The organism is Planococcus sp. ISL-110, assembly GCF_018613575.1.
Lineage (GTDB): Bacteria > Bacillota > Bacilli > Bacillales_A > Planococcaceae > Planococcus.
In genome coordinates this window covers 43697-93485 of record NZ_JAGGPX010000002.1, presented here as the reverse complement: position 1 = coordinate 93485, position 49789 = coordinate 43697, and the positions used below count along the sequence as shown (strand labels likewise).

The window sequence follows — 49789 nt, the reverse complement described above, 5'->3', positions numbered from 1 at the left end:
CGGTGGAATTTCCACGCCCAGATCGCCACGTGCGACCATCAAGCCATCAGAAACCATGATGATTTCATCAATATTGTCTACGCCTTCTTGGTTCTCGATTTTTGGAATGATTTGGATGTGCGCGCCATTGTTCTTTTCAAGCAAGCCACGAATTTCCATAACATCCGAACTTCTTCTGACAAATGAAGCCGCGACAAAATCAACGTTTTGTTCAATGCCAAACAAAATATCCTGTGTATCTTTTTCCGTGATCCCCGGCAATTGAACCGAAACCCCTGGCACGTTGACGCCTTTTTTGCTTTTCAATGTACCGGCATTTTCAACAGTTGTATGAATAATGCCATTTTCCTTGTCTAGGCTCACCACACGCAATTCAATCAAGCCATCATCCAACAGGATGACCGATCCAGTATCCACGTCTTCAATCAACTGTTCATAGGTGATTGAGAACCGCTCGGCAGTCCCCAACACTTCAGTCATGGACACTTCGATTTTCTGGCCCGTCACCAATTCAATCGAATCGTTTTCCATTTGATGGGTACGAATTTCCGGGCCCTTTGTATCCAGCAGAATGCCGACAATCTTACCGGTTTTTTCGGCCGCTTCGCGAATCCGTTTGATGCGCAGCGCATGTTCTTCGTGGTTGCCGTGTGAAAAGTTCAGGCGGGCAACGTTCATGCCCGCTTCGATTAAGCGTTCAAGCAGTTCAGGTGTTTCACTTGCAGGTCCGATTGTGCAGACAATTTTCGTTTTCCTCAATAAACTCACCCCATAGTTTTTTCGTAAGATAGTTCTGGATAGGGCTGTGGTCTACATTTTTTTGTAATTCTATACGTAGACATCATTCTTTATTTGACTACCAGTACCGGACATTTTGCCAGCTTCATCACTTCGTAACTGACACTGCCCATGACCATTTCCTGCATTTTGTTTAATCCACGGCTTCCTATCACAAGAAATTCAAACGCATTCGCGTTTGCATAATCGGAGATTGCATCTGCAGGATCTCCATGAAGAACTTTCACCTGATAAGTTAAAGAAGCCTGTTTTATCAAGTTTTGCGTTTCCTGTAATTTATTTTGGATATCGGGGTGTACTTCACCTTTATTATCGCTATCGTCGCTGCTTACATAAGCGATGATGATTTCGGATTCATTGATTTTGGCTAATTTAATGGCTTCCTCAGCTGCACGGTGTGCGTGATGGGATCCGTCTGAAGCTAATAAGAGTTTGGTTGTCATTTTATTTCCTCCTTTTTTTGTCTGGATAATGGGTGCACAGTATCATTTTCTGTTTGCTTATTGCTTTATAGAGCTTGCTTGCAGCCAGTTCATCATAGATTCGTAAGTGTGTTGAGCATCAGCATAGCCCTGTTTGTGCATATGTTCAAGCTTTTCAGGATCACGTTCAGCACGCTTCACTTTAAAGTTTTCTTGGGGTCTGATGACAAAAACTTTTCCGGCATCTTCCAATCGTTCAATTTCATCTAAAGTATCATTGTATACTTTCCATCGCGTTTCCATGGCATGGTTGAGACCAATATATTCTTTATAGAAATACCGCGAAGTTCTTGAAAAAACAGATCGTTTTTTTCGGTACCCTTTGGCTTTCGTTAAGACAATAACACTCTTTTGAACACCATCCGTTAATGCTTTTTGAATGGGAATCGGGTCTGCTATCCCACCATCCATCAAGAAACTTCCTTGATGGTTAACTGGCTTTGCCATAAATGGCAGAGAGCTCGAAGCACGAATGATGGAAAGAATATCTGGGGCACATTCTTTTTTCTCAAAATAGACAGGTTTGCCGGTCAGGCAATCTGTGGTTCCGATGATGAATTGTTCTTTAGAAGAGCCAAAAGCTTCAAAATCAAACGGAACCAGCTTATTGGGTATTTGATCAAATATTAAATCCATCCCAAAAAGTTCTTTCTTTACAACTAAGTTTCGCATTGAGATATAGTCCGGATGCTTTACATAATCGATCGTTACCGATTTATTGCGTCCGGGTTGTCTTGAAAGGTAGGAAGCGGCATTGCAGGCACCAGCTGACACGCCTATGACATAAGGAAAATACTGATCCTTTTCCATAAAATATTCAAGCACACCAGCGGTATAAACTCCGCGCATTCCGCCGCCTTCCAATACCAATCCATGATCAAACATGCTGACTCCTCCTATTCCTATTAATGACCGGAATTTTTGGATAACCCGCCGATCTTGTTATGCAGTTTTGAACTTTCTTTGTTCATTCCAATAAAGGTTACTTTCACGCCTGCTTGTTCGAATTTGCTTTCGACTTTGTCCAAAGCACCGATTGCTGAATCATCCCATAGGTGGGAGGCAGTCAGATCAAATTCGACTTCTTTCAACTCTTCTTTAAAATCGATTTTTTCCATGAACTCGGATACCGATGCAAAGAACAAGGGGCCTTGTATTTTGTAGCTGCGCTTATCATCATTTTCGGAAAGATAAGAATCAACATGTACCTTTGAGATTTTAGCTGCAAAGAAAATCATGCTTAGCAGTACACCAGCCAAAACACCATAAGCCAAGTTGTGCGTGTACACTACAGTGAAGACGGTCACGATCATGATTGCAGCATCAGTTTTAGGAATTCTGTAGATATTTTTTAATGAAGTCCAATCGAAAGTACCAATGGCAACCATAATCATGACGCCGGCAAGTGCCGCCATAGGAATTTGAACGACAATTCCACCAGCGAAAATAATGATCGCCATGAGGAAAATACCAGCAACTAAGGATGATAACCTTCCGGAACCACCAGATTTTACATTAATGACGGATTGTCCGATCATCGCACATCCAGCCATACCGCCAAAGAATCCAGTGACGATATTCGCGATGCCTTGGCCGCGGCTTTCTTTGTTTTTATCGCTTTCTGTATCAGTCATGTCATCCACGATTGTAGCAGTCAGGAGGGACTCCAAAATTCCTACTACTGTTAAAGCTAAGGCATATGGGAAAATAATTGCCAAAGTTTCAAAGTTCACCGGAATATCGGGAATCAGGAATAATGGCAGGGCTTGAGTTAAGTTACCCATATCACCGACACTGCGGACACCGAAATTCATGAAGATTGCCATAGCCGTTACTACAACAATTGCGACTAATGTAGAAGGGATGGCTGTAGTAAAGCGTGGCAGGATGTAAATGATTGCTAAAGTTAATCCAACCAAGGCAAACATGATCCATGTTTCACCAACGAAATGCTGCAATTGTGAAGTGAAGATCAAAATAGCAAGTGCATTGACAAAGCCGATCATTACGGAACGCGGGATAAATTTCATCACCCGAGCCAGTTTAAAGACTCCGAATAAAATCTGCAAAATGCCTGTTAAGATTGTTGTAGCTAACAAATATTGGAGACCATGTTCCGCGATCAAGGTGATCATTAATAATGCCATGGCTCCGGTAGCTCCTGAAATCATTCCGGGTCTTCCGCCGACAAATGCAATGACGATGGCAATACAAAATGAAGCGTATAAACCAACCATCGGATCAACTCCGGCGATTATTGAGAATGCGATGGCTTCCGGAAGCAGCGCTAACGCTACTACAATCCCTGCGAGAACGTCTCCTCTAACATTTCCAAACCATTGTTCTTTTATAGCTGTTATTGACATACAATACCTCTTTCTCTTCTATTTTTTTGGCGATTCCTGACTCTCACAGAAATCAATTTCTTTATAAACGTTCTCCTCTTTTAAGCTTTTCAATGTATTCATGCAAATCTTCTTTGTCGATCCGCCAGTGGCTTCCGATTTTAAAAGCAGGCAATGTTCCTTGTTGAACTAATTTATAGGTAGTCATTTCACTTAATTGTAAGTACTCCGCTACTTGAGCAACGGTCATAATCTCTTTATCCATTAGAAAGTCTCCATTCGGTTATAATTTAGTATAATCTATTATAAAGCACTGTATTAGATTATAATAAAAGGGGACTTATATCAACAGGTTAGTCTTAATTCGATTTATTCAGAAAAATGGAAGCGATTACAAATTGGTTGGGGGGAAAATATTGTGTATAAGAATATTTTATTGGCTTCAGATGGATCTGCTCATGCTGAAAGAGCGGCGCAGCAAGCCGTCCGATTAGCAGCGCTATACCAGGGAAAAGTTACGGTTCTGTTTGTGGCAGGTTCTTCAAAGTCAAAAGAAGATTTAACTGAGGTTGGCAAAGAAGTTCGGCTGACCAAAGAAAGACTAAAAGGAACAGAGGAATTTTTAATGGCATCAAAAATTTCATACGAACTTGAATTCATATCAGGAGAACCGGGACCATCGATTGTCAATTTTGTAAATGATAATGCCTTTGATATTTTAGTTATTGGAAGCAGGGGGCTAAACGGTCTGCAGGAAATGATTTTAGGGAGCGTCAGCCATAAAGTGGTTAAACGAACAAAATGTCCTGTTCTGATAGTAAAGTAAATGATGGCAAATAAAAAAGGAGTGCAGCTGCACTCCTTTTTTATTCCTCAGTAATTTCCAGTTGACCAGTGTCTTTATTGTAAAATCGTAATAGATCGCCATTGATGACTTCTTCTGAATAATTAAGCTCGGTCAGAGCCTGCTCAACATAAGGAGCGCACAGCTCTTGGTCAATTTCCTGTCCAGAACCATTTTCATAACAAGTATTTCCTGCATATACATACTCATCTGTGACAAAGCGTCCATCACGGAAAATAGCGAACTCTTCATGTTCTTCTGAAAACAAATCACTGCCAAACTGCATATCTGTGTCAGATTCAATTCCCATCAAATTAAGAATAGTTGGGCGCATGTCAATTTGGCCGCCAACTTCTTCATTTACGTGGCCTTTTCCTGAACCCGGAATATGCACGAAGAGGGGAACCCGCTGAAGCTGAGCTGACTCATAAGGCGTAATCTCTTTTCCAAGGTATTGGGCCATCGCTTCGTTATGGTTTTCTGAAATGCCGTAATGGTCTCCATACATAACTATTATCGAATCTTCGTAAAGACCTTGTTCTTTCAGATCTTCAAACAACTCTTTTAAGGCTTCGTCCAGGTAACGAGTTGTCTGGAAAAAGCGGTTAAGTGTACCTGAATTGGAGTCGAACTCGTCAATCAGTTTGTCTTGCGGATCCAAAGTGAAAGGATGGTGGTTGGTCAGTGTGATCAACCGGCTGTAGAATGGCTGCGGCATCTCTGCCATATGGGCAACAGACTGTTCAAAAAATGGAATATCTTTCATTCCCCAGTTGACTGCCTGGCCTTCTCCGACCGTATAACTTTGAATATCGAGGAATTCATCAATTCCCAATGATTCATACATCATGTCGCGATTCCAAAAACTTTTGTTGTTGGCATGCTGGACGTTTGTCGCATACCCTTGGTTCCCAAGTTTTTCTGCCATTGAATTATAGGTATTTCCAGCGTGTGTAAAGAATACGGCTCCACCGCTTAACGGATAAAGAGAATTCTCAAGCAAGAACTCAGAATCAGAAGTTTTGCCCAGACCGCTTTGATGATAAAAGTTAGGGAAATAAACTGTGTCTTCGTCTTCCGTCAGTTCATTAAGGAACGGTGTGATCGTCTGGCCGTTCATTTTTTCATTAATAGTGAATGTCTGCATCGATTCAAGCGTCACGACGATCAAGTTCTTGCCTTCGGCAACTCCGAACATTTCTTCAGAGGATTCAATTTGGTTGGATCGAACGTAGCTATGAACCTCAGTCAGCTCTGATCCATCTGCAAATGCTCGTTGTGCTTGGGATTTAGATTGGATGTAAATATCATATAAATGGTAGTTGTACATACCTAAGTTCTTAACCAGCATTTCCCGGTCAAAACCGCGTGTCAGCAATTGTGGCCGTTCGGCTTCCGCCAAGCCGAGATTTAAAAATAAAACTGCGGAAGAAAGCACGAAATAGGCTCTTCGATGGCTGTTTCGAGATATGTTGTTTTCCTCTTTGATCTTCAACAATTTAATCGCAGCCAATACCAAGATGAAATCACTAAAGTACAGAATATCTGTAGCATAAATACTTGCTGCAGCACTTGAGCCTAAATCTCCAAAATTATCAGTTTGGAATAACACTGGCAAAGTGATAAAGTCGCTGAAAAATCGGTAAAAAGCTATATTCCCATATAAAATTATTGATGTGATCAATGTCATTACCAGCAAATACCGGTTTTTATTTTTTTGCTTTTTAAAGAACAGTGACAGTCCGTATAAGAAAAGAAGTAAGCTTAGTGGACTGAGAAACAGGATAACTTCCTGCATAATATTATCAATCGTAATCGAGAAGCCCGTTTGATAAGCGATATAAGTTTTTAACCAAGTGGCAATGATGGCGATTGCCACTACTGTGTGTTTAGGCCATTCTTTTTTTAACATAAAATTTCTCCTTTTTTAAATTCACCAGTACTTAATTCTCTAGATAACGATAGAGAGTGGATTTACTAATGCCGGTCTTTTCTTTAATTTCAGCTAAATTAAATTGTTTACTATTGTACATTTCAATTGCTTTTTTTATATTTTCGTCAGGTTTCCGAGGTCTACCAGAAACAATGCCCTTTTGTTTGGCTTCATTCATTCCAATTTTTGTTTTTTGGCTAATTGTGTCACTTTGAAGTTCCACTATTGACTGGACGATTTCAAGAAATGAGTGATCCATCGGCTTTCTAGTGTCAATGCCTTCTTTAAGGGATAAGAGAAAAGCCTTCCTACGGTTAAGCTCATTTAACAGTTCCACCAAATGTCGAGTGGAATCAGCAAAGGAATGGAGTTTCTCGACAATAATTAAATCATTTTCTCCAAGTATTGACATCATTTTAATGAGTTGCACTCTTTTTTGGGGAGAAGGATGTTCTTCTATATAAAAGTCAGTGCAACCGTATTGTTCCAACAACGAAATTTGATTTTTACAATTTACATCTTTTTCTGTAGGTCTTGCATAGCCAATTATCAAGTTGATTTCTCCTATCATTATAAGCTTGAATCATCATAACATAAATTTACATAAAAAACGTTCCAAAAAGGTTCTCATTTAGGAAAAATGGTGATAAACTGTTTTCATTGCCTATAACAGGGCTAGGAGTGTTATGGAGGAAAAATAATAAATAAGAGGAGCAAGATAACGTGTTAAAGAAGATTAAAGCAGAATGGTTTTCAAATGTTCGGGGAGATGTCTTGGCTGGTATTGTTGTCGCTTTAGCGCTGATTCCAGAAGCTATCGCCTTTTCCATCATCGCGGGAGTCGATCCGATGGTAGGTCTTTATGCATCTTTCCTTATATCGGTGATAATCGCATTTATTGGCGGTCGCCCAGGAATGATTTCAGCAGCTACTGGCGCTATGGCCTTATTGATGGTGCCGCTTGTGAGAGATCACGGCGTTGAGTATTTGCTTGCAGCCACTATATTAACGGGTGTCATTCAAGTACTGTTTGGAGTTTTCAAGGTAGCGAAAGTGATGAAGTTCATTCCGCGAGCTGTCATGATCGGATTCGTCAACGCATTAGCCATTTTGATTTTCATGGCGCAGGTGCCGCATTTTGTGGGTATTAACAACACCACTTATATTTTTGTAGCAATTACACTGGCAATTGTTTATATTGTCCCAAGATTTTTAAAGTCTGTCCCTGCGCCATTGATCGCTTTGGTTCTTCTGACAGCAGTAGCCATCTATTCCGGCTTCGAATTGCGGACGGTGGGAGATTTAGGTGCGATCACAAAGTCGCTTCCATCATTCCTAATCCCTGATGTGCCTTTCTCAATTGAAACAATTATGATCGTATTGCCATACTCACTGGCCTTAGCGATTGTGGGTCTTTTGGAATCCTTGCTGACTGCATCAATTGTAGATGATATGACAGGTACAGGAAGTGACAAAAACAAAGAATCACGTGGACAGGGTATTGCCAACTTCGTTACCGGTTTCTTCGGCGGGATGGCAGGCTGTGCGATGATTGGACAATCAGTTATCAACATAAAATCCGGTGGACGCGGAAGACTTTCCACTTTGGTTTCAGGCGTATTTTTGATTTTCCTGATTATTGTTCTCGGGGATCTGGTCGTTCAAATCCCAATGCCGGTTCTTGTAGGTATAATGATTATGGTTGCCATCGGAACTTTTGATTGGTCTTCTTTCACTTATTTGAAGAAAGCACCAAGAACGGATGCAGCGGTAATGGTATTGACCGTTCTCATCGTTGTTTACACACATGATTTATCGATCGGAGTAATTGCTGGAGTGCTCTTGAGCGCCATCTTCTTTGTCGCAAAAATTTCGAAGATCGAAGTGAAGAAACGAATGGAAAATGCTACTCCGAGATATAGTGTAGAAGGTCAGCTATTCTTTGCTTCAGTTGAAGATTTCCTAGAGAAATTCGATTATTCAATTGAAAATGAAAATGTAATAATTGACTTTACTGACGCTCATGTCTGGGACGATTCAGGTGTAGGCGCGATTGATCGTGTCGTCTTGAAGTTTAAAGAAAACGGCAATGAGGTTATACTTGAGGGACTGGATTCCGGCAGTAAAAAACTGGTCGATAAGTTAGCTATATTCAATAGTAAGAATGCAAAGTTGCCAACCCATTAAAATTCTAGGGAGTGTTGAAAGATGTACAAAAAAGTATTGCTGGCTGTAGATGGGTCTGATCATTCAATCCGCGCAGCGAAACAAGCAGTCAAAATCGCAGCGCCTTCACCGGATGCTCAGGTAACCATTGTATTTGTAGCGGATCACGCTAATGCAAAAAATGAAGTGCTGCACAGCGGCAGTTCAATGGAGCTGGATCTTAAACGCAGAAAAAAAATTCAGCCCATTGAAGAAACATTGGCAGCTGGACAAGTGAAGTACAAGGTGGAAATCCTTCACGGCACACCGGGTCCAGCAATTGTCGAATATGCCAATAAGGAAAAATTCGATATTCTGATCATCGGCAGCCGCGGGTTGAACGGGCTGCAGGAAATGGTTCTGGGCAGTGTCAGCCATAAAGTAGTAAAACGTGCAAATTGTCCAGTTTTGATTGTAAAATAATAGAAGAACAAAAGAGCTCTAAAAGGGCTCTTTTTTCTTTGGAGGAGGGCAGTAATGCATAGAACAACTGGAAGACAAAAAATGATCAATAAAGAAGGCGTGATCTACACACCATTTTATTACGGCTGGCTGATTGTCGTTCTTGCGGGACTGTCTCACTTCTTCTCGGGGCCGGGGCAAACCTATTCAAATGCCATATTTATCGACTACTACATCGAAGAATTCGGCTGGAGCCGCTCAGCAGTTTCCGGTATCTATTCCTCAGCGACACTGCTTGCTGGTTTCCTGCTGTTTATCGTAGGCAGGATGATCGATCGTATAGGCGCCCGTAAAATGGCGATCATTGTATCGATCCTTCTGGCGGCGGCCAGTGTATTCAATAGCATGGTGGTCAACTCAGCGATGCTGTTCATCGGTTTTTTCGCTATCCGGCTGTTTGGCCAAGGATCGATGTCGCTTGTTCCAAATGCGTTGGTACCGCAATGGTTTATCCAAAGACGGGGCCGTGCGCTTAGTTTGGCGGCGCTTGGCGGTATGATCGGTTCTGCGGCTTTTCCGCTGATCAACGTATGGCTCATTGAAGCATATGGCTGGCGGACTGCCTGGCAAATCCTAGGGGCTTCCATTATCCTTATTTTTACACCTTTGGCATTCTTGTTTATCCGGAACCGTCCGGAAGATATTGGCTTAAGCCCGGATAATGGACCGTCTTTAAGCAAGCAGGAGCATCAAAAGCAATTGTCTTCAGACATCAGCTGGACTGTGAAAGAAGCGAGGAAGACCCGTACCTTCTGGCTGCTGCTGTTTTGTGTCGCTGTTCCTGCATTAGTCAATACGGGTATGACTTTCCATCTGGTTTCCATCTTTTCGATTCAGTCACTAGCTCCGGAAACTGCAGCGACTGTCTTGAGCCTGATGGCAGTCATCGGGTTTCCGGTCACTTTTCTGGCAGGATACCTGCTCGATAAAATTCGGGTGCAGTGGATGCTGGCAGCGGTTTTTGCAGGGGAAATCGCGTCAATCTTCCTGCTGAAAGAAGCTGATGTATTTTCAGGAGCGATTCTTTTTGCTGTCGTATGGGGCTTTATGCTGGGCATCGAACGGGTTACCCTCAGCGTCGTGTGGCCCAATTATTTCGGCCGCCAATACCTTGGCAGCATCACAGGCATCTCTATGGCCATTATGGTAGTGGGTTCTGCACTCGGTCCGCTTCCGTTCGGCTTGTTCTTTGATTTCTTTGGCGGATATGAAGAAGTGCTGTGGGGGATCATGATTTTCCCGTTCCTTGGCATATTTGCCGCTTTGCTGGCAAAGCCACCGAAAAAAGAGCATTTAGAAGCGATGTAACTGATTATTCTACAGCTAAACAATACAGGAGCTATATTTGAAGAGAAAAAACTATGATGCACCCCGAGAGTTAGAGTTGAAAAACTAACTTTCGGGGTATTTTTATAGGGAAGTATTCAATGGAATTGCAATTGCGCGTTGGCAGGGAAATAAACAGAACCTCCCAAGAAGAAATTTCTGCATAGATTCTCGATAATTTGATTTTATAATACAAGTAAAAAATCTGGATAACAGAAAAGGGGTGGTCCCATTGGAACAGAATAAAGGAAAACACCATAATCACACCAAGCATCACGATGAAACAACGATTCAGGAAGAGGAGGCTCATCCTGAATCCACAGGGAACGGCTCTCATGAGCATCAGGGACATGAGGACATGGTGGAAGATTTCAAAAAGCGCTTTTTTGTCTCATTAGCTCTTACTATTCCGATTTTGGCATTGTCTCCGATGATTCAGCATTTCATGGGAGTCGACTGGCGTTTTGAGAACGATCTGTATATTTTATTTGCCTTATCGACTATTGTGTTCTTTTATGGAGGCTGGCCATTTTTAACCGGGGGCATCGGCGAGTTGAAAGATAAAAATCCCGGTATGATGACATTAATTGCTTTGGCTATCACCATTGCCTATAGCTATAGTACATTGGTGGTCTTCGGCTGGGACGGCAATCAGCTTTATTGGGAACTAGCAACACTTGTCGTCATCATGCTGCTCGGCCATTGGATTGAAATGCGTTCCATTATGGGTGCTTCGAATGCTTTGGAGCAATTGGTGAAATTGATGCCGAGCGACGCACATAAATTGGACGAACATAATCAAGTCCAGGAAGTCCCATTATCCGAGATCCGCAATAAGGACCGGGTACTGGTAAAACCGGGTGAAAAAATTCCAGTTGATGGATTGATCATGGAAGGAAAGTCAACAATCGATGAATCGATGCTGACAGGAGAGTCCGTACCTATCGATAAAACAGAAGGTGATGGTGTCATTGGGGGATCGGTGAACAAAGAGGGATCTCTAGTTATCGAAGTAGAGAAAACAGGGGAAGAATCGTATTTGTCCCAAGTCATCACGATGGTAAAAGAAGCACAGGAATCCAAATCCAGAACACAGGATTTGACCAATCGTGCTGCCAAGTGGCTGTTTTATTTGGCTTTAGTGGCCGGATTTGTCACTTTATTCGCGTGGCTGTCGTTTGGGTACTCGTTTGATATCGCCATTGAGCGGATGGTTACGGTTATGGTCATCACCTGTCCTCATGCTTTGGGTCTGGCAGCGCCGTTGGTAGTTGCCGTCTCCACTTCGATTTCTGCAAAAAAGGGGCTCCTGATCCGGAACCGTGCGGATTTCGAAGGAGCACGGAATCTGGATGCGGTGGTGTTCGACAAAACCGGCACACTGACAAAAGGGGAATTCGGTGTGACGGATATTGTTTCTGAAAGCGGCTATACTGATGAAGAGTTGCTGCAATTGGCAGCGGCGATTGAACAAAATTCAGAGCATCCGATTGCTGCAGGCATCGTTACATCCGCCAAACAAAAAGAAGTCTCGATCGGCCAAGTGAGCGATTTCGAATCGATTACCGGGAAAGGCATCCAAGGGACTGTGGACGGGAAAAAAGTCAACGTTGTCAGTCCAGGTTATGTGAACAGCAATGGGTTAAGCTACAATCAGAATCAGTTTAATAGATTATCAGAAGAAGGAAAAACGGTTGTCTTCGTTCTTGTGGAAGATCAGCTTGCCGGTATGATTGCTTTGGCTGATATTGTCCGGGAAACAGCAAAAGAAGCTGTGGCGGCCCTTAAGGCAAAAGGCATTCATTCAATTATGCTGACTGGTGATAATCAGAAAGTGGCAGATTGGGTAGCGAAGCAAGTAGGCATCGATGAAGTCTATGCGGAAGTGCTGCCAGATGACAAAGCCAATCAAATCAAGAAGATCAAAGAAAAAGGATTGAGAGTGGCGATGACAGGAGATGGTGTGAACGATGCACCGGCACTTGCAACAGCCGATCTTGGAATTGCCATCGGAGCTGGAACGGATGTAGCGATGGAAACGGCCGATGTGGTGCTTGTGAGGAGCAATCCGAACGATGTCGTGACACTCATCGACCTGTCCAAAAAAACCTACCGGAAAATGGTCCAGAATTTATGGTGGGCGACCGGCTATAATATTGTTGCCATCCCACTGGCTGCAGGTGTCCTGGCGCCTTGGGGAATTATAATCAGCCCGGCAATCGGTGCAGTCTTCATGAGCCTGAGTACCGTTATTGTCGCCATCAATGCCAAGCTGCTAAAAGCGTAAGATATGTAATAGTGAGAATTTTGCGGGGCAGTTTGATGGATGGTTTACCGATCGTTTAGCCTCGTTAAATGAAAACGCCGATTTCCTACTGGCAATAGGAAATTGGTGTTTTTTTGTGGAAAGAAGGCTTTTTTCAACTGGGTGGTTTATGATATGAAGTAAAAAGGAGAGGTCATATGAAAAAAGCTAAAATTTGTTTTATTGGGGCTGGCTTACATTCAACGACGAATATTTACCCAGCGGCAATTGAAGCGGGAGCGGAAATCCAAGCGATTGCCACGCGCAGTTTCGAGCGATCCCGGAATACGCTTCAGCGAATGGGGAGCGAGGGCGGCGCTTATGATGATTACAGGCGTATGCTGGAAACGGAAGAATGTGCAGGTGTGGTGGTCGTTGCCCAGCCCGAAGACCATGCTTCACTCGTTCTGGACTGCATCAAGGCAGGAAAAAATGTCTTTGTCGAAAAACCCCTTGGCATGTCTGATGCGGAAGCGGCGGAAATTGCAAAAGCAGCTGAAACGGGCGGAGTACAGGTGATGGTTGGGTTTATGAAGCGCTATGCGCCAATTTACCAAAAACTCAAAGAAGTGATTGATAGCGGAACGCTCGGCACTGCGCGTTCTTTCCAGGCGCGTTTTGCTGTCGATAGCACATTGTTTTGCGAGAATGACGAGCAGTTCATGAAATTTGCAGCGCTCGATATGGTGGATCTTGTGCGGTTCTTGTTCGGTGAAGTGGTGGAAGTAAAAGGTTTCAAAAACAGCAGTGAAGAGTTTATTTCACATAGCATTTCATTGAAGTTTGAAACGGGCGTTGTTGGCAGCCTGTATTTCAGCGGCATGACCGCCTGGACGCGCGAGAGTGAGAATATCACGGTGACATTCGATGAAGGATTCGCTTTTGCAGATGAAATCAATGCATTGACCATCCACAAATCACAGCATCATGAAGAACAGCCATGGCAATCAATCGAAGAAGCGGACATCCATTATAAGCCATCCGCAACACCGATGTCCGGAGCCTACCGGGACCTGTACCTTCGGGGATTTGTTGGTGAAATGTCCCATTTCCTTGAATGCTGCAGCACAGGCGAGAAGCCCTTATCGAATGCACGCGACAATGTTAAAACGATGGCACTTTGCGACCGGATCTTAGATAGTCTTTCATAAAATACTAAATACCTTCTTGTTTTTACCGTATTTTGTTTGTGGTCTTGGAGGTATGGAATAAGACAAGGTAAATCAGCATTACGCAGAATCTGATTGACAGTAGAAAAGCACAGCCGGCATTTTATAGCCGGCTGTGCTTTTCTACTGTTTTCGGAAGCGAATCTTTCTTTTGCCTATTCCGAACTTTCACATATCACTTTGATGTTTTTCAGGGTATGGGCGGCGGAAATTCGGCCTAGCCGTTCGTAGATGAGCTGGTCTGTAATTTTTCCGAACAGGTCATCGGGGATATAGCTTTCGATTTCAAAGGTAAGCTCAGTACCTGAGTCTTTTGCTTCGTAATAACTTGAATGTTTGGCATTGAAGCTTCCGCTTAGCATGCCGGTCCATTTTGCGGTACTGCCCGTAATTTCGCATTCAGTGACTTGAATGGTTTCCAGAAAATGCATGCCCATGATGGCGTAATCCGCTTCAACCACGGTTCCGAGCTCGCCGTTACCGTCAATTTTTTTTGGAGAAGCCAAATTATTATAGAAATGTGCCCAGTTTTCAGGATTGATGGTATAGTAAAAGACTTTTTCAAGTGGAGCATTGATGAAGATGGTCTGTTTTGTGTTCGCCATGCGTTCATTCGCCTCCCAAATTGTAAGATTATTTCAGTTTCATTATACTACGAGGAAATCAATGAAGTGCAAAATCTTTTTCCACAAGTTTTTACTCCTCAGTTTGCGTTTTAAATAAGGGGAAAGATGGTATTGAAATATGCTCAGCATTTGCATGATTATAAATTATATCTCGAAGGCGCATTTTTATTTGTTCGCCTGCTTTTTCTCAACCGCCAACAGGAAAGGCGGTGAATGCTGTTGGTTGATGAATTCGTATTTCAGGACGTCGAATGATTTTTGCGGCAGCGCGGATACGAATTCCAGGACAGCATCGCGTTCTTCGCTGCCCCCTTCATGGCCGCTGTACACCACGACCAACAGCAAGCCATGGATTGTCAGAAGCTCCAGACATTGTTCGAGGGCTGACAAGGTGCTCTGCGCTTTTGTGATGATACTGTGGTCGCCTTTCGGTAAATAGCCGAGATTGAAGACAGCTGCTGAAATCGGCTGGGTGACGTAATCCTTGATTTTGGCGTGGCTGTCATGGACGAGCTTGACATGCTGGAACTCCTTGACCCGTTCAGTGGTCGCTCGGATCGCTTCTTCCTGGATATCAAAGGCAAATACTTTTCCTGTGGCCCCGGTCAATCCGGCAAGGAAATGGGTGTCATGGCCGTTGCCGGCGGTGCCGTCGACCACGCAGTCTCCTTGTGAAATGGTCTGCTCGAGAAGAAACTTTGTATAAGGCAAAACACGCTGCAGTGTCATAGCGTCACGCTCCCTGCAGCTGATTTTCCCTGCCAGCTCTCACGGCGCTCTAATTCAGCGTCAATGCCGTTCAGAACTTCCCATTTATTGGCGCTCCACATCGGGCCAATCATCAGGTCGATGGGACCGTCGCCGGTGATGCGCTGGACAACCATCTCAGGCGGCAGCACTTCGAGCTGGTCCGCCACCAAATTGATGTATTCCTGTTTTTCCAGAAATTCGACCATTCCTTTTTCGTATTGCTTGACCATCGGTGTGCCTTTCAATAAATGGAGCAAGTGAATCTTGATGCCTTGCACATCGAGCTTGGCCACTTCACGGGCGGTCTCCATCATCATGTCCCGGTCTTCCAGCGGCAAACCGTTGATGATGTGGGTACAGACCCGGATACCACGCTTGCGCAATTTCGTGACCCCTTCGACATATGCCTCGAAATCATGGGCGCGGTTGACCAGCAGGGCTGTCCGTTCATGGACAGTTTGAAGGCCTAACTCTACCCACAAGTATGTCCGTTCGTTCAGTTCCGCCAAGTAATCGACAACATCATCCGGCAGGCAGTCGGGGCGCGTAGCGATGCTTAAGCCGATGACATTCTCTTGCGCCAGTGCCGCTTCAAATTTTTCCTTGATGACCGGCAACGGAGCATGTGTATTGGTATAAGCCTGAAAATAAGCCATATATTTGGCATCTTTCCATTTTCGGTGCATTTTTTCTTTTATTTTGTCGAATTGCTCAGGAATCGAATCCACACGGTCACCGGCAAAATCACCGGAACCTGCAACACTGCAAAACGTGCAGCCCCCGTGTGCGACCGTGCCGTCACGATTCGGGCAATCAAAGCCCGCATCCAGAGCGATTTTCATGACCTTAAAGCCGAAATGGTCACGCAAGTGGCGATTCCATGTATAGTAGCGTTTTCCATCAGATGAAAAAGGAAACTCTGTATTCACTCCAAACAACTCCTCTTTCAACATTGTAGCATGTCGACAAAACTGGCAACAATGACCGACAATACAGACCCTATTTATTAAGAATATTGCGTTTACATCAATAGTTTGTTTAAATTGAAATGGAAGCGTTTTATTAATCGATTTTCAGTTGATAAGGTAGAGGAGGCATAATGGAATGAAACCGATTTACAGTTCTGCAAAAGAAGCAGTTGAACAGATTCAGGACGGCGCTACGATTATGGTAGGCGGGTTCGGATTAGTGGGAATACCTGAACAGTTGATTTTGGCACTTGTTGATAAAGGGGTCACCGACCTGACCGTCATTTCCAATAATTGTGGAGTGGACGAGTGGGGTTTGGGCCTGTTATTGAAAAACAAACAGATTAAAAAAATGATCGGTTCTTATGTAGGCGAAAACAAAGAGTTCGAGCGCCAGGTGTTATCGGGCGAAATCGAAGTGGAATTGACGCCGCAAGGAACACTTGCTGAAAAAATGCGCGCAGGCGGAGCGGGGATTCCTGCATTCTTTACACCGGCCGGCGTGGGAACAACGGTTGCAGAAGGCAAGGAAATCCGTGAATTTGATGGCAAAGAGCATGTTCTTGAACATGCTTTAAAAGCTGACTTTGCGCTCGTACGGGCATATCAGGCCGATAAGATGGGCAACTTGGTTTACAACAAAACGGCACAGAACTTTAATCCGCTGGCTGCAGCCGCTGGACGGGTCACCATCGCGGAAGTGGAAGAAATCGTGGAAATCGGCGATATCGATCCGAACCATGTTCAGACACCAAGTATTTATGTTCAGGGCTTGCTTCAGGCAGATCAGGAAAAACGGATTGAACGTTTAACGACGCGCACTGTTTAGGAAAGGGTGGAGAAAATCGTGGACAAACAATTAGTTAGAGAACGAATTGCAAAACGGGCCGAGAAAGAAATCAAGGACGGCGATTACGTGAACCTGGGAATCGGCATGCCGACCCTGGTTGCCAATTTCATTTCCGAAAACAAAAGTGTCGTGCTTCAATCAGAAAATGGACTTTTGGGAATTGGGCCTTATCCGACAGAAGATCAGGTGGATCCAGACTTGATCAATGCCGGAAAAGAAACAGTTACCACTATTCCAGGATCTGCGTTCTTTACCAGCGCTGAGTCTTTCGCAATGATCCGCGGCGGCCACATTGATGTGGCGATTCTCGGCGGCATGGAAGTGGCTGAAAATGGTGATTTGGCAAACTGGATGATTCCAGGCAAAATGATCAAGGGCATGGGCGGTGCGATGGATCTGGTCCATGGCGCTAAAAAAGTCATCGTCATTATGGATCATGTTTCCAAGGACGGTTCAGCCAAAATCAAGAAACAATGCGATTTGCCGCTGACAGGAAAAGGCGTGGTCAATAAAATCATCACAGAACGCGCTGTGATTGAAGTGACAGATGCAGGGCTCGTTTTGACGGAGGTATTCGAAGGCTTCACGGTTCAGGATATCATCGACTCGACCGATGCGTCGTTGAATACGGACAATGTCAAAGTCTCATAGGCTATTGCCAAAAAACGGCGATTCGTCTAAAATGAAGACAATAACCAATGACAGTGAAGAGGACTAGTAGTTTGTGTGTTTTCCACAGAGAGCCGGCGGATGGTGCAAGCCGGCAAAACACACAATTGAACTCGCCTTGGAGTCCGTGTATGTGAAACCAAGTAAGATACACCGTTTTCCGCGTTAAGGAGTCAAGTTGAGCGAGCAGTCGCTAATTTGGGTGGTACCGCGGGAAAACTCCCGTCCCTTATTTATGAGGGACGGGAGTTTTTATTTTGAGGAGGAACAGGAAATGACATTCAAGCACAAGCTAGTTGAGAAAAAATGGCAGAAATATTGGCAAGACAACAAAACGTTCAAAATGGTGGATGATCCATCCAAGCCGAAATTCTATGCATTGGACATGTTCCCATATCCTTCAGGCGCCGGGCTTCATGTCGGACATCCGGAAGGCTATACGGCTACGGATATTTTGAGCCGTGTAAAACGCATGCAGGGCTATAACGTCCTTCATCCGATGGGCTGGGATGCATTCGGTCTTCCGGCAGAGCAATATGCACTGGATACTGGAAATGATCCGGCAGAATTCACTGCTAAAAATATTGCGACGTTCAAGCGCCAGATCCAGGAACTTGGATTTTCCTATGACTGGGACCGCGAAATCAATACAACGGATCCTTCCTACTATAAATGGACGCAATGGATTTTCATCCAATTGTACAATAAAGGCCTTGCTTATGTAGATGAAGTAGCAGTCAACTGGTGTCCTGCACTTGGCACGGTTTTGGCCAACGAAGAAGTGATCGACGGCAAATCAGAACGTGGCGGCCATCCGGTCGAACGCCGCCCGATGCGCCAATGGGTGCTTCGCATCACTAATTATGCAGATCGTCTGCTTGAAGATTTGGATGATCTTGATTGGCCGGAGAGCCTGAAAGATATGCAACGCAACTGGATCGGCAAATCTGAAGGGGCGGAAATGGAATTCCAGGTTGCTGATACGGAGCATTCTTTCCGTGCATTCACGACACGCCCAGATACGATTTTCGGCGCGACTTATGCTGTATTGGCTCCTGAACATAAATTGGTGGCAGCTATTACGACAACTGAACAAAAACAAGCTGTCGAAAAATACATTGATGACGTCAAGACGAAAAGTGATTTGGAGCGCACCGATTTGGCGAAAGACAAATCAGGTGTCTTCACAGGTGCTTACGCGACCAATCCAGCCAGCGGCGAAAAAATGCCGATCTGGATTGCCGATTATGTCCTGGCTACTTACGGGACAGGCGCGATCATGGCAGTCCCCGCTCATGACGAGCGCGATTACGAGTTTGCCAAGCAATTCAATTTGCCGATTGTGGAAGTCGTTTCAGGTGGCAATATTGAAGAAGAAGCATACGCGGGCGACGGGGAATTGATCAATTCTGATTTCCTTAACGGCTTGAATAAAAAAGATGCCATTGAAAAAGCCATCGACTGGCTGGTTGACAAACAGGTTGGCGAAAAGAAAATCACGTTCCGTCTGCGCGATTGGCTGTTCAGCCGTCAGCGTTACTGGGGCGAGCCGATTCCAATCATCCACTGGGAAGATGGCACGATGACACCGGTTGAAGATAAAGACCTGCCATTGATGTTGCCAGTGACGACAGATATCAAACCGAGCGGCACCGGTGAATCACCGCTTGCCAATATCGACGAATGGGTCAATATCGTCCATCCTGAAACCGGCATGAAAGGGCGCCGCGAAACCAACACGATGCCGCAATGGGCAGGCAGCTGCTGGTATTACCTGCGCTTTATCGATCCAAACAATGACGAAAGGCTGGCCGATCCGGAACTGTTGAAACGCTGGTTGCCGGTTGATGTCTATATCGGCGGAGCCGAACACGCCGTGCTTCATTTGTTGTACGCACGTTTCTGGCATAAAGTGCTTTATGATATTGGTGTGGTATCGACTAAAGAACCCTTCCAGAAGCTGTTCAACCAAGGGATGATTTTGGGTGAAGGCAATGAGAAGATGTCGAAATCAAAAGGTAATGTCGTCAACCCGGACCAGATCATCGAAAGCCACGGAGCAGATACATTGCGCATGTACGAAATGTTTATGGGTCCTCTGGAAGCTTCGATTGCCTGGTCGACAAACGGCTTGGACGGCTCCCGCCGGTTCCTTGACCGCGTTTGGCGCCTGTTGATGGACGAAGAGCAATTGAGTGCAAAAGTCACCGATGCCAACGACGGCAAGCTGGAGAAAATTTATCACCAAACCGTTAAAAAAGTGACGGACGATTTCGAAGGAATGCGTTTCAACACAGCCATTTCGCAAATGATGGTCTTTATCAACGAAGGCTATAAAGTCGATTCGATCCCGAAACAATATGTGGAAGGCTTTGTGAAATTGCTGTCGCCGATCGCACCTCACGTAGCAGAAGAGCTATGGGAGAAATTGGGCCACGAAGGATCAGTCGCTTACGAAAACTGGCCGCAATACGATGAGTCGAAATTGGTCGATGATGTCGTAGAAGTCGTGGTGCAAGTGAACGGCAAAGTGAAAACCAAGCTGACGATCGCCAAAGACAGCACGAAAGAACAGCTGGAAACGGCAGCGCTCGCGGACGAACATGTCCAAAAAGCAGCAGATGGCAAACAAGTACGCAAAGTCATCGTCATCCCAGGGAAATTGGTCAACATTGTAGTAGGGTAAAAAGAAAAGCGGAGTCTTCCGGTAGCCCCGACAGGCTTAAGGCGGTCTGGCGAAGCGGTGCATTTTGCCGCACAGCCGGGCAGACTTAAGACCCCGAGGGGCTGGAAGACGGAGTCTGGACAAAAAGAAAAGCGGAGTCTTCCGGTAGCCCCGACAGGCTTAAGGCAGGCCTACAAAATATGAATAATAAAAAGAGAGACAGACTGGCAACTTGCCAGTTTGTCTCTCTTTTTGTCTATAGGCTTAGATTTTAAAAATTTGTATTTTTCAAACAGCTTCTGCCGCTTTAGGCAAGGCTCCCGCAAGAAGCCGGGAAAACACCCGTTTTCTTGCTCCGCCCAGCCCGTGGAAACATACTAACATTAGTAGCACAAACCATGGCCATGGTTTGTGCTACTATTTTTTTGTAGAAGTGGAGTGAAGTCGTGAGGACGCGGGGATCTGAGAATCCGAACCAGGAAACCGACTCGCTTCACACCCTTATCCGAATCAGGTTAGTATGTTGGGTCCCGAGAGACCGTATAAGAAAGTGGAATCGATAAGGCACTGTGAAGGCTTCTATGAAAACAGAACAGGAGGAAAAGGATGAAGTATGTGATTGCGTTTGACGTCAGTATGGGAAAAAGTGCCATGGTGGCCTTATCGCAAGATCGAGTGGAATTTCAGGTGCTTAGGTCATTCCCTGGAATTGGGGATCAAACTGCTGTCCAGATCATCGCAGAACTTGGTGACATCCGCCGGTTTCAGAATGCCAAGCAACTTAACGCGTATATCGGCATCGACATCCGTCGCCATCAGTCGGACAAACTCCAGTACCAGGACAAAATCAATAAACGGGGAAACAAGCGGCTGCGGACCATGATTTCCCTCCGCAAAAAAACGCACAACACCATTGCCGACCATTACGACCAATTAAAAAAGCAACCCAATGGAAAGCCCCATCAGGTTGCAGTGATCGCCTGTGTGAATAAGTTCGTGAAAGTTGCATTTCACCTTATTCGCCACGGGCTTCTTTACCAGTACGAATCCGGCAAAGCTTCGTAAACACAATTCCCTTTCACTATAGCACAGAAAACCTGGTGAAAAAAACAGGAATCGCCAGGTTTTTTTGGCATGCCCTTTTTGGCACGATCAGATAGCTTGTAGTGCAGGTGCATGACTCCTGCGGGAATAGCGAGACGACCGAGACCCCGCAGGGAACGAAGTGGACGAGGAGGCTTGGGCGCGAGCCCGCGGAAAGCGTGCACCGGAACGAAAAGCAATCGTTCCTCAGCCCACTCCCTCTATTTTTTAATAAACTACGAGAAAAAACTTGACTGCAGATAAGAAAGCGTCCGCCTGGAACGATTTCTTCAAATAATTACATAGAATCAGTGGTGCTTGCATGTGGCCGCTTAAACTCCGCTTTCTACCTGGCTTTCCTTCGCGAATCGCGCTGCACTTTGGCCGGCGACGTTGCCCGTCACGAGTGCAGAAGTGATGTTGTAGCCGCCGGTATAGCCATGGATATCCAGGATTTCGCCGCAGAAATACAAGCCCGGTTTCTTTTTAGAAGCCATTGTCTTCGGTTCGATTTCTTTGATGGAAACGCCGCCTCCAGTGACAAAGGCCTTTTCAATCGGCTGTGTGCCGTTTACAAACATCGTAAAGGCGGTCAACTGCTGCGCAAATGCCCGCACTTTATCACTTGGCAGTTCCGGGCCGGTCAATTGAGGATCGATATCCACACGTCCCAAAAGGAACAGCAGCCACCGTTCTTGTGCTAAACTCTTCCAGACATTTTTCACTGATTTTTTCGGTTCATCCTTCATCATCTTAACGAGCAGCTGAAAAGCGGATTCCACATTTTCATCCGGCAGGGAATTGATGCGCATTTCTACCGGCTGTCCGCCGTTTTTCTTCATTTCTTTGACGACATACTGGCTGCAGCGCAATACAGCGGGTCCGCTCAATCCGAAATGGGTGAACAGCATGTCCATCTGATGCGTCACGAGCACCTTGCCTTTTTTGTTCAGAACCGTCACGGCTGCGTCACGCAGCGCCAGTCCCTGAAGTTCCCGGCTGACGATAAAAGCTTCCTTCGACAGCAATGGGACCTCGGTCGGGTAGAGGTCGGTGACGGTGTGTCCCGCTTTTTCCGCCCACGGGTAGCCATCTCCTGTAGAGCCGGTTTGCGGTACTGCCTTGCCGCCAACTGCCACGACGATTGCTTTGGCTGTGTATTCTTCGCCTGTGTGAAGCCGAGCGCCTGTTATATGTTCATCGGTCATCAATAGTTTTTTAACGGGTGAATCGAGCAACACCGTAACGTTCAGCCGGTCCATTTCCTTGAACATGGCGTCGGCCACATCCTGTGCACGGTTGGAGACCGGGAACATCCGGCCATGATCTTCTTCCTTTAAAGCGACGCCAAGGCCTTCGAAAAAGGAAATGATGTCTTCGTTATTGAATACGGAAAACGGGCTGTGCAGAAAACGGCCGTTCCCCGGAATATGTTTCACAATTTCGTCAAGAGGCAGGCGGTTGGTCACGTTGCAGCGGCCACCACCGGAAATGATTAACTTTTTCCCTAATTTCTTTCCTTTTTCGATCAACAAAACCTTTTGGTTGTTGGAAGCTGCGGCAATTGATGCCATTAAGCCGGAGGGACCCCCGCCGATAATTATAACGTCATACATAAAATAAGAACTCGCTTTCGTTTTTCTCTCAGTATACACGATGATGCGAAACTCGTTGAGTAATTTCTTCTATAGGTGTAAACTATCGTGTAGATTGCTTTTATCATGAACAAGTCAGGAAGTGCAAAATGTCATCATTAATCAAGGGTACAGCCATCTTAACCTTGGGTTTATTTTTATCGAAAATCCTTGGCGTTATTTACATCATCCCGTTCTACAGCATGGTGGGAGAAGACAATATCGGTCTTTATCAATACGCATACATACCGTATAACCTGATGCTGGCGCTGGCCATTTCAGGAGCTCCGATCGCTTTCTCGAAATTTACCGCTAAATACAATTCCCTCGGAGATTATGAAACCGGAAGGAGATTATTAAAGTCTGGCCTATTGACGATGATGGTCACCGGCTTTGTTTCTTTTCTGTTGCTTTATCTCTTTGCGGAGCCGCTTGCCCGCATCACCATTTCTGAAGATGAAAGAATTTATTCTGTTGGAGATGTCACAGAAGCGATCCGCTGGGTCAGCTTTGCGCTGATCGTCGTGCCGTTCATGAGTCTTTGGAGAGGTTTTTTCCAAGGCTATAATTACATGATGCCGACGGCCGTTTCGCAGTTAGTCGAGCAGATTGTCCGCATCATTTTCCTTTTGGGCGGAGCTTTTGCGGTCATTTATATTTTTGACGGCACACCGAAAACAGCGATTCAGTTTGCTGTATTGTCTGCGGCCGTCGGGGCACTGGGCGGAATCGTCACTTTAGCTTATTTCTGGAAAAAGAAAAAGCCGGAATACAATCGCCTATTAGCCAATTCAGTTGAATCTTATGACGTTAAATTACGTGATATGTATAAAGAGATTTTGGTTTATGCGATTCCCGTCATTTTCCTTGGAATTGCCAACCCTTTATTTCAATTTGTCGACTTGATGACTTTCAACCGGGCAATGAGCTCTGGCGGCAATGTCTCGGATATCGACTTGCTCGGAATTCTGAACTTGACTGCCCATAAGCTGGTCATGATTCCCGTCATGCTGGCTACCGGTTTTTCAATGGCCTTGATTCCGTTGATCACCAAGCATTTTACACGCAATGAGCATCTCCAGGTGTCGCGGACACTCGACCAATCGATACAGGTCATGTTGTTCCTGACATTGCCAGCGGTAATCGGCATGACGATGCTGTCCGATGAGCTGTACCATGTGTTCTATGAAGTCAGCGAAGTGGGCTCTGAAATTTTGGCGCATTACTTGCCGGTAGCCATTCTTTTTGCGGCTTTCCCAGTAACGGCATCAATCCTGCAGGGCATCAATAAACAAAAATGGATCATCATCAACTTGTCTACCGGCCTGCTGCTGAAAGCACTCCTGAACACACCGCTGATCGAGCGTTTTGAAACAGACGGTGCGATTGCAGCAACCATCATCGGTTATTTGGCGGCGATCGGCATGAACATGCTGGTCATCGTCAAAGCCATGAACTACCGTTCGCAAATGGTGGGAAGACGCGTCATCCTGATCGTCATCTTGAATTTGATCATGGCGGGAGCGGTTTACCTTGCATTGTCCGGGTTAGATCTGTTTATCGGTATGGACAATAAGTTGCTGTCATTGCTGCGTATTATTCTGGTCGGCGGCGTCGGGACAATCGTTTATGGTTACCTTGGACTGAAGACCGGCTTGGCACAAAAGTTGCTCGGCTCAAAAATAACAAGAATTTCCCGGAAATTCGGTTTTTAGGAGTGACACCATGCGCATAGATAAATTTCTTTCCAATATGGGCTACGGCTCCAGAAAAGAAGTCAAGATTCTGCTGAAAACAAAAGCGGTGGAAGTGAACGGTGAAATCGTCCGCGACCCGAAAGTGCATGTCGACGAGCATGCCGATCAGGTGCTGGTGGGCGGAGAAGCTGTCGCCTATACCGAGTTCATCTACCTGCTGATGAATAAACCGCAGGACGTCATTTCGGCGACAGAAGACAAATACGATCAGACGGTCATCGACTTGCTGGCAGAGCAAGAGCGGCATTTCGAGCCGTTCCCGGTAGGGCGCCTGGATAAAGATACCGAAGGGTTCCTGCTGCTGACCAATGACGGCAAATTGGCACATGAATTGTTGTCGCCCAAAAAGCATGTAGATAAAACTTATTATGCGTTGATTGAGGGAAAGGTTACAGAAGAGGATGCTGAAGCATTTGAGAAGGGCGTGGCGCTTGACGACGGCTATGTCACGAAGCCGGCTAGCCTCAATATTCTCGAAAGTGGACCTGTTTCCAAAATTGAATTGACCATCACAGAAGGCAAATTCCATCAAGTCAAGCGGATGTTTGAAAGCGTCGGCAAACGCGTGATTTACTTAAAGCGTTTATCAATGGGGCCGCTGAGTCTCGACCCGGATCTTGAGCTCGGGGAATACCGCCACTTGACGGAAGAAGAAGTAACTAGTTTAAAACAGAGAAACTTCTAACAAGCCGTGGTTTTCCGAAGCTTACCGCGGGCTCGCGTCCAAGCCTCCTCGTTCGCTTTGCTCCCTGCGGGGTCTCGGCCGTCTCGCTTTCCCGCAGGAGTCGAGCGGACGCTTCTCCAAACCACTTCATGAACGCTTTCTTCTTTGAATCTAGCTGAAGGCGGCGACTCCAAAGGGAGCAACGAAGCGACGCGAGCTGGAGCCACTGGACTGAGCAGAGCGAAGAGAGCGGCAGAAGCCGTGTCCGTGTAACGCGTCCGCCTGGAGCGCAGGATCCGTTATAAATATAATGTAATAACACGATGCAATGTGTAATCATTTTGTAAAAGGCATAACTATTCTTTTGTCTAAAAGCTAAACAAAGAAAATGACCGCATAGCTGCGGTCATTTTCTTTGTTTAGGAAATCTTTTTAGGACGTCATTTTCACTTTCCGTTGCGTCGTTGTCCATTTGCCTCGAGTTGGACTGATCACCAAGTCGTTAAAGGCTAACACATTCAAATCTCTTTGAATGGTGCGAGGAGTGATGCCGAATTCGTCGACAAGATCTTGCGTCGTTACAGTCCCGTTTTCGAGAATGTACTTATACATATCTTTAATTCGAATGAGCATGCGATCGGTTGTTGGTTTCATATAAATAGAACCACTCCTTCATCTTTTTTCCCATTGGCAAAGACTAGCGGACGATATGCTGAGGTTTATACAGCAGGTTTATGATAGATGCCAAAGACAGCCCCTTTTCCTAAAAAGATGTGTCAATCTAACTAGTCTGACAATTTGATTATAGCGGAAAAACATTTCGAATTCTAGGATTTCCCTTTAATTTTACGTAAAAATAACAATCGAAAGACAGAATTTTTTGTGTTAATTGGCAGTTAATTCTTTAATTTATTGAAAAAAGGTGTACAATAGCCATAACAAAAGGGAGTGTGAAACATGGATTGGCTGTTAGAAGCAAACAAACGCAAAGAAACCATGCTGAGTGAATTGCAGCAGTTAGTGGCGATTCCCAGTGTATTGAGTGAAGAAACAACGCCAACAGCTCCTTTTGGAAAAGAAGTCAAGCAGGCATTGGATTGGTTTTTACAAAAAGGAAGAGCACGGGGTTATTCTGTAAAAAATGTCGCGGACGTCGCAGGACATCTTGAAATCGGACAAGGGGAAGAGCTGCTCGGAATTTTAGGGCATGTCGATGTTGTTCCGGCAGGTGAAGGTTGGACTAAAAACCCGTTCGGTGGAGAGCTCCAGGATGGCCGCCTGTATGGTCGCGGAGCCATCGATGACAAAGGCCCGACCATCGCGGCATGGACCGCGCTGAACATGCTGAAGGAGGCGGACGTGGAATTCACGAAGCGGGTCCGCCTGATTATCGGCACAGATGAAGAAAGCGGCTTCCGCTGTATGGATCGCTATTTCCAGACAGAAGAAATGCCCGCCATCGCCTTTGCACCGGATGCGGATTTTCCCATCATCAATGCTGAAAAAGGCATTGCCAGTCTGGTCTTTTCGACGTTCTCGATGCATGAGGACGCGGTTCTGGAATCGTTTATTGCTGGTCACCGGACCAATATGGTGCCCGATAAAGCAACAGCTATTTTAAATGGTCAGCTTTCGGAATGGCAGGAGGATTTCAAGGAGTTTTGCCAAAAACACGAGGTAACAGGCGTGGCAGAACAGCATAACGCTTCAACCGAATTGACCTTGAATGGAAAATCGGCCCATGCAATGGAGCCTGAAAATGGCGTCAATGCAGGAGTTCTCTTGGCTCTGTTCTTAAAAGATCGGCTGGAAGGCGATGGCCAGAAATTTGTGGGATTTGTCGCTGACACGTTCTATCAGGATTCACGGGGACGCAATCTTGGTCTTAATTTTACGGATGAGGAGTCCGGGGAAACAACATTTAATGCCGGAATCATCCGTTTTGAGAAAAAGAAGACCGCGACCATCACAGTCAGCATGCGGTATTCTATTAGTTATCCATTTGAAGAAAAGATTGCTGCTTATCAGTTGAAGGATTTTGTACTGGACATTGCGTCCAATTCTCCACCTCATTATGTGGACGAAAACGATCCGTTCATCAAGACGCTGCAAAGCGCATATGAAACGCAGACCGGCAACACAGCAGATCTACTGGCGATTGGTGGAGGCACCTATGCGCGTGTATTGGACAAAGGTGTAGCATTCGGCATGCTGTTTCCTGGCGAACCGGATGTTGCGCATCAAGCGGATGAATTTGTCGACATCGACAATTTAGTTAAAGCCACTGCAATCTACGCAGAAGCGATTTATCAATTGGCTTGCAAAAAATGAGGAAAGAGGGAATGGATATGGACTTGATATTGCACAATGGAGAATTTATTCGTGAAGAGGATTTGGTGATTTCGAAGGAAGATCGCGGCTACCAGTTCGGGGACGGGATTTATGAGGTGATTCGTGTATACGATGGCAACTTGTTTACAGCGAAAGAGCATATCGACCGTTTCTACGAGAGTGCCGATAAAATCAAAATCGTCATTCCTCACACAAAAGACGTGTTCCATAAAATGATATATGATTTTGTTGAAATGAACGAGATCGACAACGGACAAGTGTATGTACAGATTACGCGTGGTGCTGCAGAGCGCCAGCACCAGTTTCCGACTCAGGAAAATCCTGTCATTACCGGCAATACCAAAGTAGTAGAGCGTCCGGTCGCAAGTATGAAATCCGGAGTAACCGCTAAGTTTATCGAGGATATCCGCTGGTTGCGCTGTGACATCAAGAGCCTGAACCTGCTCGGCAATGTGCTGGCAAAACAGGAAGCTTCTGAAGAAGGGTTTTTCGAAGCCATTTTGCACCGAGGTGAAACTGTTACAGAAGGCTGTTCATCGAATATGTACGGCATAAAAAACGGCACTCTTTATACTCATCCATCCAATAACCTGATTTTGAACGGCATTACAAGAAGAGTCATTCTCGAGCTGTGCAATGAGCTGGACATTCCGGTGGAAGAAACAGCCTTTACCAAAACACAGGCACTCGAAATGGATGAGTTCTTCATGTCTTCCACGACCGCTGAAGTGATGCCGATTGTTGAAATCGGTGATCACAAGGTCGGCCAAGGCTTACCGGGAGAATTGACCCGCAAACTGCAGGCTGCTTTTGAAGCGCGCATCCAAATAGGTGTGAAATCATAAAGTTAGGATATTCATAAGAAAAGTGGTTGGCTCCGGCCGATCACTATTTTTTTAGGCCTGCGCACATGGTAAACTAGAGCCAGGTGATGAAAATGAAACCACATTATTTTATTGGCATAAAGATTCCGTCAGCCATTGCGGAAAAATTGGACGAAGAGCGCCGATCCTGGAAGCTGCAAAGCCATAAACGGCTGACACCTCCACAGGATATGCACATCACCCTGCTGTTTATTGGTGAAGATGTGCACGATGAAATTGGTCAGGCTGTAAAGCTGCTGTCCGGCATTGAGCAGCCATCGTTCAGTTTGACAGTTGATGGGATAAAGACTTTCGGTAACCCCACAACTCCCCGGGTGATTTACGCTTCGCTTGAAAACAGCGAGAAACTGGAGGCGTTGCAGCAGCAGGTACTCGAGTCTTTAGAATCATTGCAGATCCGGCCCGATCCAAAGAAGTTCATACCGCATATTACATTGGCCAGCAAGTGGGCCGGTGGTGTTCCAAGTAAACCGCAATTTTCAATCGACAAGATGCAATTCGACGTGACCGAGTTTTCGCTTTTTCAAATCGCACCAAAGGAAAATCCCCGCTACCAAAAGATAGCCAATTATGTATTGAGAAACAGTCTCTGAATATATTGGGCTGACTATATTATTGGGAACTATTTTAAGGGAGATATTCTGCAGTTTTGAGAAATCTCTTCTAGTTTGCTCTATATCATAATTAATACTTGATGATTTATGTCCATTTACCAGAAGTTGCTGGACTCCTAAAAGAAAGATGCATGACTAATGATAAGAAGCGTCAGCCTGGAGCGGCTTCTTCGGATTAGCTCTTCATAAGTAAGATGTTTAAATAAGGCTTTTACTTCAGTTGAGGCAATAGTCTCCAATACGTCCAAAGGCGAGTGCTTATGAAAACAGTGTTTATTATCAACCCCGTAGCGGGCAACGGCAGGGCGTTGAAAAAATGGCGCAGCTTTGAACAAACCATCAACTTTCCGTTTGAGCAGGCCCTCACTCGCTTTCCGGGACATGCCACCGAGATTGCGGCTGGCTACCGGGAACAGCAGGAGGCGGTCTTATTGATCGGATTTGGTGGAGATGGCACTTTGCGTGAAATCGTTGTGGGTGCTGCCGGTGCCAAAGAGCTTATTGTCGGATCCGTAGCGGCAGGGTCCGGCAATGATTTTACAAGAGCTTATGGCACGTTTAAAGATGGCCAGGCAATTGAAAGTTTCCTCAAAAGCCCTTTTTTTCGCAGGGAAGACCTTGGGCAATTCGCCAATGGCGCTGGCTTTCAATTTGTCAGCAGCTCAGGCATCGGCTTTGATGCGGCGATCACCATCGCCGTCAACCGTTCAACTATCAAGAGAAAGCTGAACCAGCTGGGCCTCGGGAAGTTGGTCTATGTTCTATATGTAATCAAGACATTCCTGAAATTCGAAAAATACACGCTGTATGTGGAAGTTGATGGTACCCAAATCACCTATAAGGATGTTTGGCTGGCAACGGTCAGCAACCAGCCATATTTCGGTGGAGGCATGAAAATTTCCCCTGCCTCAAAAACAGATGACGGATTGCTTGAATTGACAGTTGTCCATCAAATTTCACGTTTGAAACTATTGCTGGTTTTTGGTACGGTATTCAGCGGAGCACATACGCGTTTTAACGAGGTCAGCCAAATGAGCAGCACAGAATTCGGGCTCTCGACCGACAAGCCGGTTTGTCGGCATGTTGATGGTGATGATGCCGGCATGAGCTCGCCAAACGAAACGGTCGCTTATTCGGTCAGCCAGTATGATTGGAAATCAATAAATTAATGGAATAGAAAGAGGATGAAACATGAGATCACGTTTTAAACCATGGGCAGCAGATTTAATCGATACGCATCCGGAGATCGTTATTCCGGATCCGGAGAAGAAAAAAGGGAAATGGCAAGAAGTCTTCGGCAATAAGCATCCGCTCCACATCGAAGCAGGGACCGGCAAAGGCCGCTTCATCATCGGAATGGCAAAAGCCAACCCAAAGATCAATTACATCGGCATTGAGCTGTTCGACAGCGTCATCGTCACGGCCTTGGAGAGCGTCCTTGAAGAAGAACACGGCGTCCCCAACCTGCGGCTTTTAAAGGTTAATGCAAAAAATATTGCTGATTATTTTGAACAAGGGGAAGTAGACAGGCTGTACTTGAACTTCTCGGATCCGTGGCCGAAAAAGCGCCACGCCAAGCGCCGGTTGACGCACGAATCTTTCTTGAAGCTATATGAAGCGGTATTGCCGAAAAATGGAGAAATCCATTTCAAGACCGACAACCGCAAACTTTTCGAATATTCACTTACCAGTGTTTCAGAATATGGTATGTTATTAAAAGATGTCTCATTGGATCTTCATGACAATGAACCTGAATGGAACATCATGACAGAATACGAAGAGAAGTTTTCGGAAAAAGGCCAGCCGATTTACCGGATGGAAGCACAGTTTTCAGTTAGCTGATTATGGATCATGACAAGGGGGAAAAGGGAATGCAAAAATTTCAATTTCACGACATGGTTTTAACCTGGCTTGATGGGGGGACCACTTTTTTGGATGGCGGCACGATGTTTGGGGTAGTGCCTAAGGTCATCTGGTCAAAACGTTATCCGGCCAATGAAAAAAATCAAATCGAATTGCCGACACATCCGATTCTGGTTCAGTTTGAAGGCCATAATATTTTGATTGACAGCGGTCTTGGCGACGGGAAATTGACGGAACGCCAACTGCGCAATTTAGGAGTTTCTGAGCAATCACGGGTGGAAGCAGATTTGGCGGAGCTGGGCTTAACAGCTGCAGATATTGATACGATCCTGATGACCCATCTTCACGGGGACCACGCAGCCGGTTTGACGAAATGGCAGGGGGAAGAGCTGGTTTCGGCTTTCCCGAATGCCAAAATCCATGTGTCCGCAGTAGAATGGCATGAAATGCAGCATCCGAATATCCGTTCACGCAATACGTATTGGAAAGAGAATTGGGAACCCATCGTTGAACAGGTCGAAACCTTTGAAGGTGAGAAAATATTGTTTGACGCTATCACATTGATTCATACCGGCGGCCATTCCGCTGGCCATAGTGCCATCAAAATGACCAGTGGCAATGAAACCATTCTGCACATGGCAGACATCATGCCAACACATGCACATCAAAATCCGTTGTGGGTATTGGCATTTGACGATTATCCGATGGACTCGATCTACGCTAAAGAAAAGCTTATGAGAGAAGCACTGAAAAACGGCTATTATTTCAGTTTTTACCATGATGCTTATTACCGCATCTTGAAGTGGAGCACGGACGGTAAAGAAATCGTTGAATCACTTGTGCGCAAGGAAAAAGCGCTATAGAAAAAAGGAGCCGATTCGGCTCCTTTTTTGTTTAAACCTGTTTTACTTCAATAACTGCGCCCGTAAAAGCATCAGCCAAAAATTCGAATTGCTGGAGTTCGTCTTCCTTGTGGCGGGTGATGCCGCCTTTATAAACCTCAGTCGTTAAAGCATGTTGCTTATAAGGCTCGGTTTTCATGAAAATCCAAGAGCCGTCGATTGGGCCTTCTTCTTTAAATGCAGATTTAACTTCTTTTAAGACGTCATCTGCCGGGTATAGTTTTTCTTTGCGATCGTACACTTCTTTTACCAAGTAGGCCGCTGCTACACCTGTAGCAAATCCAATGAGTAAATCACGATTATTCACTAAAATCCCTCCTCTGATTACTGGATAAATTGTACCATAAATATTTTGAAGGGCGAAATGAAAGCATCAAAGTTGTGATTCTTTCGAAAAACGAAATATAAAACTGGAAATTTTCTGATAAAAGCTCTAAACTAAACAGAGATAAGTTATTATATCAGTAAAAATAAGGAATAAGTTTTAACATCATATAAAAAAGGGGCTATATAAGTTGAACTAAAGAAACCAGCTTTTACCCATCGCTTCGCCTAGCTCCTGGACGCTGCATGACCCGCATCCTGCGGCCCCGAAAGCGGAGTTGGTTTGCGGAATATCAGCAGGCGAAGATCAATAGTTCAACTTGTATAGCCAAAAAAATCGCTTCAGGCGGGCTGTGGTTCTGGAATACCCAGAGCAACATACTATCCATTAAAAATAATCAGTTCAACTTACCATAGGAGGAATTTTGATATGAATGCTGAAACACGTGAAATGTTTAAAACCTTAACGGAATTGCCGGGAGCCCCGGGCAGTGAACATGCAGTCCGGAAATATATGCAGCAGGAACTGGAAAAAGTATCGGATCGCCTCATTCAGGATAATCTGGGTAGCGTCTTCGGCGTAAAAGATGGGCAGCAGGACGGGCCGCGTATTATGGTTGCAGGACACATGGATGAAGTAGGGTTCATGGTGACGCAAATCACAGATAATGGCATGCTGCGATTTCAGACTCTGGGTGGCTGGTGGAACCAGGTGATGCTGGCGACGCGTGTAGACATCATTGCTGGCGAAAACGTAATTCCAGGCGTTATCGGCTCGATTCCTCCACATCTGTTGAGCGAAGAACTTCGCAACAAACCGATGGAGATCAAGAACATGCTGATCGACATCGGAGCGGACGACAAACAGGATGCATTGGCGATGGGCATTCGTCCCGGCCAGCAAATCGTGCCTTTCAGTCCGTTCACACCGATGGCCAATGACAAGAAAATTATGGCTAAAGCTTGGGATAACCGCTATGGATGCGGACTGGCAATCGAACTCATGAAAGAATTGAAAGATGAAAAATTGCCGAACCAACTATTTTCCGGGGCGACGGTTATGGAAGAAGTCGGCTTGCGAGGAGCTCAAACAGCTGCCACAATGATCAAGCCAGATCTGTTTTTTGCACTGGATGCCAGCCCGGCCAATGATGCGACAGGCGATAAAAATGAGTTCGGACAGCTGGGCCAAGGAACTTTATTACGCATTCTCGACAAAAGCATGGTGACTCATCGAGGCATGCGGGAATTCATTCTGGATACGGCCGAGACACATAACATCCCTTATCAATATTTCGTTTCACAGGGGGGTACGGATGCAGGGCGTGTGCACACAGCCAACGAAGGAATTCCTAGTTCAGTCATCGGAATCTGTTCACGTTACATTCATACTTCATCATCCATCATCCATACGGACGATTATGCAGCAGCCAAAGAACTGTTGACGAAACTTGTCAAAGCGTCCGACCGGACGACGCTTGAAACCATTAAACAAAATGTCTGAAAAGTGCCTCCGGGCTCTTTTTTTTGGAAAGGAATAGTGGATATGAAAAAAAAACGTGCAGCAATTGCATCAAAAAACCCAGCTAAAATCAACGCAGTATCAAGCGTTTTGACAAATATGAAATGGACAGTCGATTTATCCGACGTGGATGCCGAATCGGAAGTTTCAGCACAGCCTTTTTCACAGCAGGAAACGCGTCAAGGCGCAGTAAACAGAGCCAAGAATGCATTGGGAGAATTTGATTTTGCCATTGGGTTAGAGGGTGGAGTCTATGAAATGGAAGGAATCCTTTACTTGTGCAACTGGGGAGCTTTGGCCACTCAGGATGGGCGACTGTTTACAGCTGCGGGGGCTCAGATTCCTCTGCCTGCGGAGATTGCAGCAGGTCTTTATAGTGGCACGGAGCTCGGACCTGTCATGGATGACTATGCCAATGAAAGTGGAATCCGAAACCATAAAGGCGCTATCGGGATCCTCACAAATGGCTTCGTCAATCGAGGGGAAATGTTCAGCCATGTCGTCAAATTGTTGATCGGGCAATACCAGCGGTACAGCGATTAAGTTGCATGTCCCCGTAAACACCTTTAAAATAAGGAGCAGTAATGTTAAGGAGGAATAAGCGTGCCTCGATACGGATTGATTTTTATGCCGCTTTTACTGGCCGGAATATTGGCTGGCTGCACAGCCACACCAGAAGAACAGGTTGTACAAGGAGTATCGAACGCACATACCGCGTTTGAAGCACAGCCGGAAAGAGCCAATGAAACGGTGGGGCAAACTGATTTGTATGTACCAAACGGCTATAAGATCGAAGAACCATCAGACGGCTTTAATAGTTTAATCACTAGAGGCAGCGACTCTTTTGCTTTGCTCATAAATCCGAATGAAAGAGCCACGAGCACATTTTTCTATGAGCTGCAAACAGTGGATTCCGAACAGCTTTGGGTGGCAGATGAAACGTTTCAGCAAAACGGCCGTTTCGGATTTGCGACCATCAAAGAAATTGCAGAAGACCGCCTGGAGCTGGTAGTCAGCGCTGGCGGAGCTAAAATGACGACCGTCACAAAAGAAAGCGATATTCCAAAAAATATGGACTGGATGATGAAAACGGTCCGTTCAATCGATAGTGATGAATAGGAGATTACCCAAATGAGAAACTTACAGTCAACCAAGGAATTTCATGAATTGACAAAAGAAACTGCAGCTATCTTTATGTTTACAGCAGGATGGTGTCCGGATTGCCGTGTTATTGATCCCATCATGCCTGATATTGAAAAAGTGTTCCCGGACCATACTTTTGTATCCGTAGATCGTGACCAGTTTATCGATCTGTGCATCGAGCAAAATGTCTATGGCATTCCAAGCTTTCTTGCTTATGCGAATGGCCAGGAAACTGGACGCTTTGTCAGCAAGGACCGTAAAACACAAGCAGAAATTGAAGGGTTTATTTCGAATCTGCCAAAATAACAATGAAAACGGTTCGCCTAGACTGGGCTGAACCGTTTATTTATGAAAGTGAGGCCAAAACAACGATGAAATCCACTGAACTTTTTAATATACTTAGAGAGCGGATGCCAAGCCGCCAATTAGAGTGGCGCTACGACCGCGAAAACGATACTGCGCATATCCGCCACCAGCAGCTTGACAAAGGCATGAGCATTTCGTTGCCGCAGGTGATCAACCGATTTGAAGCAAAAGGCGATGCAGCTATCCAGGAGATCGTCTACACGATTACGGAAACTTTCGACGCTATGGAACGCGAAGCCAATGGCGAAATGAAATCGACCGAGCAAATTTTCCCGGTCATCCGCTCAACTTCTTTTCCCACCGAATCCAATGAAGGCCATAAGTTCGTTACAGCTGAACATACAGCTGAAACACGCGTCTATTTTGCCTTGGATACTGGCACTACCTATCGCTTAATTGACGAAAATGTGTTAAATTCATTAAGTCTGACAGAAGAGCAGATCAAGGAAATCGCGAAGTTTCAAGTGAAAAAACTAAAAACTGCTGTGAAAGAAGACCGTGTTGCCGGAAATATCTTTTATTTTCTGAATGAAAATGACGGCTATGACGCTTCACGCATCTTAAATGAATCTTTTTTAAAAGAAATGAAAGCAAAAATCACTGGAGATATGACCGTGTCCGTGCCCCATCAGGATGTATTGATCATCGGTGATATCCAAAATGAAACGGGATACGATGTGCTCGCACAAATGGCCATGCATTTCTTTACAAATGGCAAAGTGCCGATCACTTCCTTATCGTTCATTTATGAAAATGACGAACTCGAGCCGATTTTTATCATGGCGAAAAATAAACCTAATGAGGAGAACGATAAAAAATGAATGTATTCTATAATAAACAGGGAATCGGCGACGTGTTGCTGGTTCAACTTCAAACAGAAACCCCAGAAAAAATCCATCCGGAACAATCAGGAGATGTAACATTGATCAAAGATGAGGCCGGCACAATTGCCGGATTCAACTTGTTCAACGCTTCAAGCTATGCGGAACTTCCGGAAGGCGGGCAAGTGGAATTGTCAGAAGGACTGGTTACTTCTTTGCAGAACGCCCTTGCAAAGAACGATATCGATTTTACATTGGAAGTGGATTTTTCACCGAAATTTGTTGTGGGCTTGGTGGAAGCGAAAGAAAAGCATCCAAATGCCGATAAACTGAATGTCTGTCAGGTCGCTGTCGATGGAGAGCAGCTGCAGATCGTCTGCGGCGCCCCGAATGTCGAACAGGGCCAGAAAGTGGTTGTGGCTAAAGTCGGAGCAGTTATGCCTTCAGGAATGGTCATTCGTGATGCGGAACTTCGGGGAGTGGCATCGTCCGGAATGATTTGTTCAGCAACAGAATTAGCTTTGCCGGATGCTTCTCAGGAAAAAGGCATTCTCGTGCTGCCTGAAGATGCCGAAATCGGTTCAGCTTTCCAAGTAAAGGCGTGACGCATTATGAGCTGGATTAAAAATACATGGAACCGTCTGTTTACAGATGACGCTGAAGAAGCCGAAAAAGAAGTCACCTATGAAACGCCGCCCCCGGCCGAAAAAAAAGAAAAAGCGCCTTTTCGTTTCCCGCTAATTCCGGATGAAGAAAAAGAGGATTTTATCCATGACGTAAAACGGGCGGAAACCCGGCCCCAAATGCCGGTTTTCGATGAACGCGAAAGAGAGATTCTCCGAAAAGAGTCTGTACTTTCGGCTGACAAGCCGATTATGGGACCAAAAGAGGCACCCGTACGCCCGACAGCAGCAAAACGAAAAGCAGCCGAACTGCCTGTCAATACGGCACGCCGTTTTGAACCAAGCCGCTCAGTATCATCGGTTTATGGCTATAATACGGCACGTCCAGCACCTACCCAAAAACTGACGGAAGAAAGAGAAAACAAATACAACCGTGAATTGCATGATGAAGCGATTCAGGAAAGAGCAAGAGCTGGCTGGCATAAGCCAAGACCTGTGGTTGAACACGAAATCGCACCGATTTTTGACGAAGAGCCAGCGGCACAGCAACCTGTTCATGAAACAACAGAAGAAACACTAACAGCTGAAGAACCTCTTGCAGGGGAATCTCATGAAGTGAAGAGAACTGAAACTCCGGCACTTGAAGAGGAAAAAGATGCAACCGAGCAAACCCAGGTACATATGGAATCTCCAGCAATACAAACCGCAGAGAGCAAAGAAGTGGATCCTGTGAATGAGACAGAGCTGGAACCGGAGTCAAAACCGGAACTAGAACCGGTAAGGCAGCAAGAACCAAAGCCGGAAATTGAACTGGCATTTGAGACAGAACAAGAACCGAAAACGGAACCTGAGCTGCAAGAAGAGCTGAATACGGAAGTACAATCAGCATCCGAATTAATGGTGGATACAAAAACAAAATCACAATATGCACCAAAGCGCGAAAAAACCGTGCCATTTAATGTACTGATGCTTAAGTCAGATAAAGAACTATTGAAAAAAAAAGCTAAATCGATTCCTGTGCCCACATCGAATGTGGAGAGTACAAGAGTGCAAACTCCACAAGCGGAAAAAAAAACGGCAGATTCAACTGAACAGCCGGAGCATACGCTGAATTCAGTGGCTGAAACGGAGTCCAAAGCCTATCAATTGCCGCTGTCGGAATATTTGATGGCGCCTGAAAACAACCGGAAAGACGAAGAGTGGATGGAAGAACAGGGTGTGCGCCTGATTGAAGCTTTGTCTTATTTCCAAATCAAAGCCGAAATCCTCAGTACGGTCCAAGGACCTGCTGTCACACAATTTGAATTGAAAGTCGCCCAAGGAATCAAAGTCAGCAAAATCCGCAATTTGGCGGATGACTTGAAATTGGCCTTGGCTGCAAGGGATATCCGGATCCAAGCACCGATTCCCGGCAAAAGCTCTATCGGCATCGAAATTCCGAATCGCACAAGCCGCGCGGTGCGCATTTCCGAGATTATTGACAGCCCTGTCTTCCAAGAGTCGGATTCTCCTCTGGAAGCCGCACTCGGTTTGGACTTGACAGGCAAACCGGTCACATTGGATCTGCGCAAAATGCCACACGGCTTGATTGCAGGAGCTACAGGCTCCGGAAAGTCCGTCTGCATCAATTCATTATTGATCAGCCTGCTGTACAAATCATCGCCGAGAGATCTGAAATTGCTGCTGATCGATCCGAAAATGGTCGAGCTGGCACCTTATAATCACATACCGCATCTTGTCAGCCCGGTCATCACCGATGTCAAAGCGGCAACTGCATCACTGAAATGGGCAGTTGAAGAAATGGAGCGCCGTTATCAACTGTTTGCTCATAGCGGTGTCCGCGATATCAGCCGCTACAATAAGCTGGTCAAAGAAAAAGGGGATTATGCTCAACACCTTCCGTATATTTTAATAGTCATCGACGAGTTGGCGGACTTGATGATGATGTCTCCTTCTGATGTTGAAGACTCAATTTGCCGCATTGCACAAAAAGCCCGCGCTTGCGGAATCCATCTGGTGATTGCGACGCAACGACCGTCTGTCGATGTTATTACGGGATTGATCAAATCCAATATCCCGACGCGTATTGCGTTTTCCGTTTCATCACAAGTGGACAGCCGAACGATCCTTGATTCTCAAGGAGCGGAGCGCCTTCTTGGAAGAGGGGACATGCTGTACCTAGGAAATGGGATGTCAGCACCTAGCCGTTTGCAGGGAACATTTGTGACCGATGATGAAATTGAAAAAGTCATTGAGCATGTAAGGCAGCAAGGCGAGCCTGAATACTTTTTCAAAGAAGAGGAATTGATCAAGCGAAGTGAGTCTCCTGCTGAACAGGATGATTTATTTGAAGAGGCCTGCCGTTTTATCATGACGCAGGGGAGCGCATCGACTTCTCTTTTGCAGCGGAAGTTCCATATCGGCTATAACCGTGCAGCCCGATTGATGGATCTGATCGAACAGCATGGCTTTATTTCGGAGCAGAACGGCAGCAAAGCCCGTTCGGTTTTGATCACAGAAACCGACATTGAAGAAGTGTTTCATTAAGTGATCGGAAAAATGATTAAAATATAGAGAATACTGGCTCATTTTAACGAATAGTAAATATATGATATAATGTAACATTGTGTTTATCTTCATCAGCTATAGAACTCGCCCAGCGATTTATGTAGACTACTTATCAGCTCCCACAGGAGGTTCATTTATGACAGTTTTACATTTTACCGGAATCAAAGGTTCCGGTATGAGTCCACTTGCACAAATCATGCATGATATGGGCGAACAAGTTCAAGGTTCTGATATCGAACAGCATTTTTTCACTGAAGATCGGCTTCGTGAAAAAGGCATAACCATCCTGCCGTTCGATGCCAACAATATAGAAAAAAATATGACTATCGTTGCAGGAAATGCATTTGGCGATGATCATCCTGAATTGGTCAAAGCGCGTGAACTGGGTGCGACCATAATCCGTTACCACCAGTTTTTAGGTGACTTGATGAAGCAATATGTTTCAGTTGCCATTACGGGAGCCCACGGAAAAACCTCGACAACGGGTTTGATGGCACACGTTCTGGCAGGCTATAAGCCGGTTTCTTACTTGATTGGTGACGGAACAGGCGTCGGACAGACTGAATCCCATTTCTTTGTGGCAGAAGCCTGTGAATACCGCCGCCATTTTCTGGCCTACCATCCGGATTATGCTATTATGACCAATATTGATTACGACCACCCGGATTATTTCACGGGAATCGATGACGTCTTCAAGGCGTTCGAAGAAATGGCTCAGCAAGTGAAAAAGTGCATCATTGCCTGCGGAGATGATGAGTACCTTCAGCAAATCCAAGCACCGGTTCCGGTTGTCTACTACGGATTTGGAGAAGAAAATGATTTTCAGGCAAGAAATGTAGTGAAGACGACAGAGGGAACCACTTTCGATGTAGTCATTCGCAACGAGTTTTTCCATACCTTCACGATTCCGATGTTTGGTGACCACGCCATTTTGAATGCGTTGGCTGTTATTTCCTTATGCCAGTACGAAAGCATTCCGGCTGATATCATCCAGCAGCAGTTCGAGGACTTTGAAGGCGTTAAAAGACGCTTTACACAAACATCAATCGGTGACCGCATTTTGATTGATGACTATGCGCACCATCCGACAGAAATCCGTGCAACGCTGCAATCAGCCGGCCAAAAATATCCGGACCGGAAACTCATAGCGATTTTCCAGCCTCATACTTTTACGCGGACCCAGACGTTCCTGCAGGAGTTTGCGGATTGCCTTGCTGAGGCGGATCACGTTTACCTTTGTGACATCTTCGGCTCTGCCCGTGAGAAAGCAGGAACTTTAAAAATTCAGGACCTGGCAGAGAAAATTGAAGGCAGCAGTTTGCTGAAGCTTGACGAAGTGGACTCTTTGACTGTGCACGGCAATGCCGTTTATCTGTTTATGGGTGCGGGAGACGTCACCAAATTTCAGGAAGCTTTTGAAAATGAATTGAATATAGGAAAAACAGTTTAACTTTCGGGTTAAACTGTTTTTTTATTTATGCAGGAATTCAAATGTTTTTGTTGAATAATAAAAGAGACCGTGTTTAATCCAAACTCATCAAGGGTAGAAAAGGGATATAACATAATTCGTTAAAAGGAGGAAACAGGATGGATTGGCAAATCTTGCTTTACATTGCCGCGATCGTAGCCGCTATTGGATTTTTAGTTCTATGCGTAGCGTTGGCAATGACATTAAATTCGTTGAAAAACACATTAAAAGAAGTTTCAGGCACCGTAGCTGGTCTTGAAAATCAATTGCAGGGGGTAACGTTGGAAACGACGAATCTATTGCATAAAACAAATGAACTCGCTGAAGACATTCAAGTGAAATCAGAAAAGTTGAATGGTGTCGTTGACGCAGTGAAAGGCGTCGGCAACTCTGTTACTGATCTGAACTCCACAGTTCGCAACATCACTTCAAAAGTTGGCGTACAAGTCGAACAGAATGAAGACAAGATTGCCCAAGTAGTGCAATGGGGCAACGTAGTCATGGGTATCCGTGACAAATGGAACGAACGTAAAATCTATGAAGCTCGTGCAAATGCAGCTTATGCACCAGTACCTGAGCAGAAGAAACTACCACATAACGAACAATACTAAGAATAGCTTTAACTATTAAAATTAAACGGAGGTAATATTAATGAGCAAAAATAAAGACTATTACACTCAATCCAATTTTAACGATTCACAGTATAACAAGGATTACTACACGCAAGGCGGCCAGAACGGCGGCCAGAACTATCAGCAAAGCGACTATGTACCACAGTCTTACGGAACTTCTAATCGTTACGACGATCTTTACGATTACGAAGAATCAGGCGGAGGCTCAAGTTTCCTAGTCGGAATTTTGGTCGGTGGGATTGTTGGAGCTGCGGCTGCATTATTCCTGGCACCTAAATCCGGTAAAGAATTTCAGGCGGACTTAAAGACGCAAGCTACTACTTTGAAAGAAAAAGCGTCTCAGCAGTCCGAATCATCCAATGACGATTCAGCTGGCTTTGCACAGCAGTTGAAAGAACAGTCGACTAAAGTAGTTGATAAAGTGAAAAATATGAAAGGCGGAAACTCGCCTATGGACGATGGTACAGCTTCTTCAGAAGGGGAAGAGTCCATCGATATCCACTCAACTGTTCAAAACACTGCAGACAAATCAGACAACAAAGGTTCTGATGCATTCACTTCTACTGCCAATGCATTAAAAGAAGCGGTTGAAGAAGTGAAAGAAGAAAAGAAAACGACTTCAAGTTCGTCAACAGCCGGCAGCAGCAACAGCAACACAGCAAACGCAAACAAAGGCCCGAATACGACCAGCAGCAACAACAACAGCAATAAATCATCAAACTCAAGCAACAGCAACAAATCTTCATCAAATGCATCAAGCAACAACTACAACAAAAAGAATTAATCTGGGAGCGGTTTAGATGAAAAACTTAGTGCAAGTAAATAGTCTGGACAGTTTAAAACAGGCAGTGGGGCATAATCAGCATTACTGGCTATTTAAACACAGCAGCACCTGTCCAGTATCTGCTAAAGCGTGGAATGAGTATAACGAATACTGCTCACTGCATCCAAACCAAATCTTTTTGTATTTAGTGGTACAGGAAGATCGGGAATTCTCTCAAGCAATTGAAGAGATCACGGGTGTAAAACATGAATCGCCCCAATTGTTCCATTTTACGAGTCAACAAGTAGACTGGCACGCTTCCCATAACAAGATTAAAAGAGAATCCATGCAAGAATTTATTGCGTGAAAAAAAAGCCGAAGCCTTGATGCTTCGGCTTTTTTGCGGAAAAAACGCTTTAGCGCGTTGAATCGCTAAAATAAAATCCGTGACTTTACCGAATAGTTTGCTTATAATAGTCCTATCATGTTAATATGAGTCACCTGATAAAGGTTATTCGCGAAAGGGGAAGTTATAGAATGAGTAATTTAGAGTTAGAGCAACTAAGAGAAAAAGTGGATGCAGTCAACCTGCAGATTCTGTCTCTGATCAATGAGAGAGCTTCCGTAATTCAAGACATCGGTAAATTGAAAGAGAAGCAGGGAGTTAACCGCTATGATCCGTTGCGGGAACGCCATATGCTGAACCTATTGAAGGATAATAATGATGGTCCGTTGGATCAGAAGACCGTTGATCATATCTTCAAAGAAATCTTCAAGTCTGCTTTGGATATGCAAGAAGAGGATATCCGCAAAGCATTGCTGGTTTCACGTAAAAAGAAAGCCGAAGACACAGTGATTACCATCAATGGCGAACAAGTCGGCGCTGGTGGACCTTCCTTCATCTTTGGGCCATGCGCAGTAGAATCTCAGGAACAGGTATCAAAAGTTGCTGAAGCTATCGGAGCGAAAGGCTTGAAGATGATCCGTGGCGGAGCTTATAAGCCACGTACATCGCCTTACGATTTCCAAGGTCTTGGATTGGACGGCTTGAAGATGTTGAAAAAGGCAGCTGACCAGTTTAACCTGGCCGTTGTTTCAGAAATCGTTACACCTGGACATCTTGAAGCTGCTCTTGACTATGTGGACGTTGTCCAAGTCGGAGCACGTAATATGCAAAACTTTGAATTATTGAAAGCAGTCGGCTCTATCAACAAACCGGTTCTATTGAAACGCGGGATGTCAGCAACTGTCGATGAATTCATCCACGCAGCGGAATACATCATCGCTTCAGGAAATGAAAACATCATTTTATGTGAACGCGGTATCCGCACATATGAAAAAGCAACACGCAACACACTGGATATTTCTGCAGTGCCAATCTTGAAACAAGAAACGCATCTTCCGGTATTTGTTGACGTAACTCACTCAACAGGGCGCCGTGATCTATTGTTGCCAGCGGCTAAAGCTGCTATCGCAATTGGAGCGGATGGCGTTATGGCTGAGGTTCATCCAGATCCAGCAGTAGCATTATCTGATGCTCAACAGCAAATGGATTTGGGTCAATTCGATGAGTACTACGATGCTTTGATGAAATTCATGAAACAGTACGAAATGAAAGTATGAGCCTGAAAAGCCGGATAAACTCCGGCTTTTCTTTTTTTTAGTTGATATTACTGAAGATTTTGTCGTATGATTAGAGAAAGACTGGAAAAGGAGGGCGCACAATGACCGTTACGATATACGATGTGGCAAGAGAGGCGAACGTTTCCATGGCTACTGTGTCACGTGTAGTAAATGCCAATCAAAACGTAAAACCTGCCACAAGAAAGAAAGTACTAAAAGTGATAGAAGAATTGGGCTATCGTCCAAATGCTGTTGCTCGGGGACTTGCAAGTAAAAAAACAACGACGGTCGGCGTCATTATACCCGATATTTCCAATAGCATGTATGCTGAACTGGCTCGTGGAATTGAAGATATTGCGACAATGTATCGCTATAATATTATTTTATCCAACTCGGATCAGAACCAAAATAAGGAACTTCAGTTATTGGAGACAATGCTCGGAAAACAAGTGGACGGAATTGTCTTTATGAGTGATGTGATTTCAACTGAACTTCTTTATGAAATGGAACGTTCTTCGACTCCAATCGTCCTGGCCGGTTCAATTGATGAATCAGCAGCGATTGCCTCAGTCAATATCGATTATTATGGCGCTGCCTACGAAGCCGTTAAGAAATTTATCGATAATGGCCATAAAAAAATTGCCTTTGTTTCTGGTCCGCTGACTTCGATGATCAACAAAGAGTACAAACTAAAAGCCTATAAAGAGGCTTTGGCCGATGCAGGCATCGACTATGATGAAAAATTGATTGTTGAATGCAATAATTCTTATGATGAAGGAATCGAAGCTGTTCAAACTTTAGCTTCACTCGAGCCGACTGCATATTTTGTCAGCAACGATGAAATGTCAATCGGTGTCATTCACGGATTGGAAGAGCAGGGCAGAAGAATACCTGCAGATGCAGAAGTCATCAGTTACGAAAATTCCAAGCTGGCGCGTATGGCTCGACCAATGCTGACGTCTGTCGCTTTCCCGCTTTACGACATCGGTGCTGTCTCCATGCGGCTACTGACAAAGTATATGAACAACGAGGAAATCGAAGAAAAGCAAGTTATTCTTCCATACCGGATCGAAGAAAGACAATCGACTAAAAACGATTAATGGCGGGTTCCGCTTAAGAAACAATTGCAAAAGCTGACTGGATGAAAATTCAGCCAGCTTTTATCGTTTCCGCAATTGAATTTTCGATAAAAGCAGTACAAGTTTATAAATCTCCATAAGTGAAAAGAAAGAGCCAACGGAATCATTTCCGTCGGCTCTTTTTTCAGCATGTATTCATTTTAATTGTTGCGGATCATGTACAGGGCTTTGTTCAGCATTTGTAGGTTTTTATCTGTGATTTCCGATTTTCGGGGTATAGCTTTATACATATTCGGCGGATCTTCCCACGTATCGATTAATTTGACCGGCGATTCCGGCTGCCATTTCTCAATCCATGATTCAGGCAATTTACCGGAAGGGATAGGGAAATTGTTCATTTCCATCCAAATTAATGACCAGGCGCGGGGAACTACGCGCCAAATATCATATCCACCACCACCAACGGCTATCCAGCGGCCCTCACAATGCTCGTGAGCGAGTTCATGTGCAATCCTTGGTATTTCCTTGTAAATATTCATTGTCCCGTATAAATGGGTCAGAGGGTCCAAATAATGGGCATCTGCTCCATTCTGTGTCAAAATGACATCGGGTTTAAAGAATTCAATTATTTCTTTCATGGACGTACGGTAAATTTCGAGAAAAGACTCGTCTTCCGTAAACGCATCGATTGGAAAATTGAAAGAGGTGCCATAGCCTTGGCCGCTGCCGCGTTCATTGATATTGCCGGTCCCGGGAAAAAGATAGCGCCCCGTTTCGTGGATGGAGACGGTGCAGACATCAGGATCGTCGTAAAAGCTCCATTGTACGCCATCGCCGTGATGGGCATCAGTATCAATGTACAGCACCCGGGCATTGTATTTGGTTTTCAGGTAATTGATGGCCACCGAGCTGTCATTGTAGATGCAAAAGCCGGATGCTTTGCCCCGGAATCCGTGGTGAAGGCCACCGCCCAGGTTTAAAGCATGCTGCGCTTTTCCTTCCATGACATAATCGACAGCTGTCAATGTCCCACCAACCAGTCGGGCACTGGCTTCGTGCATATTTTCAAAAATAGGTGTATCCTCTGTGCCAATTCCAAAACTTTCACCGGCCTCCGATGTCACTTCTCCTCGGCTTGCCTTTTTGACGATATCGATATAGCGCTCATCATGAGCCAATAATAATTCCTCATCGGTCGCAATACGGGCAGGGACAATCAATTCCTCTGGAAGCGCATTCATTTTATTTAATAAATCAATCGTCAAAACGAGTCTTTTCTGGTTAAAAGGATGTGTTTCAGAAAATTTATACCCCAATTGATCTTCTGAAAAGATGAATACGGCATGTTTCATTCGTTCACTTGCGGCATGCTTGGCCATAGGACATCAAATCCTTCTTTGCGCAGATCATTGATGATGGCGAGTGGGTTCATCGTCTGAACTCGGAAAACAAGAACCTTATTGCTGCTGTTTTCTCTGTCGGGGTAAACGAGGACACTCAGCACATTGACTTTCTGCTGATGGAATACTTTTGAGACTTCGTACAGGATACCGGAGCGGTTTTTTACCCGCACTTCGATTTGCGAACCGGGCTGGTGTGCCCCGGTCAGTTCAATGAAGGTATACAAAAGGTCCGTTTCTGTCAGGAAGCCGACCAGTTTCTGATTGCTGACAACTGGAATACAACCGATTTTCTGCTCATAGAATATCATGGCCACTTCCTCAACAAAATCGAGCGGGTGGGCCGTAATCGGATTAGGCGTCATGATTTCTGCGACTTTCTTTTTATAAGGTTCACCCTTTGGTGCTACGGTGAATCTTGAAGGGACAGCGTCTTTCAGGTCGCGATCGGTTACAATGCCGACCACTTTTCCGTCATCGACAATAGGTGCATGGCGAATGCGTTTCTTCTCGAACAAATCCATGACATCCTGGACGGTTTGGTCCGAATTTAGCGTATGGACATCGGTTTTCATGATTTCTTCCACTAGCATATAAACACCCCTTTTAGGTTAAATCAATACATGTAACGATTCATAAAACGCAACTGATCAAATTTTTGGATTGATTCGTTATCGACCCTGCTGCCAATTTTGGCCATCAGGCAGTTGGCTGGATGTGAGCTGATTTCAGGATCGTCGGTGGCATAATATTCCAATCCGCCGGCCTGCATCATTTTCTCCATGATTTTTCGGTATTCCCATACATTCAATCCTGTTCCTTTTAAATCCCAATGCCAGTAATACTCGGTCGTGATAACGATGAAATCCTCAAAGGCGTCATCTTCCATCGAGACCTTTAATAAGGATTTGCCTACACCGCTTCCTCTGTATTTAGGAATGACTTCTATCGCCCCAAGTTCGATCAGGTTATCCATTTTTCCTTCTGACCAGCGCTCCAGAGGATCGGGGTAAAGGAACGTGACATAACCGACAATCATATTATTTTCACGGGCAATAAGAATTCGCCCTTCCGGCAAGTCAGCAATTTCAGCAATAGCTTTGTGCTGCTGGGCAGGTGGCCTGAAAGCGACCAGGTCTTCATGAAAATCAAGTTCGCTCAATTCTTTTCCGGGGATAGGGCCTTCAATGATAAGAGGGCCATGTTGGGTTTCCAATTCCACGGAGTTATACGTTTTTTTATGTTCCATCATTTCACCGCCTGTAGGATACAATTAGCTACATTATACATGAACTATAAGAGGATTTGGAAGAAAGCTGGTGAAATAAGCTATATTTTCTAAAAAGTTAAAATAGTTCGCATTCAATTGTCACAATGTTGTAGAATATAAGTTAATCAATAAGAAAGGGTGATCAGGATGAAAGTGGAAGCGTTGCCAGCAAGAGCAGGGGTGCACCAATTACATAATTATGAAGAGATAGCTGCCAATTTCGATTGGGCTGAAGTCGAGAAGGAATTTAGTTGGTATGAGAGCGGCAAAGTGAACATGGCACATGAAGCGATTGACCGCCACGCCGATTCTTACCGAAAAAACAAGGTGGCTCTTTACTATAAAGATCAAAACAGACATGAATCCTACACGTTTTATGAGATGAAACGCATGACGAACCGTGCCGCAAACTTGCTCGAATCAACTTCGAATCTGGAAAAAGGGGATCGGATCTTTATTTTCATGCCACGATCTCCAGAGCTTTATTTCCTGATGTTCGGGGCGCTGAAGATGGGGCTGATTGTTGGGCCTTTGTTTGAAGCATTCATGGAAGGGGCCATTTATGACCGGCTTGATGACAGCGAGGCAAAATCCATTATTACGACACCGGAACTGTTGGAACGAGTGCCTTACAATCGGTTGCCGAAACTAGAAACGATTTACCTTGTAGGGCAAGACATCAAGGAGCAGGATGGCCATATCGATGTGCTGAAGCATTTGCCAGCTAGTTCAGATAAGTTTGATGTTAAATGGCTGGACAAAGAGGACGGTCTGGTCCTTCACTATACATCCGGTTCTACAGGCAAGCCGAAAGGCGTCCTCCATGCCCAATATGCGATGGTGCAGCAATATCAGACTGGGAAATGGGTATTGGATTTCAATGAAACCGATATTTACTGGTGCACGGCGGATCCGGGATGGGTGACAGGAACGGCGTATGGTGTATTCTCACCATGGTTGAACGGTGTCACAACTGTCATTCTCGGTGGACGGTTTTCTCCTGATAGCTGGTATAAAGCGATTGAAGATTTTGGCGTCACTGTATGGTACAGCGCGCCGACTGCATTCCGCATGCTTATGGGAGCGGGCGATGCCTTAGTGAAGGAGTACGATTTATCAACTCTTCGCCATGTATTATCGGTAGGGGAACCGTTAAATCCAGAAGTGGTCAGATGGGGAGCTCAAGTATTCGATAAACGCATCCATGATACATGGTGGATGACAGAAACAGGTGCACAGACCATCTGTAATTATCCGGCGATGGATATCAAGCCGGGCTCGATGGGCAAACCGGTGCCAGGCATCAAAGTCGCAATTGTCGATGACCAGGGAAATGAGTTGCCGCCTAATCAAATGGGCAACCTGGCGATTGAAAAGGGATGGCCGTCAATGATGCGCCAAATCTGGAACAATCCGGCGAAATACGACTCATACTTCCTAAAGGATAAATGGTATGTATCAGGCGATTCGGCTTATATGGACGAAGAAGGCTATTTCTGGTTCCAGGGTCGTGTGGATGACGTGATCATGACTTCAGGTGAACGTGTCGGTCCGTTCGAGGTGGAAAGCAAATTGCTGGAACACCCAGCGGTTGCTGAAGCCGGTGTTATCGGCAAGCCGGATCCTGTCCGTGGTGAAATCATCAAAGCGTTTGTTGCATTGGTTGATGGATATGAGCCTTCAGAGGAATTGGTGAAGGAAATCCAGCAGTTTGTTAAAAAAGGATTGGCTGCCCATGCAGCTCCGCGTGAAATAGAGTTTAAGGACAAGCTGCCGAAAACACGAAGCGGTAAAATCATGCGCCGGGTGCTGAAAGCCTGGGAATTGGATTTGCCGGCAGGCGATTTGTCTACAATGGAAGATTGATACTAAAAGCAGCAGTTCAAATTTGAACTGCTGCTTTTTTGTGCAATAAAGCATATAGAAAAAGCCCGACTCGTCAAATTGGCGAGTCGGGCTTTGCTTTTGTTAAGCCGCATCTTCTTCAGCAGGCTCTTCTTCTTCCGGTGGTGGAGTTGGTTCAGGTTTTGGTTCAGG

47 protein-coding genes, 1 pseudogene and 1 other annotated feature are annotated in these 49789 nt (G+C 45.2%); of the genes and pseudogenes, 32 read left to right on the top strand and 16 right to left on the bottom strand.

The window, feature by feature from the left end; genetic code table 11:
• The 5 genes from pyk to J7I83_RS00445 all read right to left on the bottom strand — a co-directional run.
• The coding region (gene pyk, locus J7I83_RS00465) for a pyruvate kinase (RefSeq protein WP_215098719.1) at positions 1–759 on the bottom strand (759 nt) is incomplete at its 3' end.
• Positions 760–848: 89 nt separating this feature from the next.
• Complete coding sequence (locus J7I83_RS00460) at positions 849–1241, bottom strand: universal stress protein (RefSeq protein WP_215098718.1); 393 nt, start codon at positions 1239–1241, stop codon at positions 849–851.
• A gap of 57 nt (positions 1242–1298) precedes the next feature.
• Positions 1299–2165 (bottom strand): patatin-like phospholipase family protein, encoded by an 867-nt coding sequence (locus J7I83_RS00455; RefSeq protein ID WP_215098717.1) that lies wholly within the window; start codon positions 2163–2165, stop codon positions 1299–1301.
• A 20-nt stretch (positions 2166–2185) separates the two neighbouring features.
• Positions 2186–3646, bottom strand: coding sequence for a SulP family inorganic anion transporter (locus tag J7I83_RS00450; RefSeq protein WP_215098716.1), 1461 nt, complete (start codon positions 3644–3646; stop codon positions 2186–2188).
• Positions 3647–3707: 61 nt separating this feature from the next.
• Entirely contained in the window at positions 3708–3890 is a 183-nt protein-coding gene (locus J7I83_RS00445) for a helix-turn-helix domain-containing protein (RefSeq protein WP_215098715.1), read from the bottom strand.
• A 153-nt stretch (positions 3891–4043) separates the two neighbouring features.
• Here J7I83_RS00445 and J7I83_RS00440 point away from each other — a divergent pair, with 153 nt between their 5' ends.
• The gene (locus J7I83_RS00440; RefSeq protein ID WP_215098714.1) at positions 4044–4451 is read left to right on the top strand and encodes a universal stress protein; all 408 of its coding nucleotides are present in this window, start codon (positions 4044–4046) and stop codon (positions 4449–4451) included.
• A 40-nt stretch (positions 4452–4491) separates the two neighbouring features.
• Here J7I83_RS00440 and J7I83_RS00435 read toward each other — a convergent pair whose 3' ends face one another.
• Together J7I83_RS00435 and J7I83_RS00430 are read right to left on the bottom strand one after the other, a co-directional pair.
• Positions 4492–6381 (bottom strand): LTA synthase family protein, encoded by a 1890-nt coding sequence (locus J7I83_RS00435; RefSeq protein ID WP_215098713.1) that lies wholly within the window; start codon positions 6379–6381, stop codon positions 4492–4494.
• Positions 6382–6412: 31 nt separating this feature from the next.
• Positions 6413–6955, bottom strand: a complete 543-nt coding sequence (locus tag J7I83_RS00430) for a recombinase family protein (protein WP_215098712.1) — start codon at positions 6953–6955, stop codon at positions 6413–6415.
• 170 nt (positions 6956–7125) lie between these two features.
• Between J7I83_RS00430 and J7I83_RS00425 the strand changes: the two genes are divergently transcribed.
• From J7I83_RS00425 to J7I83_RS00405, 5 genes are all read left to right on the top strand, one after another.
• A complete protein-coding gene (locus tag J7I83_RS00425; protein WP_215098711.1) occupies positions 7126–8589 on the top strand; it encodes a SulP family inorganic anion transporter in 1464 nt (487 codons plus the stop codon).
• 21 nt (positions 8590–8610) lie between these two features.
• Positions 8611–9030 (top strand): universal stress protein, encoded by a 420-nt coding sequence (locus J7I83_RS00420; RefSeq protein ID WP_215098710.1) that lies wholly within the window; start codon positions 8611–8613, stop codon positions 9028–9030.
• A gap of 54 nt (positions 9031–9084) precedes the next feature.
• Positions 9085–10377, top strand: coding sequence for an MFS transporter (locus tag J7I83_RS00415; RefSeq protein WP_215098709.1), 1293 nt, complete (start codon positions 9085–9087; stop codon positions 10375–10377).
• A 448-nt stretch (positions 10378–10825) separates the two neighbouring features.
• Complete coding sequence (locus tag J7I83_RS00410; RefSeq protein WP_483313400.1) at positions 10826–12682, top strand: heavy metal translocating P-type ATPase; 1857 nt, start codon at positions 10826–10828, stop codon at positions 12680–12682.
• Positions 12683–12858: 176 nt separating this feature from the next.
• Positions 12859–13851, top strand: a complete 993-nt coding sequence (locus J7I83_RS00405; RefSeq protein ID WP_215098708.1) for a Gfo/Idh/MocA family protein — start codon at positions 12859–12861, stop codon at positions 13849–13851.
• A 173-nt stretch (positions 13852–14024) separates the two neighbouring features.
• Here J7I83_RS00405 and J7I83_RS00400 read toward each other — a convergent pair whose 3' ends face one another.
• From J7I83_RS00400 to mnmL, 3 genes are all read right to left on the bottom strand, one after another.
• Positions 14025–14474, bottom strand: a complete 450-nt coding sequence (locus tag J7I83_RS00400) for an SRPBCC family protein (RefSeq protein ID WP_215098707.1) — start codon at positions 14472–14474, stop codon at positions 14025–14027.
• A 186-nt stretch (positions 14475–14660) separates the two neighbouring features.
• On the bottom strand, positions 14661–15224 hold the full coding sequence (mnmM, locus tag J7I83_RS00395) for a tRNA 5-(aminomethyl)-2-thiouridylate-methyltransferase MnmM (RefSeq protein ID WP_215098706.1): 564 nt from the start codon (positions 15222–15224) through the stop codon (positions 14661–14663).
• On the bottom strand, positions 15221–16198 hold the full coding sequence (mnmL, locus tag J7I83_RS00390; RefSeq protein ID WP_215098705.1) for a tRNA modification radical SAM protein MnmL/YtqA: 978 nt from the start codon (positions 16196–16198) through the stop codon (positions 15221–15223). The genes mnmM and mnmL overlap by 4 nt, the downstream gene beginning before the upstream one ends.
• Positions 16199–16349: 151 nt before the next feature.
• On the opposite strand from mnmL, the gene J7I83_RS00385 reads away from it, so the two are divergent.
• From J7I83_RS00385 to J7I83_RS00370, 4 genes and pseudogenes are all read left to right on the top strand, one after another.
• The gene (locus J7I83_RS00385; RefSeq protein ID WP_215098704.1) at positions 16350–17042 is read left to right on the top strand and encodes a CoA transferase subunit A; all 693 of its coding nucleotides are present in this window, start codon (positions 16350–16352) and stop codon (positions 17040–17042) included.
• An 18-nt stretch (positions 17043–17060) separates the two neighbouring features.
• Positions 17061–17714 carry a 3-oxoacid CoA-transferase subunit B gene (locus J7I83_RS00380; RefSeq protein ID WP_215098703.1) on the top strand — a complete coding sequence of 218 codons (654 nt, stop codon included), beginning with the start codon at positions 17061–17063 and terminating at the stop codon, positions 17712–17714.
• Positions 17715–17758: 44 nt separating this feature from the next.
• Positions 17759–17965: a binding site (T-box leader), on the top strand.
• A gap of 41 nt (positions 17966–18006) precedes the next feature.
• Positions 18007–20418, top strand: coding sequence for a leucine--tRNA ligase (leuS, locus tag J7I83_RS00375; RefSeq protein WP_215098702.1), 2412 nt, complete (start codon positions 18007–18009; stop codon positions 20416–20418).
• Positions 20419–21048: 630 nt separating this feature from the next.
• Positions 21049–21462: pseudogene (locus J7I83_RS00370) on the top strand (transposase); the annotation flags it as partial.
• Between the two features lie 350 nt (positions 21463–21812).
• Here the strand turns inward: J7I83_RS00370 and J7I83_RS00365 are convergent.
• Complete coding sequence (locus tag J7I83_RS00365) at positions 21813–23096, bottom strand: BaiN/RdsA family NAD(P)/FAD-dependent oxidoreductase (RefSeq protein WP_215098701.1); 1284 nt, start codon at positions 23094–23096, stop codon at positions 21813–21815.
• A 128-nt stretch (positions 23097–23224) separates the two neighbouring features.
• Between J7I83_RS00365 and J7I83_RS00360 the strand changes: the two genes are divergently transcribed.
• Together J7I83_RS00360 and J7I83_RS00355 are read left to right on the top strand one after the other, a co-directional pair.
• The gene (locus J7I83_RS00360; RefSeq protein WP_215098700.1) at positions 23225–24829 is read left to right on the top strand and encodes a putative polysaccharide biosynthesis protein; all 1605 of its coding nucleotides are present in this window, start codon (positions 23225–23227) and stop codon (positions 24827–24829) included.
• Positions 24830–24839: 10 nt separating this feature from the next.
• Entirely contained in the window at positions 24840–25556 is a 717-nt protein-coding gene (locus J7I83_RS00355; protein WP_215098699.1) for a pseudouridine synthase, read from the top strand.
• A 411-nt stretch (positions 25557–25967) separates the two neighbouring features.
• On the opposite strand, the gene J7I83_RS00350 is transcribed toward J7I83_RS00355, so the two are convergent.
• The gene (locus tag J7I83_RS00350; RefSeq protein ID WP_146557686.1) at positions 25968–26189 is read right to left on the bottom strand and encodes a DeoR family transcriptional regulator; all 222 of its coding nucleotides are present in this window, start codon (positions 26187–26189) and stop codon (positions 25968–25970) included.
• A gap of 303 nt (positions 26190–26492) precedes the next feature.
• Between J7I83_RS00350 and pepV the strand changes: the two genes are divergently transcribed.
• The 6 genes from pepV to J7I83_RS00320 all read left to right on the top strand — a co-directional run bounded on the left by pepV (position 26493) and on the right by J7I83_RS00320 (position 32111).
• Entirely contained in the window at positions 26493–27866 is a 1374-nt protein-coding gene (pepV, locus tag J7I83_RS00345) for a dipeptidase PepV (protein ID WP_215098698.1), read from the top strand.
• 17 nt (positions 27867–27883) lie between these two features.
• A complete protein-coding gene (dat, locus tag J7I83_RS00340; protein WP_215098697.1) occupies positions 27884–28732 on the top strand; it encodes a D-amino-acid transaminase in 849 nt (282 codons plus the stop codon).
• A 92-nt stretch (positions 28733–28824) separates the two neighbouring features.
• Positions 28825–29364, top strand: a complete 540-nt coding sequence (gene thpR, locus J7I83_RS00335) for an RNA 2',3'-cyclic phosphodiesterase (RefSeq protein ID WP_215098696.1) — start codon at positions 28825–28827, stop codon at positions 29362–29364.
• 281 nt (positions 29365–29645) lie between these two features.
• The gene (locus J7I83_RS00330) at positions 29646–30554 is read left to right on the top strand and encodes a diacylglycerol/lipid kinase family protein (protein WP_215098695.1); all 909 of its coding nucleotides are present in this window, start codon (positions 29646–29648) and stop codon (positions 30552–30554) included.
• A 22-nt stretch (positions 30555–30576) separates the two neighbouring features.
• Positions 30577–31227 (top strand): tRNA (guanosine(46)-N7)-methyltransferase TrmB, encoded by a 651-nt coding sequence (gene trmB / locus J7I83_RS00325; protein WP_215098694.1) that lies wholly within the window; start codon positions 30577–30579, stop codon positions 31225–31227.
• A 29-nt stretch (positions 31228–31256) separates the two neighbouring features.
• On the top strand, positions 31257–32111 hold the full coding sequence (locus tag J7I83_RS00320; RefSeq protein WP_215098693.1) for a YtnP family quorum-quenching lactonase: 855 nt from the start codon (positions 31257–31259) through the stop codon (positions 32109–32111).
• Positions 32112–32142: 31 nt separating this feature from the next.
• Here the strand turns inward: J7I83_RS00320 and J7I83_RS00315 are convergent, their stop codons facing one another.
• Entirely contained in the window at positions 32143–32457 is a 315-nt protein-coding gene (locus J7I83_RS00315; protein WP_215098692.1) for a PepSY domain-containing protein, read from the bottom strand.
• A 447-nt stretch (positions 32458–32904) separates the two neighbouring features.
• Here J7I83_RS00315 and J7I83_RS00310 point away from each other — a divergent pair, with 447 nt between their 5' ends.
• The 13 genes from J7I83_RS00310 to ccpA all read left to right on the top strand — a co-directional run bounded on the left by J7I83_RS00310 (position 32905) and on the right by ccpA (position 45103).
• Entirely contained in the window at positions 32905–33978 is a 1074-nt protein-coding gene (locus J7I83_RS00310; RefSeq protein ID WP_215098691.1) for a M42 family metallopeptidase, read from the top strand.
• A gap of 42 nt (positions 33979–34020) precedes the next feature.
• Positions 34021–34539 carry a DUF84 family protein gene (locus tag J7I83_RS00305; RefSeq protein ID WP_215098690.1) on the top strand — a complete coding sequence of 173 codons (519 nt, stop codon included), beginning with the start codon at positions 34021–34023 and terminating at the stop codon, positions 34537–34539.
• 60 nt (positions 34540–34599) lie between these two features.
• The gene (locus tag J7I83_RS00300; protein ID WP_353048214.1) at positions 34600–35115 is read left to right on the top strand and encodes a hypothetical protein; all 516 of its coding nucleotides are present in this window, start codon (positions 34600–34602) and stop codon (positions 35113–35115) included.
• Between the two features lie 12 nt (positions 35116–35127).
• Positions 35128–35445 (top strand): thioredoxin family protein, encoded by a 318-nt coding sequence (locus tag J7I83_RS00295; RefSeq protein WP_215098689.1) that lies wholly within the window; start codon positions 35128–35130, stop codon positions 35443–35445.
• A 65-nt stretch (positions 35446–35510) separates the two neighbouring features.
• On the top strand, positions 35511–36326 hold the full coding sequence (locus J7I83_RS00290) for a DUF1444 family protein (RefSeq protein ID WP_215098688.1): 816 nt from the start codon (positions 35511–35513) through the stop codon (positions 36324–36326).
• Positions 36323–36931 carry a YtpR family tRNA-binding protein gene (ytpR, locus tag J7I83_RS00285; RefSeq protein WP_215098687.1) on the top strand — a complete coding sequence of 203 codons (609 nt, stop codon included), beginning with the start codon at positions 36323–36325 and terminating at the stop codon, positions 36929–36931. Before J7I83_RS00290 ends, ytpR begins: the two co-directional genes overlap by 4 nt.
• 6 nt (positions 36932–36937) lie before the next feature.
• Positions 36938–39496, top strand: a complete 2559-nt coding sequence (locus J7I83_RS00280) for a DNA translocase FtsK (protein ID WP_215098686.1) — start codon at positions 36938–36940, stop codon at positions 39494–39496.
• A 157-nt stretch (positions 39497–39653) separates the two neighbouring features.
• Positions 39654–40967, top strand: coding sequence for a UDP-N-acetylmuramate--L-alanine ligase (murC, locus tag J7I83_RS00275; protein WP_215098685.1), 1314 nt, complete (start codon positions 39654–39656; stop codon positions 40965–40967).
• Positions 40968–41104: 137 nt separating this feature from the next.
• Positions 41105–41596 carry a DUF948 domain-containing protein gene (locus tag J7I83_RS00270; protein ID WP_215098684.1) on the top strand — a complete coding sequence of 164 codons (492 nt, stop codon included), beginning with the start codon at positions 41105–41107 and terminating at the stop codon, positions 41594–41596.
• A 40-nt stretch (positions 41597–41636) separates the two neighbouring features.
• Positions 41637–42401, top strand: a complete 765-nt coding sequence (locus J7I83_RS00265) for a YtxH domain-containing protein (protein ID WP_215098683.1) — start codon at positions 41637–41639, stop codon at positions 42399–42401.
• 16 nt (positions 42402–42417) lie between these two features.
• A complete protein-coding gene (ytxJ, locus tag J7I83_RS00260; protein ID WP_215098682.1) occupies positions 42418–42747 on the top strand; it encodes a bacillithiol system redox-active protein YtxJ in 330 nt (109 codons plus the stop codon).
• A 170-nt stretch (positions 42748–42917) separates the two neighbouring features.
• Positions 42918–44003, top strand: a complete 1086-nt coding sequence (locus tag J7I83_RS00255; protein ID WP_215098681.1) for a bifunctional 3-deoxy-7-phosphoheptulonate synthase/chorismate mutase — start codon at positions 42918–42920, stop codon at positions 44001–44003.
• Positions 44004–44104: 101 nt separating this feature from the next.
• Entirely contained in the window at positions 44105–45103 is a 999-nt protein-coding gene (ccpA, locus tag J7I83_RS00250; RefSeq protein ID WP_215098680.1) for a catabolite control protein A, read from the top strand.
• Positions 45104–45282: 179 nt separating this feature from the next.
• Here ccpA and J7I83_RS00245 read toward each other — a convergent pair whose 3' ends face one another.
• The 3 genes from J7I83_RS00245 to J7I83_RS00235 are packed head-to-tail and all read right to left on the bottom strand — an operon-like array spanning position 45283 to position 47731.
• Complete coding sequence (locus J7I83_RS00245) at positions 45283–46461, bottom strand: acetoin utilization protein AcuC (protein WP_285228653.1); 1179 nt, start codon at positions 46459–46461, stop codon at positions 45283–45285.
• Complete coding sequence (locus J7I83_RS00240; RefSeq protein ID WP_215098679.1) at positions 46431–47075, bottom strand: acetoin utilization AcuB family protein; 645 nt, start codon at positions 47073–47075, stop codon at positions 46431–46433. Before J7I83_RS00240 ends, J7I83_RS00245 begins: the two co-directional genes overlap by 31 nt.
• 23 nt (positions 47076–47098) lie before the next feature.
• On the bottom strand, positions 47099–47731 hold the full coding sequence (locus J7I83_RS00235; RefSeq protein WP_215098678.1) for a GNAT family N-acetyltransferase: 633 nt from the start codon (positions 47729–47731) through the stop codon (positions 47099–47101).
• A gap of 168 nt (positions 47732–47899) precedes the next feature.
• Between J7I83_RS00235 and acsA the strand changes: the two genes are divergently transcribed.
• Positions 47900–49618, top strand: coding sequence for an acetate--CoA ligase (acsA, locus tag J7I83_RS00230; RefSeq protein ID WP_215098677.1), 1719 nt, complete (start codon positions 47900–47902; stop codon positions 49616–49618).
• Positions 49619–49789: the final 171 nt, after the last annotated feature.

What these genes read in the sequence shown, in the direction of transcription:
- J7I83_RS00265 (WP_215098683.1), top strand. Translation starts at nt 41,637, where the DNA reads ATGAGCAAAAATAAAGACTATTACACTCAATCCAATTTTAACGATTCA.
- acsA (WP_215098677.1), top strand. Translation starts at nt 47,900, where the DNA reads ATGAAAGTGGAAGCGTTGCCAGCAAGAGCAGGGGTGCACCAATTACAT.
- ccpA (WP_215098680.1), top strand. Translation starts at nt 44,105, where the DNA reads ATGACCGTTACGATATACGATGTGGCAAGAGAGGCGAACGTTTCCATG.
- thpR (WP_215098696.1), top strand. Translation starts at nt 28,825, where the DNA reads ATGAAACCACATTATTTTATTGGCATAAAGATTCCGTCAGCCATTGCG.
- J7I83_RS00415 (WP_215098709.1), top strand. Translation starts at nt 9,085, where the DNA reads ATGCATAGAACAACTGGAAGACAAAAAATGATCAATAAAGAAGGCGTG.
- J7I83_RS00405 (WP_215098708.1), top strand. Translation starts at nt 12,859, where the DNA reads ATGAAAAAAGCTAAAATTTGTTTTATTGGGGCTGGCTTACATTCAACG.
- J7I83_RS00305 (WP_215098690.1), top strand. Translation starts at nt 34,021, where the DNA reads ATGAAAAAAAAACGTGCAGCAATTGCATCAAAAAACCCAGCTAAAATC.
- J7I83_RS00330 (WP_215098695.1), top strand. Translation starts at nt 29,646, where the DNA reads ATGAAAACAGTGTTTATTATCAACCCCGTAGCGGGCAACGGCAGGGCG.
- J7I83_RS00400 (WP_215098707.1), bottom strand. Translation starts at nt 14,474, where the DNA reads ATGGCGAACACAAAACAGACCATCTTCATCAATGCTCCACTTGAAAAA.
- ytpR (WP_215098687.1), top strand. Translation starts at nt 36,323, where the DNA reads ATGAATGTATTCTATAATAAACAGGGAATCGGCGACGTGTTGCTGGTT.
- J7I83_RS00435 (WP_215098713.1), bottom strand. Translation starts at nt 6,381, where the DNA reads ATGTTAAAAAAAGAATGGCCTAAACACACAGTAGTGGCAATCGCCATC.
- J7I83_RS00445 (WP_215098715.1), bottom strand. Translation starts at nt 3,890, where the DNA reads ATGGATAAAGAGATTATGACCGTTGCTCAAGTAGCGGAGTACTTACAA.
- J7I83_RS00280 (WP_215098686.1), top strand. Translation starts at nt 36,938, where the DNA reads ATGAGCTGGATTAAAAATACATGGAACCGTCTGTTTACAGATGACGCT.
- J7I83_RS00460 (WP_215098718.1), bottom strand. Translation starts at nt 1,241, where the DNA reads ATGACAACCAAACTCTTATTAGCTTCAGACGGATCCCATCACGCACAC.
- trmB (WP_215098694.1), top strand. Translation starts at nt 30,577, where the DNA reads ATGAGATCACGTTTTAAACCATGGGCAGCAGATTTAATCGATACGCAT.
- J7I83_RS00360 (WP_215098700.1), top strand. Translation starts at nt 23,225, where the DNA reads ATGTCATCATTAATCAAGGGTACAGCCATCTTAACCTTGGGTTTATTT.
- J7I83_RS00455 (WP_215098717.1), bottom strand. Translation starts at nt 2,165, where the DNA reads ATGTTTGATCATGGATTGGTATTGGAAGGCGGCGGAATGCGCGGAGTT.
- mnmL (WP_215098705.1), bottom strand. Translation starts at nt 16,198, where the DNA reads ATGTTGAAAGAGGAGTTGTTTGGAGTGAATACAGAGTTTCCTTTTTCA.
- J7I83_RS00290 (WP_215098688.1), top strand. Translation starts at nt 35,511, where the DNA reads ATGAAATCCACTGAACTTTTTAATATACTTAGAGAGCGGATGCCAAGC.
- leuS (WP_215098702.1), top strand. Translation starts at nt 18,007, where the DNA reads ATGACATTCAAGCACAAGCTAGTTGAGAAAAAATGGCAGAAATATTGG.
- dat (WP_215098697.1), top strand. Translation starts at nt 27,884, where the DNA reads ATGGACTTGATATTGCACAATGGAGAATTTATTCGTGAAGAGGATTTG.
- ytxJ (WP_215098682.1), top strand. Translation starts at nt 42,418, where the DNA reads ATGAAAAACTTAGTGCAAGTAAATAGTCTGGACAGTTTAAAACAGGCA.
- J7I83_RS00365 (WP_215098701.1), bottom strand. Translation starts at nt 23,096, where the DNA reads ATGTATGACGTTATAATTATCGGCGGGGGTCCCTCCGGCTTAATGGCA.
- J7I83_RS00450 (WP_215098716.1), bottom strand. Translation starts at nt 3,646, where the DNA reads ATGTCAATAACAGCTATAAAAGAACAATGGTTTGGAAATGTTAGAGGA.
- J7I83_RS00270 (WP_215098684.1), top strand. Translation starts at nt 41,105, where the DNA reads ATGGATTGGCAAATCTTGCTTTACATTGCCGCGATCGTAGCCGCTATT.
- J7I83_RS00410 (WP_483313400.1), top strand. Translation starts at nt 10,826, where the DNA reads ATGATTCAGCATTTCATGGGAGTCGACTGGCGTTTTGAGAACGATCTG.
- J7I83_RS00295 (WP_215098689.1), top strand. Translation starts at nt 35,128, where the DNA reads ATGAGAAACTTACAGTCAACCAAGGAATTTCATGAATTGACAAAAGAA.
- J7I83_RS00350 (WP_146557686.1), bottom strand. Translation starts at nt 26,189, where the DNA reads ATGAAACCAACAACCGATCGCATGCTCATTCGAATTAAAGATATGTAT.
- J7I83_RS00355 (WP_215098699.1), top strand. Translation starts at nt 24,840, where the DNA reads ATGCGCATAGATAAATTTCTTTCCAATATGGGCTACGGCTCCAGAAAA.
- murC (WP_215098685.1), top strand. Translation starts at nt 39,654, where the DNA reads ATGACAGTTTTACATTTTACCGGAATCAAAGGTTCCGGTATGAGTCCA.
- J7I83_RS00320 (WP_215098693.1), top strand. Translation starts at nt 31,257, where the DNA reads ATGCAAAAATTTCAATTTCACGACATGGTTTTAACCTGGCTTGATGGG.
- mnmM (WP_215098706.1), bottom strand. Translation starts at nt 15,224, where the DNA reads ATGACACTGCAGCGTGTTTTGCCTTATACAAAGTTTCTTCTCGAGCAG.
- J7I83_RS00235 (WP_215098678.1), bottom strand. Translation starts at nt 47,731, where the DNA reads ATGGAACATAAAAAAACGTATAACTCCGTGGAATTGGAAACCCAACAT.
- J7I83_RS00245 (WP_285228653.1), bottom strand. Translation starts at nt 46,461, where the DNA reads ATGGCCAAGCATGCCGCAAGTGAACGAATGAAACATGCCGTATTCATC.
- J7I83_RS00255 (WP_215098681.1), top strand. Translation starts at nt 42,918, where the DNA reads ATGAGTAATTTAGAGTTAGAGCAACTAAGAGAAAAAGTGGATGCAGTC.
- J7I83_RS00240 (WP_215098679.1), bottom strand. Translation starts at nt 47,075, where the DNA reads ATGCTAGTGGAAGAAATCATGAAAACCGATGTCCATACGCTAAATTCG.
- J7I83_RS00310 (WP_215098691.1), top strand. Translation starts at nt 32,905, where the DNA reads ATGAATGCTGAAACACGTGAAATGTTTAAAACCTTAACGGAATTGCCG.
- J7I83_RS00385 (WP_215098704.1), top strand. Translation starts at nt 16,350, where the DNA reads ATGAAACCGATTTACAGTTCTGCAAAAGAAGCAGTTGAACAGATTCAG.
- pepV (WP_215098698.1), top strand. Translation starts at nt 26,493, where the DNA reads ATGGATTGGCTGTTAGAAGCAAACAAACGCAAAGAAACCATGCTGAGT.
- J7I83_RS00420 (WP_215098710.1), top strand. Translation starts at nt 8,611, where the DNA reads ATGTACAAAAAAGTATTGCTGGCTGTAGATGGGTCTGATCATTCAATC.